The organism is Bradyrhizobium sp. 76 (assembly GCF_023073025.1).
In the GTDB taxonomy this organism is placed as follows: Bacteria; Pseudomonadota; Alphaproteobacteria; order Rhizobiales; family Xanthobacteraceae; genus Bradyrhizobium.
In genome coordinates this window covers 1-55,179 of sequence record NZ_JADPIS010000090.1, presented here as the reverse complement: position 1 = coordinate 55,179, position 55,179 = coordinate 1, and the positions used below count along the sequence as shown (strand labels likewise).

Genomic DNA, 55,179 nt, shown 5'->3' with positions numbered 1-55,179 from the left:
CATGCAACTTTTTAGCTTGAGCGAAACGGTATGACGATCCGGCTGATTCGCCCCTCAGCATTAGGCGGAGCTTACGTCTTCAATTTCCAAAGCAAGAAAGTCAGGCACGCGGTCGCGGAGGTCGAGGCGCTCGACCGGTCCCAGGCCGTGATCGAATTCGGCCTCGACGGCACCATTCTCGATGCCAACGAAAATCTCCTCAAGATGAGCGGCTATACGCTCTCGGAGATCAAGGGCAAGCATCACAGCATCTTCGTCAGCGCGACTGAACGCGAAAGCGCCCATTATCGCGACTTCTGGGCCAGCCTGAACCGCGGCGAGTTCCAGACCACGCAATACAGGCGCTTCGGCAAGAACGGCAAGGAAGTCTGGGTCCATGCGTCGTACGCGCCGCTGCGCGACGAGAACGGCAAGGTGGTGAGCTTCATCAAGTTCGCAACCGACATCACGGCTTACAAAATGAGGACCATGGAGGACGCGGGCAAGATCGCCGCGATCGGCCGTGCCCAAGCTGTGATCGAATTCAACATGGACGGCACCATCGTCACCGCCAACGAGAATTTCCTCGGCGCGATGGGCTACTCGCTCGACGAGATCCAGGGCAAGCACCACAGCATGTTCGTGACGCCGGAGGATCGCGCGAGCTCGGCCTATGCCGACTTCTGGGCGCGGCTGAACCGCGGCCAGTTCGAAGCCGCCGAATACAAGCGGATCGGCAAGGACAGACGCGAAATCTGGATTCTCGCAACCTACAACCCGATCCTCGACGAGATGGGCAGGCCGTTCAAGGTGGTGAAATTCGCGACCGACGTCACCGCGCAGAAGATGAAGGCTGCCGACAATGACGGACAGCTCGCCGCCATCCAGAAATCGCAGGCGGTGATCGAGTTCAACATGGACGGCACCATCCGCACCGCCAACGAGAATTTCTTGAAGGCGATGGGCTATTCGTTGACCGAGATCAAGGGTCAGCACCACTCCATGTTCGTCGAGCCGAACGAGAAGAATTCGGGAGCCTACCGCCAGTTCTGGGAGACGCTCAACCGCGGTGAATACCAAGCCGCCGAATACAAGCGGATCGCCAAGGGCGGTCGCGAAATCTGGATCCAGGCGTCCTACAATCCGATCCTCGACCTCAACGGCAAACCCTACAAGGTGGTGAAATATGCCACCGACATCACCGCGCAGGCGATCGGCCGCAAGAAAGCCGACAACGCGCGCGGTCTGATCGAGGCGGTCGCGGCCGGTAGCGAACAGATGAGTGCATCGATCCGCGAGATCTCCGCCACCATGGCGAAGTCGCGCGAGAATTCGAAGGTCGCGACCACCCGCGTCGAGGCCGCCGACGGCCAGGCGCAGCGGTTGAACGCGGCGGCGCAGGCGATGAGCGGCATCGTCGAGATGATCTCGGGCATCACCGGCCAGATCAACCTGCTCGCGCTCAACGCCACGATCGAATCGGCGCGCGCGGGCGAAGCCGGCCGCGGCTTCGCGGTGGTCGCCTCCGAGGTGAAGAGCCTCGCCAACCAGGCCAAGCAGGCGACCGACACCATCACGTCCGAAATCGACGCGCTGAACACCATCTCCGGCGACGTTGCAAGCTCGCTGACCGCAATCAAGGTCGCGATCGCCGGCGTCAACGAGTTCATCGCCTCCACCGCCGCCGCGGTCGAGGAGCAGAGCATCGTGACGGCCGACATGTCGGCCAACATGCAGCGCGCCACGGCGGAGCTGGCTTAGGCCGCCTTGCGCGGCTGCAAAAGGAGAGCCTCGACGAGCTAAAGGCGCGATAGTTTGTCGCCTCTGCTCGTGGCTTTCGTGGTAGGGAGACCGCCTCAATTCCCGAACCACGGATAAGCTATGACCGCCTCCCCGCAGAAAATCGCCCTCGTCACCGGAGCCGCGCGCGGCATCGGGCTTGCGACCGCGAAGAAGTTTTTGACCGAAGGCTGGCGGGTGGCATTGCTCGACATCGAGGGCGAGCTGCTCGGCCGCGCGGTCGCCGAGATCGGCCGGGACGAGGCCACCCTGGCGTTGACCTGCGACGTCTCGGACGCAGCCGCGGTTGCCGCCGCGATGACGACGGTCGAACAGCGGTTTGGCCGGCTCGACGCGCTCGTCAATAATGCCGGCATTGCCGTGTTCGCGCCGCTGATGGAGACGTCGGAGACCGATTGGCGGCGCGTGCTCGAAGTCAACCTCACCGGCCCGTTCCTCTGCACCAAGGCGGCGGTGCCGCTGATGCGCGACGGCAATGGCGGCGCCATCGTCAACATCACCTCGATCTCGGCGGTGCGCGCCTCGACGCTGCGCTCGGCCTACGGCACCAGCAAGGCGGGCCTCGCGCACCTTACCAAGCAGCTCGCGGTCGAGCTCGCGTCCCTCAACATCCGCGTCAACGCGGTCGCGCCGGGACCGGTCGACACCGCGATGGCGAAGCAGGTGCACACCAGGGAGATCCGCGCCGACTATCACGACGCCATCCCGCTCAACCGCTACGGCCTGGAAGAGGAACTCGCCGAAGCCATCTACTTCCTGTGCTCGGAACGATCGAGCTACATCACCGGCCAAATTTTGGCCGTCGATGGCGGCTTCGATGCGGCGGGCATCGGCCTGCCGACGCTGCGCGGCGAACGGCGGAACGGATAGACACGGCGTAGGTTGGCCTTAGCGAAGCGTCACCCACCTCTTCTCGTGACCTTTCCCACGGACTCGAATTCGCGGAGGCTTCATGCGACGCGTCACCTTCCTCCGGGCCTTGATGTTCGCATCCGCGCTGCTCGCCGCCACGCCTGCCGTGGCCGAAATCCGCATCATCCAATCGCCCGGTGGACAGGTCGGGCCGTTCCTCGATTTGTTCGAGAAGGTGCGCGAGAGCGGCGAGCGCGTAGTGATCGACGGTCCCTGCCTGTCCGCCTGCACGCTGGTCCTGAGCATCGTGCCGGGCGATCGGATTTGTGTGACGAAGCGTGCCGTGCTCGGCTTCCATGCGGCGCGATCGGTCGATCGGCGCGGACGCTTCTACGCCGAGCCGGAAGCATCCGATGCGGTGCTTGCGGCCTATCCTGGCCCGGTGCGCGACTGGATCAGCCGTCGCGGCGGCCTCTCGTCGCGGTTGCTTCTGCTGAAGGGACGCGACCTCGCCGCGATCTATCCGCGCTGCCGGTGACGATCAGGCGGACGCAAGCGCCCGCCAATTCCGCCCGTCACACGCTTCCTGCGGTCTAATAGAAACTCTGGATCAGCTCGGTCAATTCCATGCTCGCGCAGATGAGCATACCCCAAAGTGCAAAGTTGATCTGCAGCGCCGCCGCCATCGGTCGCTCCCCTTCCAAGTACGCCCGCCCCAGTTTTTAGAATTTTATGACGAAATAAATAACGATTCTGTCCCGGATTCACAGCCTAATATTGCGCCAGTTGTTGTGCGATGCGGTCCGCATCATTTCACGAAGCGGCCTCACTGCTCTCGCAATGTGATGCGACAGCGACATCCATATTCGGCCGTGTCGGCCAGGCGTTTCCCTTAGGTTCCATTTGAGCGGTGCGACGCAAGCTTCGGCAAGCGAACTTGGCGCGTCGCTACAACACCCAAGGTGTCCGGCATGATGCGACACGGCTTTGTCTTGCTCACTTTTTGCGCAACGCTCATGGGATGCGTGGTCGCGCCTGCGCAGGAACGCCGTCCGATCGCATGGGACGGCCTCGGTCAGGATCCGAACCGTCCCTCCGTCATGAAGCGTCGCGTGGCGACCCAAGCTCCCGCGGCGAGTGATCCGAATCAGGAGCGGGAGAGAGTCCTCGGCACCTTGCGCCCGTACTCCGCGGCGTGGTGGGCAATCCATGACGAAATCGAAGCGGAGAATGACAGGCAGCTCGGGACAAAGCTCGTGATCTGTCCGCGCTGCGTTCCCTCCTCCCAACCACCGAGCAATGACGTGACCGGATCGATCCGCTGAGAGCGGCACGCGGTCGATCGGCACATGACGCAACATCTCATGCGCGCCCCTCTCCGCATCGTCGGGGAGAGGGGATCGCCGCCCAGCGCGTCAAACGATCGCGCCTGTCACATTCCCTCGGCCGGGCAGTTCACCATCCAGGGAATGCCGAACTTGTCGACGCACATGCCAAAGCCCTTGGCCCAGAAGGTTTTGCTGAAGGGCATGGTAACGCTGCCGCCGTCGGCGAGCGCGTTGAACTTGCGCTCGCCCTCCGTGGGGTCCGCGACCGTGAGCGAGATCGAAAAGCCCTGCGGCTTGTGAAAATGCTCGCTGGGTGCGTCGGAGGCCATCAGCACGCTGCCGTCGGGCAGCGACATCCGCGCATGCATGATCGTCTTCTCGCGGCCGGGCGCGGCCGCCATGTCCGGCGGCGCGTCCGACGAACGCATCATAGCGTCGATCTTGCCGCCGAGCACCTTGGCGTAATAATTGAATGCCGCTTCGCAGGTGTCCTGATAGAATAGATAAGGATTGAGCATCGTTTCTCTCCGTTTTGCTTTCGTTCGGGGTGACGGCGCTACTTCTCGGTGAGCTTCTTCAGGCTGGCCAAGCCCGCCTCGAAATCCTTGCCGATCATGTTGTCCATGTTGATGAACACCTGCATGACCTTGGACAGGAACGGGGCCGGACCGGACATCGCCCACGTGACCAGTGTGGCATCGCCTTGCGGCACAAAGGTGAACTCGGCGGTGTTGTGGCCTTCGAAAGGCCGCTCGAAGTCGAGCTTGATGCGGAGTTTTGACGGCGCACTCGCCTCGAGGATCTCCATATGGCCGGCGCCCACATTGTTGTTGCCGTCCCAGGCATAGGTCGCGCCCCTTCCTTCCGTAGTTCCGCCGAAGCTGCGCTTCATGGCGGGATCGCGGTTCTCGTAGGGTGACCAGGCCGTCCAGCGATGGAAATCGGCGACCAAGGGATAGACCGCATTGGCCGGCGCTTTGACGGCGAGGCTGCGTTCGACCCGGAATGTGTCGGGCTTCGTCAGGGCGAAGCCGAGCACGCCCACGATTCCGACAGCGAGCACGACGGCGATGATGGCAACGGCTTTCAGCATGAATGGCTCCCTCGATACGGTCCTAGGACGAAGGGAGAGGGCCGGGTCCGACAAGGCGAAGCGAAAATTTTGCAACGCCCGAAGCAGGCGCTCCCTACTTCACCTTGGCGTCTTTGACCTTGGCGTCTTGCCTGGCGCCGCCGTTGGCGCCCTTCGGCTGGCTGTCCCGGATCAGGCGATCGAGATGCATGCGGATGTGGGCGGCTTCTGCGGAAGTATTGGCTAGGGCGATCGCGCGGTCGAAGGCGATGCGGGCTTCGTCATTGCGGCCGAGCTGCATCAGGAAAGCGCCGCGCACGCCGTAGAAATGGAAGTAGTTGGCAAGCTTTGGCGCCAGCGGCTCGATCAGGTCGAGCGCGGCTTGCGGTCCGCGCACCTTGGACACCGCGACCGCGCGGTTGAGCGTCACCACTGGCGAGGGCTGCACCACCTCCAGTGCACCATAGAGCAGGTCGATCTGCGCCCAGTCGGTCTCCTCGGGCGTCGCCGCGCGGGCATGCAGCGCGGCAATCGCGGCCTGGATCTGGTAGGGCCCGCTGCGGCGATGGCGTATCGCCTTGTCGATCAGCGCGAGACCTTCCGCGATCATGGTGCCGTTCCACAGCGAACGATCCTGGTCGTCCAGCAGGATCAGCGAGCCATCCGCGGCAAAGCGCGAGGCACTGCGCGCATGCTGCAACAAGATGAGCGCCGTGAGCCCCATGATCTCTGGCTCGCTCTGGAACAGCCGCAAAAGCAGCCGCGCCAGCCGGATTGCTTCCTCGCACAGCGGCTTTCTGATTGCGGCGGTGTCGCCGCTCGCCGAATAGCCCTCGTTGAAGATCAAATAGATCATTGCGGCGACAACGGCGAGCCGCTCTGAGCGCTCGACCGCGCCCGGCGTTTCGAACGGTGTCCCGGCCTCGGCGACCTTGGCTTTGGCGCGCGTGATGCGCTGCTCCATCGCAGCATCCGACACCAGGAAAGCGCGCGCGATCTGCTTCACCGTCAGGCCGCAGACGATGCGGAGCGCCAGCGCGATCTGCTGCGTCGCCGGCAGGCCTGGATGGCAGCAGATGAACATCAGCCGCAAAATGTCGTCGCGGTAGTGCGAGCCGTCGAGCCGCTCGGCAAGCGCGCCCTCGGCGTCGTCGAGATCGGAGATCGCCTGGTCGTCCTCGGGCAGCGGCTGCTGCTTGCGGGTGCGGCGCACCTCGTCGATGGCAACGTTGCGACCGACCATGATCAGCCAGGCCGCGGGATCGCGCGGCGGTCCGTTCTGCGGCCAGGTCTTCAGCGCGCGCAGGCAGGCGTTCTGGAAGGCCTCCTCGGCGGTGTCGAGATCGCGGAAATAGCGCAGCAGCGCGCCGACCGCCTGGGGGCGCGCCGAGGTCAGCGCGGTCTCGATCCAGGCGGTATCGGCCTCGCTCACGTCAGATTCCCTCCGGGCCTGAACACGCCCACCGGGCGCACTTCATAGGCGCCGCCGGGATTGGCCGATCCGAGGTCGCGCGCAACGTCGAGCGCCTCGTCGAGGTTCTTGCAATCGACGATATAGAAGCCGAGCAACTGCTCCTTGGTCTCCGCGTAAGGGCCGTCGAGCACCAGCGGCGGGTCCTCCTTGCGCAGCGTCGCTGCCGCAGTGGTCGGCAGCAGCCGCGCCACGGGGCCGAGCCTGCCCTGCTTCGCGAGACCTTCCTGCACCACGGCGAGCTTCTTCATCACGGCCTCGTCCTGGTCCTTGCTCCAGGAGCCGACGAAGTCCTCGTCGTGATAGCAAAGGATCGCATAAAGCATGGGCAGTACCTTCTCTGAGCGCTTGTTTTGAAGACGATCCAGTATGCCTTGCCCCGACATGGCTGCGGAAAAAAATTGCAAGAAAAATCCAGCAGATCGTGCCAAGGAGAGCCTTCAAAAGCGGAACCTCAAGAGGCACTTCGAATGACCGTGGGCACACTGGCCGTCCTGATCAACAGCACGCAGCAGAACTGGCTGCCGGAGCGCTGGAAGGCCCGGTTCGACGCGGTCAGCGGCGGCCGCCGCGTGGCGCTGCTGCCCGATCCCAGGCTCGATCCGGCCGAGGTGCACTATGCCGCGGTGTGGAAACCGGTGCCGGGCGACCTCGGCTCTTTCCCCAATCTGCGTGCGATCTTCAATCTGGGCGCCGGCGTCGATGCGCTGATGGCGGACAAGAGCCTTCCGAACGTGCCGCTGGTGCGTGTCGCCGTGCCCGATCTGACCGGCCGCATGACCGAATACGTCGTGCAGCACGTGCTGATGCACCATCGCCAGGAGCTTTATCTGCGCCAGTCGCAGCGCGAAAAGCGCTGGGAGCCGACCTATCAATGGCCGGCGAGCGCCGTCACGGTCGGTATCATGGGACTGGGCACGCTCGGCACTGACGCGGCCGATGTGCTGCGGCGGCTTGGTTTCCGCGTCGCCGGCTGGAGCCGCAGCCCGCGCACGATCGCGGGTGTCGAATGCTTCCACGGCGCAGCGCAAATCGACGCGTTCCTGCGCACGACCGATATTCTCGTCAGCCTGTTGCCGCTGACGCCCGATACACACGGCATCCTCAACCGCGACGTCTTCACCAAGCTCAACCGCAAAAGCCCACTCGGTGCGCCCGTGCTGATCAACGCCGGCCGCGGCGGCCTGCAGAACGAAGCCGACATCCTTTCTTGCCTCGACGACGGCACGCTGGGCGCCGCCTCGCTCGACGTCTTCGTGCAGGAACCGCAGCCGGCGGATAGCCGGTTCTGGACCCATCCCAAGGTGTTGCTGACGCCACACAACGCCGCCGATACCGACGCCGATGCGATCTCGACCTATGTCGCCCAGCAAATCGCGCAGTTCGAGGCGGGTGGTGTGCTGGAGAACGTGGTGGACCGGACGCGGGCGTACTGAGACCTCACGTGCCACCCGGGCCCGTAAAATCACTGATCGCCGGCCGGTATCCCGTTCACCCTCTCTTAGCGAGAAGTTGATAGGCGTTGTTAATCAACGCTCAACGAACGAGTCGGACATGCGCTTCACGCTCGGCCTCAGGATGCGGATCACGGTTGCGCTGGCGGTGACGGCGGCGGCGACCGCCCTGTTCGCCGTGCTCGGGGCGATGTGGATCATTTCCGGCATCATCGACCGGGCCGACCAGCGCGAGCTTCGCAGTCATTACGACGCGCTCCAGTCGCGAATTGCCGAGGAATCCCAGCGTGCCGCCGCCATGAGCGCCGTCGTGGCCGCGATGCCCGCGACGCAGGACGCGATGGCCAAACAGGATCGCAACGCTTTAATCGGCCTGTTCGGGCCGGTGTTTGCCGCGACCAAATCGGAGTACGGCGTCGAACAGTTCCAATTCCACGTGGCGCCCGCGACATCGTTCTTGCGCGTGCACCAGCCTGCCAAATTTGGCGACGACCTCTCGGGCTTTCGCAAAACCGTGATCATCGCCAACCAGGAGCACAAGGTCGTGGTCGGGCTCGAGGGCGGCCTGGCCGGGCTCGGCATCCGCGGCGTGGTGCCGATCGCGCAAGGCGGCAAGCATCTCGGCTCAGTGGAGTTTGGCCTGACCTTCGGCCAGTCCTTCCTCGACGATTTCAAGACCAACCGCCATGTCGACATCGCCTTCCATCTCGCGGACGGCGGCGGCTTCAAGCTATTCGGCGGCACACTGAAGGGCAAGAGCTTCTTCGATGCGGCCGATTACAGCCGCGCCGCCGGCGGCGACTTCACGGTACGGCAGGCCAAGCTCGACACCACGCCGGTGGCCGCGCTGCTCGGGCCGATCAGGGATTTTTCCGGCAAGCCGCTCGGCGCGGTCGAACTGGTGATGGACAATGCCGACTATGTGGCCTCTGCCGACCGTGCCTGGCTGCTGGCATTCGGCATCGCCGCGCTCGGGCTCGTGCTCGCCGCCATCGTCGGCTATCTCATCGCCCGCAGCATCTCGCGTCCGATCATCTCCATCACGAGCGTGATGCGCGAGCTGGCCGACGGACACCTCGATGTCACCGTCCCCGCCAGCAAGGCGAATGACGAGGTCGGCGCGATGGTCAAGGCTGTCGCAGTGTTCCGCGACAACGCCGTCAACTTCAACCGGCTCCAGGCCGAACAGGCCGACACCAAGGCGCAATCCGAAGCGGAGAAACGGCGCGCCTTCGCCGCGCTCGCCGACAATTTCGAAGCCAGCATCCGCGATGTCGTCACCACGGTCTCCTCGGCCGCGGTCGAGATGGAGAACACGGCGCGCTCGATGTCCGATATCGTCGAGCGATCACGGCAGCAGACCGGCACGGTGTCATCGGCCTCGGCGCTCGCCTCCGAGAATGTGCAGACGGTTGCTGCCGCCGCGGAAGAGTTATCGTCGTCGATGACCGAGATCAGCCGGCGCCTTGCGCACGCGACGGCGGTGGTCGGCAAAGCTGCCAGCGACGGGCGACGGTCGAATGAGCGCGTGCAGAGTCTGGCCGACGCCGCGCAGAAAATCGGCGACGTCGTCTCCTTCATCAGCGGCATTGCCGAGCAAACCAATCTGCTGGCCCTCAACGCGACGATCGAGGCGGCCCGCGCGGGGGAAGCCGGCCGCGGCTTTGCGGTGGTCGCCTCCGAGGTGAAGGCGCTGGCAACCCAGACCGCCAAGGCGACCGAGGAGATCGGCGCGCAGGTGACGGCAGTACAAGGCGAAACCACCGGCGCAGTGGACGGCATCCAGTCGATCTGCGCGACGATCCAGGAGGTCGACGAGATCTCCGCCGCGATTGCCGCCGCCGTCGGCCAGCAGGGCACCGCGACGCAGGAGATTGCGCAGAACGTCCAGCAGGCAGCCGCCCGCACAGGCGAGGTCTCGCAAAACATCGCGGGCGTCACCGCCGGCATCGCCGCGACGGGGACAGCGGCCGAGGAAGTCCTGGGCTCGGCGATCGAGCTGTCAAAGCAATCGCAGCGGCTGCGCGACGAGGTGGATCGCTTCCTCGCGCACATTCGCGCGGCGTAGCGAAGGCTACAACTCAGTGTCGTCCTGGCGAAAGCCAGGATCCATTACCCCAGGGAGGAGCTGCGGCGCGACGGCGGCAACTCCGAACCTTCGCCAAACCAAATTCGGTGGTTATGGGTCCTGGCTTTCGCCAGGACGTTTGGGAGATAGCTCGCGCCACGCAACCGCCTAGCTCTTTCCTCCTACCATCACGTCGATCGCCCCCTTCACGATCGCCTCGAGCTCCTTCCGCGACACACGCGCGCGGGAGCGGATGGCGATTGAGTGCACGGTTGCGGATGCGAGCTGCGCCAGCACGGCGGGATCGGCGCTCTCGGGCAACTCGCCTTTCTCCTTGGCGCGGCGGAAGCAACTCGCGAACGCCTTGTCCAGCTCGTTAAGGCCATCGAGCACCATGGCCCGGATGTCGGGATCGCCGACCGCCTCGGAGGCTGCCGTGACCACGGTGAAGCAGCCGCGCGGGCCGGTCTCTCCGGAGAGATAGATGTTCAGCGCGGAGGCGAAGATGCGCTCCAGCCGCCGGCGCACGGGCATCTCCTGGCGAAAGATCTCCACCATCGATGCGCGCGCTTCCTCGCGGTAGCGATGGTAGCTCTTGATGTAGAGCTCGCGCTTGTCGCCGAAGGCGCCATAGAGGCTAGGGCGATTCATTCCGGTGGCTTCGCTGAGATCGTCGAGCGAGGTCGCCGCAAAACCCTGCGTGCGGAACAGGTCGAGCGCCTTGCCAAGCGCGACGTCGGGTTCATAGGCGCGCGGTCGGCCGCGGCGTTTAGGCTCCGTGGCAGCAGTTGGCGGCTTCGATTTTTGTACCATTTCGCAATTTAATCCTTGACCGTTCCCATAATATGCAAGACAGTACAAAAATCAATCTGGCCGGGTTGAGCGACACTCCAAAAGTCACATCGAAGAATTGCCCAAGGAGGCTCAAGATGGATCTTTATTTCTCGCCCCTCGCCTGTTCGATGGCGAGCCGCGTCGCGCTGTACGAAGCCGGCGCCGAAGCGAATTATCTCGAAGTCGATCCGCCGACCAAGACCGTGCTGAGCGACGGCACTGACTTCCGGACCGTGAATCCGATCGGCCTGGTGCCGACACTGCGCACCGATGAAGGCGTGGTGCTGACCGAGAACGCCGCGATCCTGCAATATATCGCCGACCGCTTCCCGCAATCGGGCCTCGGCGCCGCAGCGGGCATCGATCGCACGCGGCTGCATCAATGGCTCTGCTTCATCGGCACCGAACTGCACAAGGGCCTGTTCATCCCGGTGCTCGACCGCAAGGCGCCGCAGGAGACGAAAGCCTACGCACTGGAGAAGAACCTGTCGCGGCTGGACTATCTCGACAATTACCTGAAGGGGCGCGACTTCCTGCTCGACCATTTCAGCGTCGCCGACGCCTATCTCGTCACGGTCATCAACTGGACCATGGCGACGCCGCCGATCGAGCTCGCCAAATGGCCGAACGTGAAGGCCTATTACGAACGCCTGCGTCAGCGGCCGTCGGTCGCACGCGCGATCGCGGAAGAGTTCGAGCTGTACAAGGCCGAGCAGGCGCGGAAGAAGGCCGCGGCGTAAGCGACATTCGAAACGACCGTCGTTCCGGCCAATGCGGCCGGGACGGCGGGTTAAAGCGCGACTGACCGCGCCCGGAACAATTGGCTACTTCGGTGTCTGCAGTACGACCCCGTAGCGGCCGTATATCCGATCGATCGTGCCGTCGCTTCGCAGCCGTTCAACCGCTCCATCGATGGTGTCGCGCAATGCATCATCCGGACGGACCATGCCGATCGCGACGTTCCAGTTGAGATCGGCTATGGACTCGTCGCGATCCAGGATGCGAAATGCCTTGTCCGGATGCGTCAGATTGAAATAACTCGCCGCGGTGGGGGTGACCGCCGCGGCATCGATCTCATGGTTTGACAAGGCATCGAGGCTGTCGCTCTCGAAGCCGAAAGTCGACGTCGGGACGTGCCGTTGACTGATGATCATGGCCGCGACGGATCCGACCTGCACCCCGACCTTGGTATGCTCGTTGAGGCTCTGGAACGAGGCCAGCGCGCTGGATGAGGGGACGGCGAGCGCGACGCCCGTGCGGTAATACGGTTTTGAGAGTCTCAAGCGGGTTTCACCCTGCGCTTCGCGGTTGGCGATGACGTCCAGAACGATGTCGCATCCGGCGCTCCGCATCTGGTACTGGGTGATGATCCAGTCGAGACGCAGCGAGACGCCGAGCTCGTGTGCCAGCGCCTCGCCCAATTCGATCTGAAAGCCGGGTGGATCGGCCGCCTTGCTTGCGAACGGAAGCGAGTTCGGATGGGCGCATAATCCGAGCACACCGGACGCGCGGATCGCGTCCAGGGTCCGCCCCTGCGCAGGATTCAGCAATCCGATCGCGGCGCCGACCACAAGCGGAAGAACTGCCTTCATTCCGCGTTCTCGTATCGACATCGGCTGGTCATTCAGCCCTCGCGCGGCTTCAGGGCGCGGATATATTTGACGATCTGGTCGATCTGCGCGTCGGTGAAGGCCCCGCCGAATGCCGGCATCGCACCAGACTTGCCGTTCTTGATGCGGCTGTGCAGATAGTCATCGTCGCGCGGCGAATTCATCAGTTGCGGTCCCTTGCCGGCGGCCCGACCGCCGGCAGAGTGACAAAAGCCGCAAGTCCCTGCGAATAACTGCTCGACGTCGAGCGTCCCGTTGTCGGGTACGGGAGTGGCAGACTGCGCCTGAACCAGTGCGGCATACAGCGACGAGGCGCCCAGCACCGCCGATAGCAGCGCGGTGATCTTCTTGAAATGCAAGTTCAAGGTATCCAGCTCCATATCCTGAAGCGCCACGTCCCGAAGCACGAGTCCTGAAGCACGAGTCCTGAAGCACGAGTCCTGAAGCACACCGGGAAATTCCAATGCACGGGAAGCAAGCTTGCGCCTGCTCCCCGGCAATCTGCGATGATCTATTTCAAGCTGAAGACGACAAGCGCCCCGTCATCACGCGGCATGCTCTTGTAGGCGCCGCCGAAGTTTGGCGCGTATTCGTCCGCCAGCATGCCGCCAAAGCCAGCGACTACGGCAATGTATTGCTTGCCATTGACGGAATAGCTGACGATGCCGCCCTGGTGGCCGGTGCCGTTGTTGTGACTCCACAGCTCAGCCCCGGTTTCGGCATCGTAGGCATGAAGGATGCCGCGGGAGTCGGGCACGAATACGAGATTGCCCGCAGTTGACAGCACGCTTCCGAGCGGCGGCTCGGGATAGCGAACCTCCCACTTCTTGGCGCCGGTGATGGGGTCGCGCGCGTCGAGATGTCCATAAATCTCTCCGCCCGGAGGAGGTACCATCTTGAAATCGGCGCCGATGTTGAGCTGGACCTGGGGCGCTGTGACCGGCGTCGTCTTCTGGACGTCGAGCGTCATGCACCATTCCTGGCCGATTTTGTAGTACAGGCCGGTCTTCGGGTTGTAGGAGCCGGCGTTCCAGCTGACGCCGCCGCCAATGAAGGGGCACAGCGGCGGTTCGGTGACCTTCCCGGCGCTGAAGTCGCGACGGCCGATCAAGGCACCCGTCTTGGGATCGATATCCTTGACGAAATTGATGTTCTCAACGAGCCGCCAGACGTTCTTCACGGCGAGATTGCGGTCATAGACGAAGACGAAACCGCCCTTGTTCGGGTGAACCACGAACTTCTGACCGTCGCGTTCGAGCATCACAAACTCGCCGACCGCGCTGTCGAAGTCCCAGGCGTCGTGCGGCAATTCCTGATGATGGAATTTCAGCCTGCCGGTATCGACGTCGAGACCGATCACCGAACTCGTGTAGAGATTGTCGCCGGGACGCGCGCCTTGCGTCTTGTAATCGGCGCCCGACCAATCGTAGAGCGGCGCCGGGTTTGCGGTGCCCCACAGGATTGTGTTGGTCTCGGAATCGTAAGTGCCCGGCATCCAGCCGCCACCCCCGCCGGTGCGCCAGGAATCGTTTCCCCACGTCTTCATGGCCTCGTCGGTGCCGGCGACGGTCAAGAACTCCCACTTCTTCTTCCCGGTGGTGGCATCCAGGCCGAAGATCGGGCCGCGGCCCGGCCATTCACCGCCTTGCGCTCCGATGATCACCGTACTCTTCGCGTAAAGCGGTGCACCGGTGAAACCGACCGTGAGCTTCTGCGAGTCGATCAACCTGGTTTCCCAGAGGACCTTCCCCGACTTCATATCCAGGCCAAGAACCCTGCCATCCATAGTGCCGACGAAAACCTTGCCCTCGCCGAGCGCTACGCCGCGATTGTAGGGGGAATGGGTCTGACGGGAGATCAGGGCCTCGTCCAGCTCCGGAAAATGAGACCAGATCACCTCGCCTGTCGCGCCGTTGAGCGCAAAAACCCGGCTGTAAGAACCCGAGTAATAGAGCACGCCATCCGCCGCGAGGGGCATCGATTGCAGGCCGCGGGTCGAGCGTCCTGGAATATGGGTCCAGGCAACGTTCAGATTGCCGACGTTGTTTGCGTTGATCTGCGCCAGCGGGCTGTAGTGATAGGATTTGTATGAACCGTGATAGGTCAGCCAATCGTTCTGACCGCCGTTCTCGATCCGCGCAGTATCCACGGACTGGGCCAAGGCCGACGACACCATCAGCGTCGCGCCGGCAATAAGAGGTAGACCAGACTTACACCAACGCTTCCTCATCCGTTCCTCCCGCTTTTATGGCTGTTTAACTTGCGTCTCACAGACGCCACCGCGAGGGATGCTGCAGTCCGCTCTCTGTCGGCCTTCTCCATCGCATACGAGCCGCCGACGGCTCTCTATCTCTCTCGGCGGACATCGCCAAAAGGTGCTACGTCTCTGGACTGGTTGCAGTTGCGCTTATCCTCGCTGCAGCAGCGTACGCCGGATGACGAGGAGCGCAAAGATGAAACACGCGCACGGCGCGAATTTGACGCGCGGCGCGAATTACAAACGTCAGTTGCGCTGACCGGTTCGTTTGGCCTCGCGGTCTCAGACTGCTGCGGGCGGCGATAGCGCCAAGGCCCGAGGAAGGATTTATCCGTACAGCAGGCGCGGGAGGATCGTGACGATGCCGGGCCAGAGCGTCAGCAGCAGCACGAAGCCGACCATGATGAGCAGGTACGGCATCGTGACGCGCGCGATGTAGCCGAGGCCATCGTCGGTCAGGCCTGGATGACGAACAGGTTGAAGCCGACCGGCGGGGTGATCTGCGCCATCTCGACCGCCAGCACGAGGAAGATGCCGAACCAGACCTCGTCGAAGCCCGCGCCCTTCACGATCGGCAGCACGATCGGCAACGTCATCACGATCATCGAGAAGCCGTCGAGGAAACAGCCGAGGATCAGATAGAAGATAATCAGCACCACGATCAGCATGAAGGGCGATAACCCCAAGCCCTTCACGAAGGCGGCGACGGCCTGCGGGATGCCGAGGAAGGCCGCGGCGTTGCCGAGGATCGAGGCGCCGAGCACGATCAGCGCGATCATCGAGCAGGTCACGACCGAGCCGATCAGCACGTCGCGGATCACCTGCTGTGACATCGAGCCCTGCGCCCAGGCGACCAGCGCCGCGCCGAGCACGCCGACCGCGGCGGCCTCCGACGGCGTAGCCAGCCCGCCATACATCGAGCCGAGCACGCAGGCGATCAGGAACAGCGCCGGCGCGAGATCCTTCAGCGCCGCAAAACGTTCGCGCCACGGCACCTGCGAGAGCTTGGCTTCCGTCTCCGGCACCATGCTCGGGTTGAGGGTCGTGTGCAGCATCACCCACCCCATGAAGGTGGCCGCCAGCAACAGTCCGGGCAGCACGCCGGCGGTGAACAGTTTCAGGATCGAGACGTCGCCGAGCACGCCGTAGATGATCATGATGTTGGACGGCGGGATCAAAAAGCCGAGCGTGCCGGCGCCGGCGAGCGAGCCGATCGCGATGTCGCGGGAATAGCCACGGCGCAGCAGTTCGTTGAGCGACATACGGCCGATCACCTGCGTCGTCGCCGCCGACGAGCCGGAGATCGCCGCGAAGATGGTGCAGCCGATCACGTTCACATGCAGAAGACGACCCGGCAGAAGCCCCGCCCAGGGCGCGAGCCCCTGGAACAGCGAACGCGACAGACGGGTGCGAAACAGCAGCTCGCCCATCAGGATGAACAGCGGCAACGCCAGCAGCTCCTGCGTGGTCAGGATGTTCCAGGCGTATTGCGGCAGCAGCTTGTCGAGCGGGATCGAGCGGAACATCGCCAGCAGCAGCGTCGCAGTGAGCGCAAGCGTCAGGCCGATCCAGACGCCGCAGGCCAGAAGCGCAAACAGGATCGCAAAGAGTGCAACGACTTCGATGGTCATGGAATCCGGTGTCCGCTGGCTGGCGCGTGGGCGATCATTCGACGGGCGAGGCCGTCATGCGGTGATCCTCCAGCGGCAGGCCGAGCACGGCCTGGATCGCGCGCGCCAGGAACTGGAGCGTCAGCAGCAGCATGCCAAAGGTGACGACGGCCTGCGGAAACCACAGCGGGGTGTCGCTCGAGGTCGAAACCTGGCCGCGCACATAGGCGCCGAAGGCGAACTTCGCCATCGACGATGTCAGGAAGGCCATGAAGGCGAAGCCCGCTGCGGCCGACAGGATTTCGATCGCGCGCTGAAACGGAGCGGGGACGTTCTTCAGCAGCAGCACGACACGGATATGGCCGCCGACGCGCAGGGTCATGGCGGCGCCGAAGGTGAAGGACGCCGCCATCAGATAGGAGGAATACTCCCACGCGATCGAGATCGTGGGCGGAAAGAACGGCAGGAAGTTCGAGAGGAAGCGCGTTGCTACCTCGCACAGCATCAGCAGCGTCAGCATCAAGAGGCAACCGCCCCCGATCCACCCGTCCAGCCGGCCGAGACGGTCGATGCCGTCAAGCAGGATGCGCAGCGGCGCTGGCGCCGCCGCGTTGAGACTTTGGGACGACGCAGGCAAAACATCCGCCACTGCAAGTCCTCAGCGCTTCATTTCGGCGAGATAGGCCCGCACCGGCTTGTCGGCCGCCGGTACGCGCTTGACGAAAGCGTCGAGCTGCGGCGCGGTCTTGGCGCGAATGTCCGTGATCATGGCCTCCGAGACCGGCACCACCTCCATGCCGCCTTCCTTGAGCCGGTTGAGGCTGTCGACGTCCGCCTTGAGGGAGTTCGCCCAGAAGCCCGGCTCCATCTTGGCGGCAATGCCGGCGACAAGCTGTTGCTGATCGGCGCTCAGTGCCTTCCAGGAATCGAGATTGACGGTGAGCATCTGCGACGACCAGACGTGGTTGGTCGGGTAGATGTATTTCAGGAATTCCCAGAATTTACCGTCGACACCCGACACCGCCGAGGTGGAGACACCGGAGACCGCGCCGGAGGCCAACGCGGGGATGGTCTCGCCCCAGGGAATCATCACCGGCGCCATGCCGACCACGGCCAGCATGTCGACGGCGTTCTTGTCGGGCACGCGGATCTTGATGTTCTTCAAGCCGTCGACATCGGCGACCTTGACCTTGAGATGCAGATATTGCGTCGGCCAGGGCACGATGTAGAGGATCTTCTGGTTGTTGCGCGCGGCGACCTTCTCGTATTCGGGCCGCACATATTTGTGCAGCACCTTCAATTCGTCCATCGAGCCGCAGAGAAAGGGAATGCTCTCGACGCCCATGAAGGGCTCGTCGCCGACCTGCTGAATATTGAGGACGTCGGCGAGCGGCACCAGGCCGTCGCGCACGGCGCGCAGATGCTCGGGGCCCTTGAAGCCGAGCTGTCCACCGGCCTTCACGGTGATCGCGACCGAGCCGCCGCTCTGCTTCTTCACCTCTTCCGCGAAGGCAAACGCGTTCTGAGTGTGAAAATTGCCGTCGGGCCATACCGTCGACATGTCCCAGCTCACCGTCGCAGCTCGCGCGCGGGTCGAGATGTGGCCGGCGGCGAGCAGCGTCGCTGCGCCCGCGGTAAAATTCCGTCGCGTGATCATTGAGCCCCTCCGTTTGCTACGCGCACGACGCCTGCGGCGTCATCGCGTATGCCCATAAACTGCAAGCGCGTTGTCGGCAGACACGAGTCCGCTTTCGATATCGTCGTTGACGGCTGTCGGCGCGCGCTCCCGGGGATCGCCGATGCCGGCGCCGCCTGGCGTCAGCACCACCAGCCGGTCGTCCGGCGGCACCTGCTGAAAGCCTTTTCCACGCAGCTTCTTGCCGGACTTCAGGCCGACATAGCCGGCCTCACCGTTCTTGCCGCCATCGCGACCACGTGGCGGATGATCGATGCGGTCGAACGCCGCCAGGATGTCGAACGGCGCATCGACGCCGCTGCCGACCTCGATGATCTGGCCGAGGCCGCCGCGGGTGCGCCCCGCCCCTCCGGAATCCGGACGCAGCTCCTTGCGCCAGAAGATCAGCGGCGTCTGCGTCTCGGCGATTTCGACCGGCGTGCCCCGCACCCCGCTGGGATAGGCGGTCGCCGACAGCCCGTCCTTCGCGAAGCGCGCGCCGGTGCCGCCATTGGAGGTCACCGCCATCGAGAATCCGTAATTGCCGCCGGCGCCCGAGCGAGTCTGTCCGCGCACATTGAGATTCCACAGGCACGATGTGCCTTCGGCGGGCACGCGCTCGGGAATGATCTGGCGCAGGCAGCCGAACACGACGTCGGGCAGCATCTGGCCGATGATGTGACGCGAGGCGACCGGCGCCGGCTTCGGCGCATTGAGGATCGCGCCCGGGGGAGCCGACACCGTCAGCGGCGAGAGCGAGCCGGCATTGTTCGGGATCTGCGAGGCGACGACGCAGCCAAGACCGAACACCGTGTAGGCGATGGTGTACGACAGAGGCACGTTGATGCCGAATCGGGACGCGGCCGAGGTGCCGTCGAAATCGACGTGGATGCCTTCGTCCGAGATCGTCAGCGTCGCCTCAAGCGAGACCGGCGCGTCATAGCCGTCGACCACCATGGTGTTGCGCCAGGTGCCCTTCGGCAGCTTGGCGATCTCGGCCAGCACGGCCTCGCGCGAGCGGTCGCAAATGTAGTCGCCGAGCGCATCGAGCGTGTCGATGCCGAACTCGGTCATCATCTCGACCAGGCGCTCGCAGCCGACGTCGTTGCAGCCGGCGAGCGAGTAGGTATCGCCCTCGGTGTCGATCGGCAGCCGCGTGTTGGTGCGGATCATCGCCATCAGCGTCTCGTTGACGACACCCTGGTCGATCAGCTTCAGCATGGGGATATAGAGCCCTTCCATGAACACGTCGGTGGCGTCGGGCCCGAAGCCGATGCCGCCGATGTCCATGAGATGGCTGGTGCAGGAAAACAGCGCGACCGGCTTGCCGTCCTTGAAGCAGGGTGTAGTGACGACGAAATCGTTGAGATGCCCGGTGCCCATCCAGGGATCGTTGGTGATGTAGGCGTCGCCCTCCTTCATCGTCTCGATCGGAAAGTGGGCGATGAAGTGCTTGACCGATTCAGCCATCGAATTGACGTGGCCGGGGGTGCCCGTCACCGCCTGCGCCAGCATCCGTCCCTTGAGGTCGAACACGCCGGCCGAGAGGTCGCCGCATTCGCGCACGATCGGGCTGAAGGCGGTGCGGAGCAGCACCTGCGCCTGCTCCTCGACCACGGCGATCAGCCGGTGCCACATGATCTGGAGGTCGATCAGGCTCGCGCCGCTTGCCTTGCTCATGATCAGGCCGCCTTCCGTTCCATGACGATGCTGCCGGCACCGTCGATATGGGCATCAAAACTGTTGGAGACGAACGTCGAGGTCTCGTCCTCGGCGATCACCGCGGGACCCGCAATCGTCGCGCCCGGCGCCATGTCCTCGCGGCGGTAGAGCGGGATCTCGATCACCTCCCCTGCACGACCGTCGAAGAACTTGCGGCTGCCGGTCGCCTTCCCGGCCGGCTTGCGCGTAACGGCCGCGACCGTGGCCGGATTGCGCGCCTCGGTCGTCGCGAGCACCGACCAGCTCAACACCTCGATCGCCGCACCCGGGATGGACCGCTCGAACATCGCCGCATAATCCGCTTCGAACTTCTGGCGCAGGCCGGCCAGATCGGCCGTCGTCAGCCGCCGGTTCGGCAGCTCGACCGTGATCTCATGGCCCTGGCCGACATAGCGCATGAAGGCCGCGCGGCGCTCGCGCACTGGCGCACCGGCCGCACCCGTTTCGACCAGCGCACGCGCTTCGGTCACCATCTCCTGGAGCAGGTCGGAGACCCCCTCGGTGTCGAAATCGTCGAGCCGCACATGACGGCTGCGCACCAGCTCGTAGGCGATCGGAGCCGCAAGGAAGCCCACCGCCGAACCCACGCCGGCATTGGAAGGGACGATCACGCGGGAGACACCGATCTTCTCGGCGACCCGCGCCGCATGCAACGGTGCCGCGCCGCCGAAGGCGATCAGCGTGTGCTGCCCGACAATCTCACCGCGCTCCACCGCATGCACGCGCGCCGCGCTCGCCATATTCTCGCAGACGACCTCGTGCACGGCATAGGCCGCGGTTTCCGCCGACAGGCCGAGCGGCTCGCCGACGCTGCGCAGCAGCGCCTGCTTCGAGAGTTCAGGGTCGAGCTTGATCGTTCCACCCGCGAAATCGTCGGGATCGATCATGCCGAGCGCAACGTCGGCATCCGTCACGGCCGGGCGCAGGCCGCCGCGGCCGTAGCAGGCGGGCCCCGGCTCCGACGAGGCACTCTCGGGGCCGACCGTGACGCGCTTCATCGCGTCGACATGAGCGATCGAGCCGCCGCCGGCGCCGATCTCGACCATCTCGATCACGGGTATCCGCACCGGCAGACCTGAACCTTTCAGGAAGCGTGCAGCGCGATCCACCTCGAACACGCGCGAGGTCTCGGGCTGGTATTTTTCGATCAGACAGATCTTTGCCGTTGTCCCGCCCATGTCGAAGGACAGCACCTTGCTCTCGCCGAGACGCGCCGCGATCTGCGCCGCGAAAATGGCGCCGCCGGCAGGACCGGATTCGACGAGGCGCACCGGAAAGCGCCGCGCCGTCTCGATCGAGGTGACACCGCCGCCGGAGGTGACGAGATAGATCGCGCCGCGGTACTGCTCGACCTGCAAGGCATCGGACATGCGGGCGAGATAACCATCGATCAGCGGTTGCACATAGGCGTTGGCCACCGCAGTCGATGTGCGCTCATATTCGCGGATCTCCGGACACACCGCGGACGATACGGTCACGGAAATACCGGGCATCTCCTCGCTGATGATCGCGGCCGTGCGGCGCTCGTGCTCGGGATTGGCGTAGGAGTGCAGGAAGGCGACCGCGACGCTCTCGACGTTCAGCGCGCGCAATCTTGGCGCGAGCGCACGCACCGCCGCTTCGTCCAGCGGGAGGCGGACGGCACCGTGGGCGTCGATACGCTCCGGCACCGTGAAGCGCAGGGACCGCGGCGCCAGCGGCTTCGGCTTGTCGATAGAGAGGTCATACTGGTCGTAGCGGCTCTCGGTGCCGATATCGAGCACGTCGCGAAAGCCCTCGGTCGCGATTAGCGCCGTCTTGGCGCCGCGACGCTCGATGATGGCGTTGGTCGCCAGCGTCGTGCCGTGAATGAAGACGTCGATGTCGCTGATATGGGCGCGCGCATCGGCGAGAATGAGCCGCATGCCATCGAGCACCGCCTGTTCGGGCCGCTGCGGCGTCGTCAGCAATTTGCGCGTCTTGCGATCCTGCCCCACGTCCAGCACGATGTCGGTGAACGTGCCACCGATATCGACGGCAAGCCGCACCTCGGCTCCCTCAAGCATTCCAAATTCTCCGTGCTGATCGTCAAGACTGAGGACAAAAGCGCAGCAATTTCCATGCCATGGATGACAGGAACATACTGCGTCCAGCTATTCTGCTTGGCACCCATGCAATAGGCAAGGCGTGTTCGCAGCCCGCGCGATCAGAGCAGGAATGCAAGCGCGGCTTCGCAGCGCTCCTCGACCTTCAGCGTAAGGAGATCATCGGCGCGGGTGCGTCCGAGATTGACCGCAGCGATCGGGATTTGCCGTTGCGCGGCAGCCTGCACGAAGCGGAAGCCGGAATACACCATCAGTGACGAGCCGACGATGAGCATGGCGTCGGCCTGCGCCAGATGATCCTGCGCGGTAGCGACCACGTCGCGCGGGACGTTCTCGCCGAAGAACACGACATCGGGCTTGAGGATGCCGCCGCAAGCTTCGCAAGGAGGCACCTTGAACGACGAAAAATCCGCATGCTCCAGGTCCGCATCGCCGTCGGGGGCATCGGCGGCATCGAGCGTCAACCATTCCGCATTGGCGCGGCCGAGCATCTCCTGGAATTCGCTCCGCGGCGTCTTTTGGCCGCAACCCATGCAGCGGACCAGATCGAGCCGGCCGTGCAGGTCGATTACCTGGCGGTGGCCGGCGGACTGATGCAGCCGGTCGACGTTCTGGGTCAGCAGCATTCCGCAACGCCCGCTCGCCTCGAGCCGGGCAAGCGCGTGATGCGCATCGTTCGGCCTCGCCTGGCCGAACCGCCGCCAGCCGATCAGGCTGCGCGCCCAATAGCGCCGACGCGTATGCTCTTCCGACATGAAAGCCTGGAAGTTCACCGGCTGGGTCCGCTTCCAGTTGCCGTGACTGTCGCGATAATCGGGAATGCCCGAATGGGTGCTGCAGCCAGCACCGGTCAGCACGAACAGACGTTCGTGCCGGCCGACGAAATCCTGGAGCGGATGATTTGCCAGCGGATCATTTGCCATGACGCAGATGTAGTCCGCGCAGGCGGGTTTTGCCAGATCACCGCTGTTCGGACCGGTCGAATCCCGCAATCAGCTTCACGAGCTCGCTCTGCCGCGCCGTACCGGTCTTGCGGAAGACGTTGTGGAGGTGTGTCTTGACGGTCGCCTGCGTCAGCCCGAGCAACTCGGCCAGCGCCTTGATCCCGCTCACCCTCATGACGGCGTCGATCAGGCGGACCTCGCTTGCGGCGAGCCTGTAGAGTTTTGCAAGCGCCTCCAGCGGCGGCGGGCTTGCCGGCGAGGCCTTGCGCACGAACACCGCGGCAACCGCGGAATGCAGCGCGCCGGTACGCCGCCGGTCCCCCGAGGTCAACGGCAGCACGTTGGCAAACCAGCGGCCTTGCGAGGTCCCGAGCGGAATCGAGCCGCCGCTGTCTGTCGGCATGTTGCCGTTCTCCGCGGCGACAAGCGCTTCGCGCAACGCGCGCTGAGCGTCGAGGGCAACAGCGAACAACGTTTCGTTTCTTTCCGTGAGCAGCGCAGCCTCGTCCAGCATCGCGCGTCCGGGCGCGTTGGTGAAGGCGAGACGTCCGTTGGGACCAACCAGAAAGACGGCGGCCGTGACGCTGTCAAGCGTCTGGGTCAACACCGCCTGTGTCGCCCTGTTCTGATCGAACAGCCGGCCAATCGAGACCGCGCGCTGGAAGTGCGGCACGATCAGCGCAAACCGGCTGCGGGCGTCAGCGTCGGCGAGACCGTCTTTCTCATGCATCCGGACACTGACGATCGATGAATAGGTTGCGCCCTTCTCCAGATTCGACCCGAGCGCATCGATCATGCCCTGCGGCTTCATCCACTCTTCGTAGAAGCGCGTCGCCACCATCTCCTCGAAGGGGACGAAGTCGGTTGATGCATAGACGAGACCAGCCTCGCAGAAAGTGGCCGCTGGAAAGCACGGGTTCAAGGCGAGATATTTCTCGAGATAGAGCTTTGTGTAGTCCGGCTCCTCATTGAAGAGGTGCAGCACTGCGGTTTGTTCGGTGGCCGCGTCATGCCAGAACAGGGCGCCGGAGGACCCGCCGACAAACAGGCAGGCCTGTTCGAGGGCGCGGGGCCACAAGGCGGGATCGAGCGCGGCGTCGTAAATTAGGCCGATCAGCTCTGAAAGCAGAGCGGCTTCGGATATCACGGCCGGCTCTCCGACATGTCGAACAACAGATTCGGCATCCGCACCTCGTCCCTCATTGAGTCGAGACCAGAGGCTGTTTCGCAGGCGCGCCCGGCTTAGGCGGGGCGGATTGCTTCTGTGAGACGAGCGCCTTGCCAGGCCCAGCTTCAGGAGCGGCGGGCGCCACCGGTGCGGACTGCCCCACCGACAATGATACGCCGAACACACGCCATTGTCCTTCGACCGGCGCGAACATCAGTTCGAAATTCACCTGGGATGGCACCGACGGAAAAAATCCTGCCATGTGCAGGAGCCCGTTCGGCTCGATCTGCGGCAGCAGCGACAATTGCGGATCGATCACGGCAAGGCCGGAGAGATCGAGCTTGTCGCCACGCTGCTTGGCAAATATCTCCGCAAGCTTTGCGGCGGTGTTGATCTGGAAGCCGGGCGCACCGAGATCGCGCAGCACGGTGTAGTTCCCGGTCTTGTTGGCATGGTCGAGCGCAAGCAGCGTCGAGCGGATCAGCATCAGCACGCCGTTGCGGTCGATATTGGCGGGTTTGGCCGCCTGCTGCTGCGACGGCGGCGTCTGGTGGGGCTGCGGCGGCGTCTGCTGCGCAGAGGTCGTCACCGCCCCCAGGATCAAAAGACCGGCAATCGGAAGACCAAGGCCCGCGCTCAACCAACGCAGCGTCATGACGAACGGGTTCTTCCTACCACTGGATCGAGACAGCACCACGTCCACCTGCAACGCTGCGCTCGAGTCCAATGCCGCCGCCGGCATTGGCGATAATAGCATAGCTCTTGCCGTCATAGAGCAGTGCCGTTGCACCGACCGCAAACGCGTTGGCGCCCTCGAAATTGCCGTAGCCGGCCGAGAGCGCGAACTTGCGCCCCTGTTGCAGCGCCGGCATCGAGCCGGCCGCGAGCGCGACCGCGGTCCCGCTGCGGGCTTCGAGCCGGTTGTCCATCACTTGCGACTGCAAGGAGGTCACCTGCGACTGCAGTGAGGCGATGTTCGCCGGATTGAAGCTCGACGTTGCCAGATTGCCGGCCGCGTCGGTCGTCACGAAGGACACCGGTCCACTCTGTGCCGCCAGGCTCGCCGCCGAGGCGACGCCGGCCATGCGATAGGTGTTGCTGGCGGTCCCGATCGCGACCTGGTTGGCAGCAGTTACTGTCGCACCGGAGCCGATGGCGGTGGAGTTCGAGAATCCCGCGGTGGCACCAGAACCGATTGCCGTTGCGCTCGCGGCAGACGCAGTGCTGCCCTGTCCATAGGCCGCCGCGCCGGCAGCGGTAGCGTTGCTGCCCAGCGCCGATTGCGGTGGCATTGGATGCCGACGCAACAGCACCGTTGCCGAATGCGGAACTGCCGGCGGCGGCACTTGCCTTTGCCCCATCGCCAACGGCGGTGTTGCCGAGCGCCGCCGCCGAATCAGCGCCGACGGCAATCGATCCGGTCGAAACTGCACCGGTGCCGATGGCAATCGCATTTGCGCCCGTGCCGGCGGTTGCGCCGTCGCCGATCGCGACAGCGCTCGTCCCGGTGGCGTGGGAGTTGTTGCCGGCCGCGAAGGAATTGCCGCCGCTTGCGGTCACCGCGTTGCCCACCGCGGTCGAGTTGGTGTTGCTGGCGTTAGCGGCGTTCCCGATGGCTGTTGATGAAGCGCCACCCGAGGAACTGCTGAGGCCGATCGCAACCGACCCAAATCCACCCGACGTTGCGCCCGTTCCGAAAAAACTACCGTCGCCGCCCCCGATCGCGACGCTGTAGTTTCCGAGCGAACTGGGACCGTTGCCGGTGCCACCCGAGCCAATTGCCGTACTCCACCTGCCGGCACCGGCCGCCGTGCTATTGGAGTTGGTACCGATGCTGGTGATGCCCTGGTTAACCGTCGATAGACCGGCATTTGTGCCCATCGACACGCCGAAGGAGTTGGCCACCGCGTCATGGCCCACCGCGGTCGCACTGTCGTTAAGCGCAATTGCGTGGTCGCCAAAGGCGGTGGATAGCTGGTCGGCTCGGGTATTATCGCCGACTGCGATCCCGTTGGAGCCGGGAGTCCCTTGGGCCGAGCAGGTGCCCACGAAAGAGCTTCCATTGGAATAGCACTGGGCGGCGGCCGGAGACATTCCGAGGAACAAGGCCATAGCCGTGAGAACCGCCAGGTTGACCAACGCCGTGATCATGCGAGGAGCGTTGCGGTCAATGCGGGGCGACGAGCGGTGCAAGCTACCCCGATCAGTCGCTCCCGGTTGCGGACAACTGATCGGCATCTTGTCGCTCTCCGCTGGTCCAAGCTGCCGCAATCGTGGGACAGGGCCACGGACAGGACATCAACCGTTCGGTTGAGTTCGTCCGCGCGTGCGGCGCCGACAGCCCGCTTTTTTCCGACTGTTGCTGGATTGCATCGCGAAAAGTCTCGACGATGAGCGTCGGCGCCGCAGGCAGACCGCGAGAACTGCAAGGACGCTCGTGATCTTTGCTAGCTCGCCCAGTTGTCCCGGAACTCAGGAAACAGCGTCAGGCCTCCGCAGGCATAGATGGTCTGCCCAGTGATGTAACTGGCATCGTCCGACGCGAGGAAGGCGAACACGGCGGCGATCTCTTCCGGAGTGCCGACGCGGCCCAGCGGAATGTGGCTGCTGACCACTCCGCGCTTTTCCGGATCGCCGGTCCAGGCCGCATTGATCGGCGTGTCGATCGCGCCGGGACCGACCGCATTGACGCGAATGCCACGGCCGGCGAATTCCAGCGCCAGCGTACGCGTCAGATTGGCCATGCCGCCCTTGCTGATGGAATAGGCGAGGTAGCCGGGTTTCGGGATGATCTGGTGCACGCTGGAGCAATTGATGATGCTGCCGCCTCCGCCGCGCGCGACGAAATGGGCGAGCGCCTTCTGGGCGCAGAACACGGCGCCGTTGAGATTGACGTCGATGATGCGGCGGTAGGTCTCGATGTCGAGCGCTTCGCTCGACGATTCCCGCTGGAAGCCGGCATTGTTGACGAGGCAGTCGAGGCGCTTCCAGCGCGCCAGAATCGTCTCGAACATCGCGGCGACCTCTTGCTCATTACCGACGTCGGCCTTGACGATGATGTGATCGAGCCTGCCGTGGCCGCGATCACCCGATGCCGTCCGCGCGAGCGCGAGTGTCTCCTCAGCCCCTTCAGCGTGACCGAAATAGTTGATGGCGACGGTCGCGCCTTCCTGGGCAAGCCGGACGGCGACGGCGCGGCCGATGCCTTGGGAGGCGCCGGTCACCAGCGCGTACTGGCCGACAAGTCGCGAGTGAAACGAGGTCGAGCGATCGGTTTGTGGCATGGGTCCTCTCCGGGATGCCCTGATCAGCGACGGAACCGGCTTTTTGTTCCATCCCTCAGCGCATCGCTGCGATTCATTCGACGCGGCGCGCGAATGGCGAAGTCAGGATCTGGTACAGGATGATGGCGCCAAAGGTTGCGGTGCCGATCCCGCCGATCGTGAAGGCGCCGAATTTGAGCGTGAGGTCGCCGGCGCCTGCGGTGAGCGCGACCGCCACGGTGATCAGGTTTGCCGGACTTGAGAAGTCGACCTTGCTCTCGACCCAGATCCGGCCGGCCATCGCAGCGATCAATCCGAACAGCACGATCGAGAGCCCACCGATGACAGGACCCGGGATCGACAAGATCAGCGCGCCGAATTTCGGCGAGAAGCCGAGCACGATCGACACCACCGCCGCGAAGGCGAACAGCAAGGTCGAATAGACCTTCGTGGCCGCCATGACGCCGATGTTTTCGGCATAGGTGGTAACGCCGGTGCCGCCGCCGCAGGCCGCCACGATGGTCGCGAGGCTGTCGGCGAGCAAGGCGCGGCCGAGATAGTCATCGAGGCTCCGGCCCGTCATGGCGCCGACGGCCTTGATGTGACCGAGGTTCTCGGCGACGAGAATGATCGCAACCGGCGCGATCAGGACGATCGCATCGGTGTGGAAGGTCGGCGTGGTAAAACTCGGCAGGCCGATCCACGGCGCAGCCGCAAGCGGGGTGAAGTTAATCGGCTTGCTGAAGCCGAGGCCGTTCGCGAACAGCAGGTACAAGAGATATCCGCCAATCGCGCCGAGGATGATCGGCAGGCGGCGCCACAGGCCCGGTGCGCCCACGGCAACCACGCCGACGATCAGAACTGTCGCGAGCCCGATTCCTGTGTCGAACGCATTGGCGCTCACCGCCTTGACCGCCACGGGCGCGAGGTTGAGGCCGATCGCGGCGACCGCAGCGCCGGTGACGGCCGGCGGCAACAGCCTCTCGACCCAGCCAACCCCCGACCACATCACGATCAGCGCGATCACGCCGTAGAGGACGCCGGCCCCGACGATGCCGCCAAGCGCAACCGACAGGTTCGGGTTCGGCCCGTGCCCGGCGTAACCGGTGGCGGCGATCACGACCGCGATGAACGCGAAGCTCGAGCCGAGATAGCTCGGCACGCGTCCCGCGACGATGACGAAGAAGATCAGCGTGCCGATGCCGGAAAACAGCACCGCAACATTGGGATCGAACCCCATCAGCAGCGGCGCGATGATCGTCGAGCCCGACATTGCGACGCAATGCTGGAGACCGGACACGACGGTCTGGCCAAGCGGCAGCCGCTCCTCGGGCATGATCACGCCGGAGGACTTCAAAGTCCAAAGCGGGAAATAGCCTTGCGCTCGCTGTTCGGAGCCCGTTGCAATCGGCATGTTCCCCCCAGTTGCGGTGCAGCGACCGATCTTCGTGCGAACAGACAAAAATGTTATTGTCGCTTCTGCGGCGGCCATCACATGATGCAAATCAAACAAGATCAATACGTTCCGGGGCCCATTCTATGACACAGATTGCGATCCAGCCAGCCATCCACCGCCGGCACCAGCCCTGGTACAAGATCCTCTACATCCAGGTGCTGATCGCGATCGCGCTCGGGGTGCTCATCGGCTATTTCTATCCTGATCTCGGCAAGGCCCTGAAGCCGCTCGGCGACGGTTTCATCGCGCTGATCAAGATGATGATCGCGCCGGTGATCTTCTGCACGGTGGTGCACGGCATCTCCTCGATGGGCGACCTCAAGCGCGTTGGCCGGGTCGGGCTGAAGTCGCTGATCTATTTCGAGACGGTCTCGACCGTCGCGCTCGCGATCGGCCTTCTGGTCGGCGAGGTGCTCCAGCCCGGACACGGCTTCAACATCGATCCCGCCACGATCGACCCGAAATCGGTGGCGACCTACGTCACCAAGGCCAAGGAAGAAGGCATCGTCGCCCATCTGCTGGCGATCATCCCCGACAGCTATCTGGGCGCCATCGCACGTGGCGATCTGTTGCAGGTGCTGCTGATCTCGATCCTGTCGGGCTTCGCCATCGCCTTTCTCGGCAAGGCCGGCGAGCCCATTGCCGAGGCGATCGACAAGGCCGCAAAGATGTTCTTCGGCATCATCCGCATCATCGTGCGCGTCGCTCCGATCGGGGCGTTCGGCGCGATGGCGTTCACCGTCGGCGCCTACGGCCTTGGTTCGCTGCTCAACCTCGCCGCCCTGATCGGCACGTTCTATCTCACCAGCATGCTGTTCGTGCTGGTCGTGCTGGGGGCGATCGCAAGGCTCGCCGGCTTCTCGATCCTGCGCTTCATCGCCTACATCAAGGACGAGCTCCTGATCGTGCTCGGCACCTCGTCGTCGGAGACTGTGCTGCCGCAGATGATCCAGAAGATGGAGCATCTCGGCGCCTCGCGCTCGGTGGTCGGCCTCGTCATTCCGACCGGTTACAGCTTCAACCTCGACGGCACCAACATCTACATGACGCTGGCGACGCTGTTCCTGGCGCAGGCGACCAATACCCATCTGACCATCTGGCAGGAGCTCGGCATTCTCGGCATCGCCATGATCACCTCGAAGGGCGCCTCGGGCGTGACCGGGGCGGGCTTCATCACGCTCGCGGCAACACTCTCGATCGTGCCCGACATCCCGATCCAGTCGATCGCGATCCTGGTCGGCATCGACAAGTTCATGAGCGAGTGCCGCGCGCTGACCAATCTGATCGGTAACGGCGTCGCCTGCGTCGTCATCAGCATCTCCGAAGGCGAGCTCGACCGCGACGCGCTGCACGAGGCCATGGCCCATCCGCTGGAGATGGGTGAGGCGCTTGAACCCGGCGGCAGCGCCGCCTCCTAGGCCGGACGCAGGTTTGGCGGCGTCCGGTTCCAACGCGGTAGTTTCCCGGAGTGGTAAATTGGCGCAACGCGAGTCACAACTGCTGCGTTGGGATCACGGATTGATACTCATATTTTTCCACCCGACGCGCTGGGGGCAGGGCGTCGGGTTTTTGTTAATCAACGATGGGCAGCCGATTTAGCCGGCCAGTTCGACCCTGCGCGTGATCCCGATCGCCTGCAAGAACGCCTCGTCATGACTTACGACGAGCAGCGCGCCGTCATAGGCCCTCAGACCTGCTTCCACGGCTTCGATGGATTCAATGTCGAGATGATTGGTCGGCTCGTCGAGGATCAGCAGGGACGGCGGCGTCGCACCGCCCAGCACGCAGGCAAGGCCGGCGCGAAACATCTGCCCGCCGCTCAGGCGTCCGACTATCTGCAAGGCCGCATCGGCACGGAACATGAACCGGGCCAGCGCGGCATGGCATTCATTTGCACCCGCCTTCGGATGGAAGCGCCCAAAATTGTCCAGGATGGAGATCGCGGGATCGAGCAGACTGACCTTCTGATCGAACAGCGCAAGATCCGGCTTGACCCGCACGGTGCCGGAGAGCTGATGCAACTCGCCGGCGACGAGTTTCAGCAGCGTCGTCTTGCCTGAGCCGTTGGGCCCGACGATTGCCACGCGCTCCGGACTGACGATCGCGAGCGATAGATCGCGCAAGACTTCCCTATCCGGCCCATAGCCGGCGCTGACGCGATCGAGCCAAACCACCTCCCTGCCCGTCGGCAGCCGGGTCGAGGGCAATTTCACCGACAGCGGCTGAAGAATCTCGATGCGTCGGCGCGTCGTATCGACGGCCTCGAGCGCATCCGCGCGCCGCCGCTCGGCGATCTGCGCGTTCTTGCCGCCGGTGTCTTCACTACGGTCCTTGCGCGCGCCGGCCAGGATGCGCGGCATGTCGCCCTTGGCGCGCTTCTTCTTGCCCCCGCTGTCTTTGCGCGCTTTCCTCTCCGCGGCCTCCTGCGCTTTCCCGTCGATCTCGGACAGGCGCCTCTGGGCATGCGCGAGGTCGTGCCTGACAGCCGCAAGCGCAAGGGCTTTCTGCTCGCAATAACTGCTCCAATTGCCGCCGTATCGCGCGGCTCCGAGCGACGTCAGCTCGACGATCGCATCCATGGTTTCGAGCAGGCTCCGATCGTGGCTGACGACAATCGCCCCACCGCGCCAGGAGGCAAGGAAATCGATCACCGCCTTGCGTCCCTCCCGATCGAGATTGTTGGTGGGCTCGTCGAGCAGCAGGAAGTCCGGCTCCGCAAAGATCAGCGCGGCGAGACGAACCCGCGTGACCTGCCCGCCCGACAGGCGGTCGAGCTCGATCTCCGGAGCGACGTCGAACCCGACACGCGCAAGGGCGGACGTAAGCCGTGTTTCGAGGGTCCAATCGACCTCGGAAACCTCCTCGGCCGAGGCGTCTCCGCGCTCGGCACGGCGAAGAAGATCGAGCGCGGCTCGCGCACCGAACAGGTCGATCACCTTCGCGCCCGCAAGCGGCTGGACGTTCTGGCGTAGCAGACCAACTGTTCCGTTGATGGCAACGCGCCCCGACGGAGGAATGTGCTCTCGCGAAATCGACGCAAGCAGCGTCGTCTTCCCGACGCCGTTGCGACCGACGAGGCCGGTCCGCTCGGCTCGGAACGTCAGATCGATATTGGAGAAAAGACAGCGGCCGTCAGGTGTGGACAGCGACAGGTTGGACAGGATGATGGAAGCAGGCATGGAATTCCCCGTGAGCAAGGCAGGTCGGCTTTGCGGTCGGGGTAAAATCCATGGCTCTCGAATATCCTGTTTGAGGAGCCCTCTAACTAATCTCATCGAAGGGCGAGATCAAGGCGAGGCTCGCAGGGAGGGCGGCGCGCGGAGCGCTGACGTGCCCCGCTGGCCTGCGCGATCAGCCCTTGAGCGCGGTGACCACGACCTCGATCAGCGCGCTGCCGCCGAGATCGGCGACACCGACGGTGGCGCGGGTCGGCAGATTGTCGCCGAAGAACTCGGTCCAGACCGCGTCCATCTCCTTCTTCTTGGAAAGGTCCGTGACGAAGATCGAGGTGCTCACGACGCGCGACTTGTCGGTACCCGCTTCCTTCAGATAGCCGGCGATCTTGCCGAGGATGTTGCGGGTCTGCTCGCCCATCGACACCGAGGTGTCGTCGGCGATGGTGCCGCCAATGAAGACGAAGCCGTTGGCTTCGACGGCGCGGTGCATGATGGGCGTGCGGATGCTGCGGGTAATGCTCATGATGTCCTCTTTTGCTAGAGCGTGGGGGAATAGAAACGGTCGATGCCGAGTTCGCCGATGCGGGTCTGGGTGCCGCCGTTGACGATCAGCTCCGCCATGACGGCGCCCGCGCCGGGGCCGAGCTGGAAACCGTGCAGCGAGAAACCGAACTGGTGATAGAGGCCCTTGTGCCGGCTGCTCGGTCCAAACACGGGCAGATCGTCCTTGGTCTTGGCCTCGATGCCGGCCCAGGCGCGGACGATCGTCGCGCTGCGCATGACCGGGAACAGCTCGAACACGGTGCGGGCGCTGGTCGCGAGGCTCTTCCAGTCCAGCACCGTCTCGTTTCGATCCTGATAGGGCGTTGCCAGATGGCCGCCGCCGATCAGCACCGTGCCGTTCTTGAATTGCTTGAAGGAGAGCTTGCGGCCGCGCAGGATCACGACTGGATCGGTGAAATGCGGCACGCGCGAGGTGATCATCAGCATCGGCGCCACGGTCTCGACCGGAACGGGCTCACCGAGCGCGGCTGCAATGGTCCCGGCCCAGGCGCCGGCGGCATTGACGAGCACCGGCGCGGCAAAGCTCTCGGCGCCGACATCGACATGCCAGAGACCATCGGTGTGCCGGATGTTCGTGGCGGCAATGCCCTCGCGAACGGTCGCACCGAGCTGCCCGGCCTTGCGCCGGAACGCCGTCGTCGCCTGCGCAGGATTGGCCGCACCGTCGCGGCGCGAGACCACGCCGCCGGGACAGCTCTCGGCGACTGCAGGCACGAGGCGCCGCAACTCGGCCGCATCGATCAGCTCCTCGTGGGTGAAGCCGAGCACGTTGAGCTCGGCCACACGTGCACGGCAGACCGCGAGTTCCTCCTCGTTCTCGGCGACGAGGACCTGGCCATAGCTCTCAAAGCTGCAATCGTCGTCGAGGAGATCGGTGATCTTCTCCCAGATTCCCATCGAGCGGATCGAAAGCGGGATTTCGGGGATGTGCCGCGCCAGCTGGCGCACGCCACCGGCGTTGACGCCGGAGGCGTGGCGGCCAGCATAGTCCTTCTCGATCAGCACCGGTTTCAGGCCGGCGAGACACAGATGCAGCGCAGTCGAGCACCCGTGGATGCCGCCGCCCACGACGATCGCATCCACGTTTTTCGTCATCCGCGCACCACCGCCTTGATGTCGTCTTCGCTCTTCGGAACCGCGGCAAGCTCGGCGAGCGTGATCGGCTTGACCGGCGCGCGCAGCCGGTAATAGCCGATCTCCTGCGGGGTCTTGCCCCGCGCCTGCGCCATCAGCTCGGTGACGGTGAGGCCGCAGAGCCGGCCCTGGCACGGCCCCATGCCGGTGCGGCGATAGGCCTTGAGCTGGTTCGGCCCGGTCGCGCCGATCGCGACGGCGTCGAGAATATCCTTTGCCGTGACCTCCTCGCAGCGACAGACGATGGTGTCGCCTGCGGGAATGCGAAACTGCGGCGCCGGACGGAACAGCGTGTCGAGGAAAACGCGGCCACGTTCGGCCTTGGCGAGATCGGCGCGGAGGCTCGCCATCGGCGCAAGTTTTGTGGCAGCCGCAGGCGCCAACGCCTCCACCGCCGCGCGGGCCGCGATGCGGCCGCGCACCACGGCTGCACTCGCACCGCCGATGCCGGCGCCGTCGCCGGCAATCGCAATGCCGGCGACCGACGAATTGCCGCTGGCATCGAGCACCGGAGACCAGCACAATTGCAGATCATCCCAGCGATGCTCGATTCCGGCCGCCATCGCCAGATTGACGTTGGGCACGACGCCCTGGTGCAGCAACAAGAGATCCGCAAGGACGGTTTCGCGCTTGCCGCCGGCGACATAGCTCACGTTCGCGAGCTGGCCGTCACCAGAGGCCGCAAGCTCGGTGACGCCGGACACGACCTGCACCTTCGCCTTCACCTCGCGCATCATCGACAGGCCCTTGGCGAAATAAGGCGAGGTCAGGAAGGCAAAGGCGTGGGGGAGAGCCGCGAAATAATTGCCGCGCGCGGTGGTGTCGAGAATGCGATCGATGCGACCGCCGAGACGCAAGATCTGCGCGGCGAGCAGCCAGAGCAGCGGCCCCTGCCCTGCAATCACGGTACGGCCATCCGGCACCAGGGCCGATGATTTCAACATCGTTTGCGCGGCGCCCGCGGTCATCACGCCCGGCAGCGTCCAGCCGGGAATGGGGAACGGCCGCTCCAGTGCGCCAGTCGCGAGGATCACGCGCTTGGCCTTTACGAACGCGGACGCGCCGCCGACCGAGACGGCGATGTCGAGGTTGCGGTCAAGGCTCCAGACCGTGGCGCGGTGGATGACCTCGGCGTCGCTCGCGCGTAGCACCCGCACGAGATCGGCGCCCACCCAATAGTCAGCGCCGAGCTGATCGCGCTCGGTCACCGGTGTCGAGGCGATGGCGCGGAACACCTGGCCGCCGGGCCCGATATTCTCGTCTAGCAGCAACGTCGACAGGCCGGCTTCGGCGGACGTCGCAGCAGCGGCGAGGCCGGCAGGCCCGGCCCCTATCACCACGACGTCGTATTCTTCGCGCTTGGGAGCCACAGTCATTTTCCGATCTCCCGCTTGCCCTTCTGAATCTCGATCTGCATGCCCTCGGTGACCGGCACCAGGCAACCCTGTCGGTTGCCGACGCCGTCGATGGTGACGAGGCAATCGAAGCACACGCCCATCATGCAATAGGGCAAGCGCGGCGCGCCGCTCACCGCGGTCGAACGGCGTGCATCGCAGCTCGAGGCCAGCAGCGCCGCGGAGACGGTGTCGCCCTGCCGCGCCGCGACGGCAACGCCGCCGACGAAGATCTGCACCGACGGTCGTTTGTCCTGTTCGGAACGTTTGAACATCCTGGCTCCTTCAATATCCCTAGTAGCCGCTGTTGTTCGCAGCACCGGCGGCGCCAAAACGGCTGGCCGAGAACGCGCCGACCAGCTCCGGCTCGAGCGCGCCCTGCGCAACCATCCGCGCGATCTCGAAAGCGTGGTTGGAGGCGAGCGTCACGCCGGAATGGCAGCAGGCAACGAAAGCGCCGGGATGCGTTTCCGACTGGTCGTAGATCGGAAAGCCGTCCTGCGGCATGACGCGGATGCCGGCCCAGCTCCGGACCACGTTGAGCCGCGCGAGATGCGGAAACATCCGCTGGGCGCGATCGGTCATGACGGCGCTGATCGAGTGCTTCAGCGCGCGATCGTCGAGCTCGTCTTCCTTGCTGTCGCCGATCATCACCGTGCCCTCGTCGGTCTGGCGGATCGTGGTCAGCGGATGCGGCAGGAAGGGCATGGTGCGCTCGGTCACCACGATCTGGCCACGGGTCGGGCCCATCGGGGCGTAGAGACCGACCATCGGCGCCAGCGTCTGGTTGGCATTGCCGGCGGCGAGCACGATCTTGGCGGCACGGAGCTCGCCCTGCGGCGTCGTCAGGCGGAATTCACCGCCGCTCTGGCTGATCGCCGAGACCGGACGCTCCGGAAGATAATCGATGCCCAAGGCCTTGAAGCCGGTGTGGAACGCACGAAATGTGCGCAGCGAATTGACGTGACCGTCAAGCGGACAATAACTGCCGCCGGAGACTTCAGGCCCGATCAGCGGCAGCACCTTCTTCACCTCGGACGCCGGCAGCATCTCCATCATGTAGTCGGCGGCACCTGTCTGGTTATGCATGCGCTTGACCAGCTCGGTGCGCTGGCCGAATTCGTCCTCGCCGAGCGTGAGATGAAAGCCGCCATTCTGCTGAAGCGAGACGTCGAGATCGGTCTGCTGCTTCAACTCCGCGGCGAGCCTGCTCCACGCCTGTGACGCCTGCACCGTCCACACCGTATAGGCAGGCATGCCCAACCCCTTGCTCTGAACCCAGACCAGGGCAAAGTTCGCGCGCGAGGCACGCTTGGTGATGTCGCCTTCGTCGAGCACGGCGACGCGGCTGCCGAGCCGGCCGAGACCCCAGGCGATGGCGGAGCCGAGCAATCCGCCGCCGACGACGGCGACGTCGTAATCTGTTCGCATGGATTCTCCTATCGCCCTGTATCGCCCTTGCCGGCGAGCACGCGGTCGAGCCCGTAGAAGCGGTCGAGCAGAATGAGAGCGGTCATGGTAACTGCTATCACGCAGGCCGAGACCGACGTCACCAGCGGATCGATGTTGTCCTGGATGTACAGAAACATGCGCACCGGCAATGTTTCGGTGCCAGGTGCCGCAAGGAAGACGGTCATGGTCAGATCGTCGAAGGACTGGATGAAGGCGAGCGCCCAGCCGCTGATGACGCCGGGCAGGATCAGCGGCAACGTCACGCGGCGGAACAGCGTCCAGCCGCCGGCGCCGAGCGAGATCGCCGCCATCTCGACCGAAAGGTCCATGCCGGTCGCCGCCGCCAACGTCAGCCGCAGCGCGAACGGAAACACGATGATGACATGCGCGATGATCAGCGCGGCAAAGCTGCCGCCGAGGCCGGCCGAGGTGAAGAAGCGCAGGAACGCGATGCCGAGCACGACATGCGGGATCATGAGCGGCGACAGAAACAGTGCCGCCAGTGCGTCTCGGCCGCGGAACCGATAGCGCGCGATCGCGAGCGCCGCAGGCACTGCGAACAGCAGCGCCACGAAGGAGGACAGTGCGCCAAGGCCAAGACTGACCCAGAAAGCATGGACGAATTCGGGATAGTTGGCGATCGCCCTGAACCAGCGCAGCGAAAAACCGTTTGTCGGCAGCGACAAGAAGCCTTCAGGCGTGAACGCGACGAGGCAGACGACGAGGATCGGCGCCACCATGACGATGACGAAGATGGTGTGGAAGATCAGCGCCAGCGGGCCATTCCGGCTCATCGGAACACCTCCGCGTAACGGCGCTCGATCAGTGCGTTGCTGCCGACGACGATCAAGACCAGCGCGGCCAGCAGCAGCGTGGCGACCGCCGCACCCAGCGGCCAGTTCAGCGTGTTGAGGAATTCGTCATAGGCGAGCGTCGCCGCGACCTTGAGTCGGCGGCCGCCAATGATGGCGGGCGTCGCAAACGCACTGGCCGAGAGCGAAAACACGATGATCGCCCCCGACAGCACGCCCGGCATGATCTGCGGCATGATGATGCGGCGGATGATGGTCACAGGGCCGGCGCCGAGCGACATCGCGGCATTCTCGATCTGCGGATCGAGACGCTGCAGCGCCGCCCACACCGACAGCACCATGAATGGCATCATCACATGCGCAAGCGCGATAACCATTCCGGTCTCGGTGAACATGAAGGGGATAGGCGCGCGGATCAACCCGACCGACATCAAGAGCTTGTTGACGAGGCCGTTATTGCCGCCGAACAGCAGCGCCCAGCCGAGCGTGCGCGCCACCACGGAAATCAACAGCGGCCCCAGGATGACCAGCAGGAAAACGCTCTTCCAGCGTCCGCCCATGCGGTTGAGGATGTAGGCTTCGGGCGCACCGAGCAGCGCGGTGAGCAGCGTGGTCAGGATCGCGATGCGAAACGTCCGCCCGAACATCTCGGCGTAATAGGGATCGGTAACGATCTCGTGCCAGTTCTTGAGGATGAAGACCGGCTCGATGCCCTTGTACTGGCCCCAGTCATGGAACGACAGCATCACGGTCATTGCCAGCGGAATCAGGAGCACGCCGAAGAACAGCATCAAAGCGGGCGCGGTCAGCGCCCAGGGCGTGCGTGCGTTTCGTTCCTCGGCGGAAGCGCTCATGCGACGCCTCTCACGCCCATGTCCTCCGGCCTCCAAGTGAGGTGAACTGCCTCGCCTTCGACCGGTTGCGACCGGCCGTCATTCTGGCGGATTACGGTCGCCGGGCCACATTCGCTGTCGCACTGGAACAGCCAGTGATTGCCTTGGAAGATGCGCGTGACGATCTTTGCGCTGAGGCCTGCGTCGCCAAAGTCGATCCGCTCGGGGCGAATGCTGATGGTGACGGGACCGCTGCGCCCGGCAGGCGCAGGCGCGCTCCACGAGCCGGCGATCAGTCGCGCAGGCGCACTGGTCCGATCGATCGTCGCGGCAAAGTCGTTAGTCTTGCCCAAAAACTGCGAGACGAAGGCCGAGGCCGGCTTCTCATAGGTCTCCTGCGGCGTGCCGATCTGCTCGATCCGGCCCTGGCTCATCACCACGATGCGGTCGGACAGCGACATCGCCTCGTTCTGGTCGTGGGTGACGAGGATCGTGGTGGTGCCGATGGTGCGCTGGATCTGGCGCAGCTCGATCTGCATCTCCTCGCGCAGCTTGGCGTCGAGATTGGATAGCGGCTCGTCGAGCAGCAATACGCTCGGCTTGATCACCAGCGCGCGCGCCAGCGCCACGCGCTGCTGCTGGCCGCCGGACATGCGGCGCGGATGGCGATCCTCGTAGCCGGCAAGCCCGACCATCGCGAGCGCGGCGCGGACGCGCTCGGTCCGTTTGCCGCGCGGCACATTGCGCATCTCGAGGCCAAACGCGACATTCTCGGCCGCGGTCATGTGCGGAAACAGCGCGTAGCTCTGGAACACGATGCCAAGCCCGCGTTTGGCCGGATGGATCGCGGTCAGGTCCTTGCCTTCCAGCCGGATCGCGCCGCGGCTGGGATCGAGGAAGCCCGCAATCATTTGCAGGGTCGTTGTCTTGCCGCAGCCGGAGGGACCGAGGAAGGAGACAAACTCCCCCTTCCCCACCGCGAGACTGAAGTCGTCGACGACAGTCTGCGCGCCGAACTGTTTTGCGACCCGATCGAGCTCGAGATAAGCCATGACGCTGTCTCCGCCGCGAACGATCAGCGTTCGACCTCGCGATTCCAGCGCTTGGTCCATTCCTCACGCTTCTCGTTGATGACAGTCCAGTCCGGATTATAGAGCTTTGCCGCACGTTCGCCGATCGGCGCCATCTTGCCGAGCTCGGGCGGGATAACCAGCGATTTCAGCACCGGGCCGTAGCCGTAGTCCTTCAGCATCACGAGCTGGATCTTGGGTTCGAGCAGCATCTTGACGAAGCTGGACGCAAGCGGCGAGGCGTTCGGCTTGGTGATCGGACAGGCGGTCGTCAGCAACGTCGCGGCGCCCTCCTTCGGATAGACGAAATCGACGGGGAAGCCGGTATTGGCAAAGCTCTGCACGCGGCCGGTGCCCCACACTGCGATCACGGCCTGGCCGGACTGGAACAGCTCGGTCATCTTGCCCGGCGACGGCTCATAGGCGAGCACGTTCGGATTGATCTGCTCCTTGAAGATCTTGAAGCCGGAATCGACATTGGTTTCGCCGCCGCCATTCATCTTCGACAGCATCACCAGCGCTTCGAGGCCATAGGTGTTGTTGATCGGCGGGATCACGAGCTGCTTGGCGTATTTCGTGTCCTTCAAATCGTTCCAGGAGGTCGGCGGCGCCCAGCCCTTCTCCGCAAACACCTTGGTGTTGTACATCAGGCCGGTCGCGACGATCCCGATGGCGACCGCACGATCGTCCTTGAAGCGGGCGGTGTCGTAGAGATCGGCCGGAAGTCCCTCGAGCTTGCCGCAGAAGCCGAGCTGGATCGCCTGGTACATCGGGCCGTCGTCGACGATGGCGACGTCGATCTGCTGATTGCCCTTCTGCGCCTGGAGCTTTGCCAGCGTGTCGGTGGAGTTGCCGGCGACGTACTCTACCTTGACGCCGTTCTCCTTCTCGAAGGTCGGGATCACCTCGTCACGGATGGTCTTCTCGAACGAGCCGCCATAGCCGGCGACGTAGAGCGTTTTCTGCTGGGCCGTGGCGACCGACGGGGCGGCGACGAGCGCCGCGATGCTGACCGCTGTCAGAAGGCGAAAAGTCTTCATGTGGTCCGATCTCCATACCGGGATGAGGTGACGTGCCGACGAGTCTCGTTGGCTGAACCTTCCGCATTTCCTTCCGCGCAAATCCCTCCCCGACAGGGCTCCGGCCCCTGCGCGGCTGGTTTTGGCGCGATCCGGAGGTTCGAACCCCTCCGATCTGCCGAAAAAGCGGGCCGTCTCCAGCTCTGATGAAAAAGATCGCAAACTCCGGCTTCCGTCGTCCAATGAATAATGGCACCCTCTGTATGCCTAAATGTTATGAATGGAATTCAGGATGGCGCGGATCAATTCGCGGCAGGTGGAAGCCTTCCGGGCCACGATGCTGACCGGCAGCGTGACTGAGGCGGCGGCGCTGATGAAAGTGACGCAGCCGGCGGTCTCCCGGTTGCTGCGCGACCTCCAGGCGCTGCTGAAGATGGAGCTGTTCGAACGGCGCGGCACCGGCCTCGTGCCGACCGCTGCGGCCATGGCGCTCTACACCGAAGTCGAGCGCTCCTTCGTCGGCCTTGAACGGATCACGGCGGCAGCCGAGGAAATCCGGGGCCGCCGCACCGGCTCACTGCGGATCGCGGCACTTCCAGCATTGTCGAATGGCTATTTGCCGCGGCTCACCGGGCACTTCCTGAAGGAGCGTCCCAACCTCAACCTCGCTTTCTTCGGTGTGATCTCGCCGATCGTGGTCGATTGGGTGCTGAACAACCAATGCGACGTCGGCTTTGCCGAGGTGCCGATCGCGCATTCCGGCTTGCCGAGCCAGAAGCTGCCGGCGCCCGCGCGTGTGGCTGTACTGCCCACCGGTCACCGCCTCGCGGAAAAGGAAGTGCTGGAGCCCCGCGATTTCGAGGGCGAGACTTTCATTTCGCTGTCGGCGGGCTCGTCGAGCCGCCACCTCATCGATCAGGTCTTCCATCGCCACGATGTCCGCCGCGTGCTCAGGGTCGAGACCACGCTCTCGGAGATCATGTGCGGCATGGTGTCGTCGGGGCTCGGGGTCGCGATCTGCGATCCCTTCACCGCGCAGGAATTTTCCACGCGCGGCGTCGTCGTCCGCCGCTTCCTGCCGCGCATCGACTTCGAATTCTCCGCCGTGTTTCCGGCGCAGCGCAGCCCCTCGCCGGTGGCGCTGGATCTGGTCGAGACCATGCGCAAGTCGCTCGCCGAATTCGACGAGGCAGCTCTCAGCCGTTGAACGCCGCCTGCGCCTCCGGCAGGTCCCAGATTTTGCCGATCGCAGCAGTCCCCGCCGCCGTGATCGCCGCCTCGTCAGCGCCGAGATAGCGGCCGGCATCGACCAGCATGCGGCCGTCGACCATGACCTGATCGATATTGGCGCGATTCGCGAGCGCGATCAGTGCGCGTCGCGGGTCGAACAGCGGCTGAAGATGCGGATGGGTGAGATCGACGATGGTGAGGTCGGCGGTCGCGCCCGGCTCGATCCGGCCGAGATCGGGCCGCTTGATGACATCGGCGGCGATTGCCGTGTTCGCCTCGATCAATTCGGGCGCGTTCGCGACGTCAGCCCGCGCCGAAGTGATCTTGGAGATCAGCGACGCCGCATTGAGCTCACCGAGCAGGTCCATGTTGTAGCCGTCGGTGCCGACCACGGTGCGAACGCCGTGTTCCGCAAACCGGCTGAACGCGGCGGTGACGCCGGCGCGGGCGAATACGCGCGGGCAGTTGAGAACCGTCATGCCGCGCGCGGCCATTAGCTTGAGATCGTCGTCGGTGCTAAACATGCAGTGCGCCGCCATCAGATCGGGCGCCAGCAGGCCGAGCCAGTCGAGATATTGCGCCGGCGTGCGGCCGCCATAGCGCTTACCAATGGTTTCGACCTCGGCACGGCTCTGCGCCATATGCGTCGTGATGGGCACGCCAAGCTCGCGCGCCCGCGCGGCACAGGCCTTCAAGAGATCGGGCCCGCAGGTGTCGGTGGCATGCGGACTCATCGCAAGGCCGATGCGACCGTCGCCGCGATTGTTCCAGCGCTGGTAGAGTGCATCCCAGGTCGCCATGTCGGCTGTGCCGTCATCGCCGGAATAGTGCACCACGCCGTCGGGGCCGGCCTTGGCGTCCGACGTCGAGAACAGATAGGGCGCGCCATAGAAGCGGATGCCCATCTCTTCGGCGGCGTCGAACATCTCCGGGATCGAGTTCCGGAACGGCTCCATCACCGTGGTGGCGCCGCCCTTCAGGAGTTGGAGGATGCCGAGCCGCGCGACCGCCATGCGCTCTTCCGCCGACAAGATATCTGCACCGCGCTTGGTCAGCGGCAAGAGCACCGTGTAGACGATGCTCTGGTTGTTCTTGCGGCCATTGCCGTCCTCGGTGTGGCTGCGCGCCACCGCTTCCGAGAAGCAGTGATTGTGCAGGTTCAACAGGCCCGGCAGAACGAAACGGCCGGGACGGTCATGCACCTCGTCCGCGTGCGGCTTGTCGCGCGTGACCGCGGCGATCGTCTTGCCCTCGACCAGAACCCAATGGTCGCGCAACACGTCCTGCGCGCCGTTCTTGCGAGACAGCACATAGCTGCCGAAAACTGCTGAGGTGCTCATGCGGGGCGTACGTTCCAGAAGACGGCGGTGCCGTCGAGAATGCCGGTGATAGCTTTACGATAGGCGGTCGGCTGCTTGTACAGGCCGATCGGAATATAGGGGATTTCCTGAAATGCCACCGTCTGGATCTCGCGGCAGATGCGCTGCTGCTCGGCGAGCTCGGAGGCCGCGAGCCACTGGCTGCGCAAGGCTCCCATCTTCTCGCTCGCATACCAGCCGGCGACCTTGCCCTCGCCACGGATGTTGGTGTTGCCGGCCGGATTGAGCCAATCGATGCCCTGCCAGTTGCCGACCGCCGCGCTCCAGCCGCCCTGCGGAAGCGGATCCTTCTTGAGCTGGCGTTGCAGCACCACGGCGAAATCGAGCCCGGCATATTCGACGTTCATGCCGGCCTTGCGCAAGGAGTCGACGGCGATCTCGCCAAGCGGCTTCTGCGCCAGTGAGTTGGTGGGCACGAGCACCACGATCTTCTCGCCATTATACCCCGCGGCCTTGAGCTCGGCCTTCACCTTGGCGTAGTCACGCGGGCCGCGGAACACATCGAGGCCGACATCGCTGGCCATCGGCGTATTCGGCGCGAAATAGCCGATCGGGGAGACCTGGAAGTTCGGATCGGTACCGGCGACCGCGGTCATGAAGGCGGATTGATCGATCGCCCCCAGGAGCGCGCGGCGAACGGCAGGGTTGTCGAACGGCGGCTGTAGGTGATTGAGGCGCAGCATGCAGGCATAGCCGCGGGGATCGAGGATGCGCGTCTCGATGTCGCCGGCCGCCTTGATGATCGGCAGCAGGTCGTGCGGCGTGGTCTCCTGCCAGTCCTGCTCGCCGGTCTGCAGCGCGGCGACGCCGGTGCCGGCATCGGGCGTGGTGGTCCAGACCACGCGATCGTAATGCACGATCTTCGGACCCGCGGTCCAATCCGGCTTGCCGTCGCTGCGCGGCTGATAGCGCTCGAACCTGGCATACGCGTTGCGCGCACCCTGCACGCGCTCGTCGGCGAGATAGCGGAACGGGCCGCTGCCGATCACTTCGGTCAGCGGCTTGAACGGATCCTGGCTCGCCAGCCGCTCCGGCATCATGAAGCACGCGTTGATCGCGGCCTTGCCCAGCGCCTGCGGCAACAGCGAAAACGGACGCTTGAGGCGGAAGCGGATGGTGCGGTCGTCAGTGGCCCGCAGTTCGCCCGTCGCCTCCATCAGCTCACCGCCAAAGCCGTCGCGCGCGGCCCAGCGGCGGATGCTCGCGACGCAGTCGCGGGCAAGCACGCGCTCGCCGTCGTGCCAGAACAGGCCATCGCGCAAGCTGAGGTCCCATTGCAGCCCGTCGCCGGAGACGACATGGCCCGACAGCATCTGCGGCGAGACCTGGAGCGAAGAGTTCATGCCGTAGAGCGTGTCGTAGACCATGAAGCCATGGTTTCGCGACACCTGCGCCGTGGAATAGATGGGGTCGACGAAGGCGAGGTCGATGACAGGAATGAAGCGCAGTGTGGTCTGGGATTCGGCTCGCAGGATGCCCGGGAATGACAGCGCCGGTACAGCGGCTGCGGCCTTGAGGAGCGAACGGCGGGAGACGGGCATTGCAAGAGGCTCCTGAAGGATCTTACGTGTTCAGCAAGACCGCGCCAATCGCAGCGGCCACCGCCTGCTGCGCCGGCTCGACCACGGGAACGCCGATGGCATCCGCGATCGCCGCCCGATGCGAGGCCATGCCGGCGCAGCCCATCACCACGACATCGGCGCGGCATTGCGAGGCAAGCGCGCGGCCGGCTTCAATCAACCGTCCCCGGACGTCCGCGCCTGCCGTCTCCGCCGCGCTCGCGCCGACCGACCAGCTTCCGGCATAGCGGCTGTCGACGCCCATCAGCCGCACCATCCGCTGCTGGCGGCGGATGCTCGAGGGCGACAGCGCGATGATTCCGAAGCGCTCGCCCAGCATCAGTGCGCGAAAGATGCCGCACTCGGCGATACCCATCACCGGGCGCCCGCCGGCCGCCTCGCGCACCGCATGCAGGCCGGGATCACTGAAGCAGGCGAGCACGAAGGCATCAGCATCGTCGCGCGACACACGGTTGACCAGCGGCATCACAACGCTGTCGGCATCGCGTTGCGAGCTGATGCCCGGCGGCCCCTCGGCAAGGCCGACGACCTCGATTGGGGGGCCGCCGGCGATGCGCAGCGGCGCGACGGCGTCATCGATCGCCGCGGTCACCGATGCGGAGGAGTTGGGATTGATGACGAGGATGCGGGTCATGGCGTGGCTCAACTTTTTCCGGCCTCGTGGCGCAGGAAGTTGGCCGCGATCTTCTCGCCGGTCGTGATCCAGACATCCGGGCACGACTTTGCGTAAGTGAGAAACTCACGCAGCAGGCGCAGCCGCATCGGGCGGCCGCTGCATTGCGGATGCAGCACGGTCGTCACCATCGCGCCCCAGTCTCTGGTTTCGTCGAGCTCGTCCTTCCAGATCGAAAGCACATGCTCCTTGGGGAAGATCGAGCGCGGACTGAAGCGCGCCGACAGGCCGTGCATCCAGTCGTCATAGCTTGCGGTCACCGGCAGCTCGATCGTGCCCGGCTTGCCGTCGGCGAGACGATGCCGATAGGGCCGCACGTCGTCGCGAAACGAGGAGGTGTAGACGATGCCGTGGCGCACCAGCGCCACCCGCAGTTCCTCGGTGAACTCGCCGTAAGGCGCGCGATAGCCGGTCGGCCTGACTCCGAGCCGGCGCTTGAGCGCCTCAAAACCGCGCTCCAGCTCCTCCTCCATCCAGGGATCGCCAGGATCGGGAAGGACATGATGATAACCGTGGTGGCCGATCTCGTGACCGGCCTTGAGAATGGACTCGGCCATCGCAGGGTGCGCGTCGACCGACCATCCCGTGACGAAGAAGGTCGCCTTGAGATCGAGCTGGTCGAGCAGCTCCAGCAGTTTTGGCGTGCCGACGCGCGCCTCATAGCCGCCATAGCTCATGGTGATGAGCCGCTGCGCGTGCACCGCGTCCTTGCTGGTCCAGGCGCTCTCCGCGTCCACGTCGAACGACAGGAACATCGCCGAATTGTACGGCCTCGGCCAGGGGTATTCCGGCGCAGGATCCGCGGTGTTGGCTGGGGTGAGCGGGATGCTCTGGAGTGCCTTACTGTCCAGCATTGAGGGTCGCCTTTTCGAGTGCGTTGTCGGTCAGTTTCCACTTGGCAAGCAGCGTACGATAAGTGCCGTCCGCGATCAGCGCGTCGACTGCCTCCAGCATGGCTTGCTGCAGCGCCTTTTCCTTGACCGGCAGAGCGATGCCGGTGAATTGCTGCGCGATGGGCTCGCCCACAGTCGCGTAGGTGCCGGGCTCGAGGTCCATGATGTAGGGCAGCGTCTCGTTGCCCTGGGCGGCGGCATCGATGCGGCCCTGCCTGAGCTGGGTGCGGGCATCGGCCGATCCGTCGGTCCCGACGAACTGAATCGGATTGGTGCCGCAATTCTTCTCGCTCCAGGCCGCGATCTGCGCCGGGAACATGGTGCGGCGGCTGGCGCCGACCTTCTTGCCGCAGAGCGCGGCGGCGTCCTTGAACTCCGCCTTGCGCGACTGCTGCACGAAGAACTGCGGACCGCTGCGCAAATAATCGACGAAGGACGCGATTTCGTGCCGGCTGGCATAGTCGGTGAAGCCGGACAGGATGGCGTCCACCCGCCCGGTCGAGATCGACGGCATGAACTCGGCAAAGCTGGTCTCCTGCCATTCGATCTTGACGCCGAGCTTGCGGCCGATGGCCTCGCCGAGATCGATGTCGAAGCCGGACAACGCGTTGGTGGCGGGATCGCGGAACTCCATCGGCGGATAGTTCGGCACCAGCGCGACCTTGATGCTGCCGCGCTTGGCGATCTCCGCCGGCAGCTCGACCGCCATGACCGGAGCGCTCATGGCGCCAACGAGTGCCGCCGTAACCAGAATTCTCTTCATCGATACGCCCCCATTCAGATCACTGCCGACAAAAATGCTCTGGTACGTTCCTCGCGCGGCGCGCCCAAGACATCGGATGCGCGCCCCTGCTCGATGATCGCGCCCTGGTCCATGTAGACGACACGGTCGGCGACCTCGCGCGCGAAGCCGAGTTCGTGCGTCACGACCATCATGGTCATGCCGCTCCGCGCCAGCTCCTTCATGACCGCCAAGACCTCGCCGACGAGCTCGGGATCGAGCGCGCTGGTCGGCTCGTCGAACAGCATCAGCATCGGCTTCATGGCAAGCGCGCGGGCAATCGCGACGCGCTGCTGCTGGCCACCGGAGAGCTGGGCGGGATACGAATCCGCTTTGGCCGACAATCCGACGCGCCGCAGCAGCTCGATCGCCTCCGCACGCACCTCGTCGGATTTTCGACCCTGAACCTGGAGCGGACCTTCGGTGATGTTTTCGAGCGCGGTCTTGTGCGGAAACAAATTGAAGCGCTGGAACACCATGCCGGTCTTCAACCGCTGCCGCCCGATTTCGCGCTCGCTAAGCCGATGGAGCCGTCCGCCCTGCTCGCGCACGCCCAGGAGCTCGCCGTCGAGCCAGATGCCGCCGCTGTCGATCGCGGCGAGCTGGTTGATGCAGCGGAGCAGCGTGGTCTTGCCGGAGCCGGAGGCGCCGATCAGGCACATCACCTCGCCGGGCCGGATGTCGAGCGAGACATTTTTGAGAGCCTGAAACTCTCCAAAACTCTTGCTGACGGAGCGGATCGCGACGAGGGGTTTTGTCATCGCGCGAGCCGCAATGTGCCGCGCGCAAAACGGCGTTCGAGCAGCATCTGGAGCGGCGTCAGCACCGAGACGACGAGCAGATACCAGAGACCGGCGACGATCAGGAGCTCGATCACGCGCGAATTGGCGTAGTAGATGTTCTCGGCGTTGTGCAGCAGTTCCGGATACTGGATGACGCTGGCGAGCGAGGTCGCCTTCACCATGCCGATGAACTCGTTGCCGAGCGGCGGGATCACCACCCGCATCGCCTGCGGCAGAACGATCCGGCGCAGCGCACGCAAGCGTCCCATGCCGATCGCCTGCGCGGCCTCATATTGCCCGATATCGACCGACAGCATGCCGGCCCGCATCACTTCCGACGTATAGGCGCCCTGGTTGATGCCGAGCCCGAGCAGCGCGGCGAGGAACGGCGTCATGACGTCGACGGCGCGCGCGCTCCACAGGCCGGGAATGCCGATGGTCGGAAACACCAGCGCGAGATTGAACCACAGCAGCAGTTGCAGGATCAGCGGCGTGCCGCGGAACAACCAGGTGTAGCCGGCGGCAACGGTCTTCAGCACCGGGTTGGGCGACAGCCGCATGATCGCGATGACGACGCCGAGGAAGATGCCGAGCGCCATCGCCAGCACCGCCATCACCATGGTGTTGACGATGCCTTCGAGGATCACCTTTGCCGTCAGGAAGCGGCTGACATAGGACCATTCGATCTGGCCGGCCGCAAACGCGCGCACGATCAATGCAAGTACAAGAACGATCAGCGCTGCGCTGAGCCAGCGAAACCAGTGCGGCTCGCGCGCGATCCGCATCCCCGACAGGTCGGGAAAACCCTCCGCGAGTGCCGGTGCCGTCTTCATTGCGACGCCGCGTTCAGCATGGGCTGGGCGACCGCATTGCCGCCGAGACCCCATTTGTCGAGGACAGCCTTGTAGGAACCGTCGGCGATCATCGCGGTGAGCTTCTCGGTCACCACCTCACGAAGCGCCGCGTCGTCCTTGCGGAACATGATGCCCTGATATCCTTTGGCGAAGGGCTCGCCGATCACGCGGTATTTGCCGGGTTCCTGCGTCTGCGCATAAGGCAACGTCTCGCTGCCCTGTACGGCGGCGTCGATGCGGCCCTGCTTGAGCTGGTTGCGGACGTCGATCGAGTTCTCGCCGGGCACGTACTGGATCGCCGGCTTGCCGGCCGGCTCGCAATTCTGCTTGCTCCACTTCTCGATCTCGACCGGGAAGCTGGTGCTGCGGGTGGTCCCAACCTTCTTACCACAGAGATCGGTCGCAGCCTTGGCTTCGTTCTCCGCCATGACGAAGAACTGCGGGCCGGTCCCGAGATAATCGACGAAATCCGCGGTCTCGCGCCGCGAGGCGCGATCGGAGATGCCGGAGATGATGAAATCGGCGCGCTTGGTCTGAAGTGACGGGATCAATTCGGCGAACGGCGTCTCGCTCCAGACGATCTTCACGCCGAGGCGCTTAGCCAGTTCGTTCGCCAGATCGACGTCGAGCCCGACGAGCTCATTGGTTGCGGGATCGCGATATTCCATCGGCGCGTAAGTGGAGTTGACCGTGAGCTTCAACGCGCCCACTTGCTTGATCTCGGCCGGAAGCTCCGCCGCCTGCGAGGACGTCGCGGCCGCCAATGCTGCGATGCCGAGGAAATACGAGAGGCGCGTCATATCGGCTCCTTTGCCAACGTTGTTGGAACGTCCTGTCAGTCTGCGTCGAGAACCGCGGGCTCGATGACGCCGGCGCGTTCGGTGATCACCCTGTATTGCTCCGGCCGCCGGTGCGCGGCGAAGTTGAACATCTTGTCCTTGCCCTGGCGGCAGAGGTCGAGATCGATGTCGGCGACGATCACCTCGTCGGTCAGCGTTGCGGCCTGCGCGACGATGCGGCCATTGGGATCGACGATGCAGGAGCCGCCGATCAGCCCGGAGCCGTCCTCCTCGCCCGCCTTCGCCACCGAGATCGCCCAGGTCGCGTTCATGTAGGCGTTGGCCTGCGTCACCAGCGTGGAGTGGAAGGTGCGCAAGGAGGCATCTTCCGTGCTGCCGCCATTGGGATCATAGGCCGCCGAATTGTAGCCGATGCAGACGAGCTCGACGCCCTGCAGGCCAAGCACGCGCCAGGATTCCGGCCAGCGGCGATCGTTGCAGATCATCATGCCCATGATGGCGTGGGCCCAGGCCGAGCCGGCGCGGAAGGCCGGAAAGCCGAGATCGCCATAGTCGAAATAGCGCTTCTCGAGCTGCTGGTAGCGCGCACCTTGCCGCGGCTCGACCGAGCCCGGCAGGTGCACCTTGCGATAACGGCCGAGCAGCTCGCCGTCGCGATCGACCAGGACGGCGCAATTGTAGCGGCGTCCATCCGGCGTCAGCTCGGCATAGCCGACATAGAAGCCGACGCGCAGCGCACGTGCACGGTCGAACAAGGCGGCGACGTTCGGGTTCGGCATGCCGCGTTCGAAATAATGGTCGAGCGCCTCGCCTTCGAGCAACCAGCGCGGAAAGAACGTGGTGAAGGCAAGCTCGGGAAACACCACGAGGCTGGCGCCGCGGCCGGCCGCCTCCTCCAGCAGCGCAAGCATCCGCGACAGCGTGTGCTCGCGCGTATCGGCTTTTTGCGTCGGCCCCATCTGTGCGGCGGCGGCGCGAAGGACACGAACCAAGATTGCCTCCAATCTGTGCGCAGTGGCGCCTCAATGGGCGAATGAACCCTTTGATGCGACGGGCAAAGCCGCTGCCATTACGCGGAAGCGGGGCTGCAAAATCAATTCGTTCTGCTATGATGTTTTGGCCCAGAGTATAATCGGCAGTGATATGAACCTGCGCCAGCTCGAGATTCTCCGCGCCGTCATCCGCCACCGCACCACGGTTGCGGCCGCCGACGAACTGGCGTTGTCGCAGCCTGCCGTGAGCAACGCGCTGAAGACGATGGAGGCGCAGGCAGGTTTTGCGCTGTTCGAACGCGTCAACAACCGGCTGTTTCCGACCACGGAAGCAATGGCGCTCTACAAGGAGAGCGAGGCGATCTTCGCGCTGCACGCAAAGCTCGAGAGCCGCGTGCGCGATCTGCGCGAGAACCGCTCCGGGCATCTCGCGCTGGTCGCGACGCCGCCGCTCGCCTACAGCATCATCCCCTCGGCGCTGTCAGGTTTCCTGCGCCGTCGCCCGGAGACACGGGTGTTCTTCGACGTGCGGCGCTATGAGGGAATCATCGAAGGCGTGCTCAACCGCGTCGCCGAGCTCGGCTTCGCGCTCGGGCTGACACATCATCCAGGCATCGCCCACGAGGTGGTGCACACCGGCGAGATGGTGTGCGTGCTGCCGCCGCAGCACCCGCTCGCCGACCAGCCGGTGATCTCGGCCGCGGACCTGTCCGGCCTGCCCTTCATCGGGCTCGAGCGCGGCACACGGCTCGGCGAGGCCGTGCGTGACAGTTTCGCCCGTGCCGGCGCGCCGTTCCGGCCGACCGTCGAGGTGCGCTACTGCAACACGGCCTGCGTGCTCGCCGCCGCCGGCGTCGGCGCCGCGGTGGTCGATCCCTTCTCGCCGCGGCAGAACGGCGGGACCGGCCTCGTCGTGCGGCCGTTCGCGCCGACGACGCACGCCGTGGCCTATATGCTATGGTCGGAAGCCGAGCCGCTGTCGCGCCTGGCCAAGGCGTTTCTCAACGAGGTCCGGAAAGAGAGTGCGCTGCTGGTGCGTACAGCGCCACACCAGCAACATGGGGCAGGAAGCGACTGAGCTTAACCTTTACCCGAGGGCACATGGCACGCATCACCATCATCGAGACCGGGCAGGTCCCCCAAAAATATCGCGAGCGCCACGGGTCGTTCCCGGACATGTTCGAGCGCATGGTCCGCGCCGAGGACCCGGCTGCGACGGTCGAGATCGTCAGCATCCCGAACGGCGATGCGCTTCCCGATCCGCGCAATTTGGAGGCGCTGCTGATCACCGGCGCGGCCGCCGGCGTTTATGACGGGCTCGACTGGATCGCGCCGCTGGAAGATTTCGTGCGCACGGCCTACGCCAGCAGGACACCGATGGTCGGCATCTGCTTCGGTCATCAGTTGATCGCGCAGGCGCTCGGCGGCACCGTGCGCAAATCGGAGAAGGGCTGGGGCATCGGCCGGCACGTCTATCAGGTGCTGCCGGACAACGGCGTCGTCGACGGCGAAGCAGTCGCCATCGCCTGCTCGCATCAGGACCAGGTGATTGAGCCGCCGAACGATGCGCTGACGATCCTCTCCTCCGACTTCACCCCGCATGCCGGCCTGCTCTACGCCAACGGCGCGACGCTCACCCTGCAGCCGCACCCGGAGTTCGACTTGGGGTTTGCGCAAGTGTGCTGCGAGCTGCGCGACGGCAAGGCGCCGGACGATGTCGTTGCCACGGCGAGGGAGTCGCTGGCGGAGCCGATGGACCATGCCAAGCTCGGAGGGGCGATTACGAGGTTTCTGGCGCGCAAATCCATCCCCTCATCCTAAGGAGCGCGCTCTCGCGCGCGTCTCGAAGGATAGAGGCCCGGATGCAGCAACGGGGCCTGCATGGTTCGAGACGCAGCTTCGCGGCTCCTCACCATGAGGGGTGACAGTTGTTTCTCGGCTCAGAAAGGGTCCGTCCCCAACCCCGCCACATCCGCCGGCCTCGGCCCCGGTGCCGGCCAGTGAAACCGCCGGTCCTCCTCCGCGATCACCACGTCGTTGATCGAAGCCTCGCGCCGCCGCATCAGGCCGTGCTCGTCGAACTCCCACTGCTCGTTGCCGTAGGAGCGGTACCACTGGCCGTTCGCATCGTGCCATTCGTACTGGAAGCGCACGGCGATGCGGTTATCGTCGAACGCCCAGAGGTCCTTGATCAGGCGGTAGTCGTGCTCCTTCTCCCATTTGCGGGTGAGGAACGCGACGATGGCTTCGCGACTCTGAAAAACCTCGGAGCGATTGCGCCAGCGGCTGTCCTCGGTATAGGCGAGCGAGACGCGCACCGGGTCGCGCGAATTCCAGGCATCCTCGGCCATACGCGCCTTCTGCGCGGCGGTCTCACGGGTAAAGGGCGGAAGCGGCGGGCGCGACATGATGGCCTCATCGGTTGGCGGGAGTGCAATCTATCGCCGCGCGCGGGGGAGTCGAGAGGCCGTCCGCTATCGCCCGATCACGAAATCAGATCAGCCTTCATCAAGGCGCGGATCGATTTCGGGATCGGCTGGGCGCGGCCGCCGCTGATGAAGGCGACGCGCACCTCGGCCTTCACCAACACCTCCTCGCCGCGGCGCACCTCCTGCGCCAGCATGATGGAGGCGCCCTTCACCGCGACCGGCCAGGTCACGACATCGAGCACATCGTCCATCCGGGCAGGCTTGAGGAAATCGAGATGCATCGAGCGCACCACGAAGGCGAAGCTTGCGTCTTCCGTCTCGGCCTGCTCGAACAATGCCTGCTGCTCGGCGCCCATCAGCCGCAGATGATTGGTCCGTCCGCGCTCCATGAAGCGCAAATAGTTGGCGTGATAGACGATGCCGGAAAACACTGGTTTGACGATGTCGCAACAGAAGCCCAGCGGGTTGGTTTCAATGGGTCGCTGGACGCTAAGGCGTGAATGAGCAGCAGATTATTTATCTATGCCCTTCCATCGCAAGCCGCAGCGCCTTCGGGATGCGCTGCGCTTTCTGTTGGACCGCCGGGCCGCCGACCGGCAGACATAATTTCAGAATGTTGATTTCGAGGGCCGGACGAAGATGTCCGTCTCGCTATTCCAGATACGGCGTCAGCACATCTTCGATCCATTTCATGAATGCGCGGACTCGACGCGACAGATCGCTCCGATGTGCTACGACGAGGGACACGGCGAGCGCCCGGCGACGAAAATCGGGTATGATCTCCACAAGCGCTCCACTCTCTAAGTATCGGCCAATCCCCAAGAGTGGCGCCTGAATCAGGCCAAGGCCGGCGAGGCAGCGGCTTCGTAGGTCTGCGCGCTGTTGACGTGTAGCGCACCTGGCAACTGAAGCGTCGCGTAGCTGTCGCCGTCCGGATATTCCCATCCATAGGGTCTTGCGCCCAGCATCGTCGAAAAATGAATAGTCCGATGTTCCTGATGCCGGAGATCATCCAGCGATCGAGGGACGCCGTAGCGCGCCAGATAGGGGGGACTGGCAGCGTTGACCATGCGCAACAGGCCCAGTGGACGGGCAATCAGCGTCTCGTCCCCTATTGGTCCAAGCCGCAATACACAGTCGAACCCTTCTTGAACAAGATCGACTTGCCGATCCGTACTCGACACCTCCAGCTCCAACTCGGGGTGAGCCGCCATGAAATCCGGCAAGGCCGGCACGATCGTTGTGCGCGCCACCTCGGTCGGAAGATCGACCCGCAAACGCCCGCGAAGTGCCACGCGATCGCCTGCGAACATGGAGTGCAGGTCATCGACTTCAGCAAGCAGATCGCGGGCACGCGCATGAAATGCGCGTCCGTCTTCCGTCAACTGAACGCTGCGCGTCGTCCGGTGCAGGAGCCTCACACCAACATCTTCTTCCAGCTTCCGGACCGCCGTTGAAGCCCTTCCCTTCTGAATGCCCAGGCTATCGGCTGCGCGGGTGAAGCTCCCCATTTCCGCTACCGTTATGAAAATGAGGATCGGTTCGAGATTCTGCATTTTCATGCCTCGGTATTGTTCACCGCAGGGAGAACAGTGAGTTCATTTCCTGGGTGTTTATCATACCTAAGAGACACAGTAAGTGAGCTCCGAATATGGGATCCCCCCATCGGAGAACGACAAGTGTCCCAAACTATGAACCTGCATCACGTGCCTGAAGCTATGATCTTGCATCGCAGCCTATGGGCCGGCCGGATAGTGAGCGCGTTTTATCGCTCTGGTGGCAGACGGCACTATTCAGCTTTTCGCGCCGTCACAGATCGCGAGCATGTTGCACGAAACCGGGTTCGCGATGGACCTGACCTGTGTCGTGGGTCCGATCATACTCGCCTGCGCCATTCTACGCCATCCCGGCCACCGCCGTCCTCGGCGCGATCCTAGTGACGGGCTTTTTGGGAGGTGCCATCTGCGCCCATGTCCGCATTGGTGAGTTGGGATCGCCGCCGGAAATCATTTCCCTGCTTCTGGGCGCGATGACATGGGGCGGCCTCTACGCGCGCGATCCCCGAATCCGGGCCATTCTGCCGCTCATCCGTTGAACCAACAGGGGCAGTGCTCTGTCCCTCAAGATCAGGAGAAAACGCATGTTCTTAGTAATGGGAATCACGGGAAAAGTGGGCGGCGCAACGGCAGAACATCTCTTGGCGCACGGCAAGGAGGTACGCGCGCTAGTCCGCAATCGCGAGAAGGGGTCAAGCTGGGCGAACCAGGGCGTGGAACTGGTTGACGGTGATTGGAATGATTCGGCAGCCATCGAGCGGGCGCTCAAAGGCGTCGAAGGCGCGTTTGTCATGTTGCCGGCTGTCTGGGCCCCTCGCCCGATTACAAAGAAGCCAAGGGCGTGATTGCGAACTATGTCGAGGCGCTCACCCGCTTGCCGCGGAGAAATATCTCGACGGTCTTTTGGGTGATGCGGGCCTCACCCGTGAGCCCGTCAACCACCTCCATCGTGTGGCCAGAATAGTCGACGAACAGCTTCTCGCCGGCGACATGGACCTGGCGCAGGGTCGGCTTGAGGCGGCCGGCCCACTCCTTGTAGCGTTCGCAGAACCATGAGTAGCTGAAGCTGTCGGAGCTTGCGTCGCAATACTCCTCCCACAACAGCATCAGCGTGACGTTCGGCCGCCGC

At 64.4% G+C, this 55,179-nt stretch carries 54 protein-coding genes and 2 pseudogenes; 14 read left to right on the top strand and 42 right to left on the bottom strand.

All coding sequences use genetic code 11. The features are described from left to right. The first annotated feature begins 30 nt into the window (after positions 1-30). The 4 genes from IVB48_RS16800 (at position 31) to IVB48_RS16785 (ending at position 3,956) form a co-directional block, all read left to right on the top strand. Positions 31-1,740, top strand: coding sequence for a PAS domain-containing methyl-accepting chemotaxis protein (locus IVB48_RS16800; RefSeq protein WP_247401012.1), 1,710 nt, complete (start codon positions 31-33; stop codon positions 1,738-1,740). A 120-nt stretch (positions 1,741-1,860) separates the two neighbouring features. Then, entirely contained in the window at positions 1,861-2,649 is a 789-nt protein-coding gene (locus IVB48_RS16795; protein ID WP_247287577.1) for an SDR family oxidoreductase, read from the top strand. Between the two features lie 82 nt (positions 2,650-2,731). Further along, positions 2,732-3,169 (top strand): hypothetical protein, encoded by a 438-nt coding sequence (locus tag IVB48_RS16790; RefSeq protein ID WP_247358251.1) that lies wholly within the window; start codon positions 2,732-2,734, stop codon positions 3,167-3,169. A gap of 433 nt (positions 3,170-3,602) precedes the next feature. After that, complete coding sequence (locus tag IVB48_RS16785; RefSeq protein ID WP_247401009.1) at positions 3,603-3,956, top strand: hypothetical protein; 354 nt, start codon at positions 3,603-3,605, stop codon at positions 3,954-3,956. Between the two features lie 107 nt (positions 3,957-4,063). Here the strand turns inward: IVB48_RS16785 and IVB48_RS16780 are convergent, their stop codons facing one another. The 4 genes from IVB48_RS16780 to IVB48_RS16765 all read right to left on the bottom strand — a co-directional run bounded on the left by IVB48_RS16780 (position 4,064) and on the right by IVB48_RS16765 (position 6,828). After that, positions 4,064-4,477, bottom strand: a complete 414-nt coding sequence (locus IVB48_RS16780; protein WP_247401007.1) for a VOC family protein — start codon at positions 4,475-4,477, stop codon at positions 4,064-4,066. Between the two features lie 38 nt (positions 4,478-4,515). Continuing rightward, positions 4,516-5,052, bottom strand: coding sequence for an SRPBCC family protein (locus IVB48_RS16775; RefSeq protein WP_247287575.1), 537 nt, complete (start codon positions 5,050-5,052; stop codon positions 4,516-4,518). Positions 5,053-5,146: 94 nt separating this feature from the next. After that, on the bottom strand, positions 5,147-6,463 hold the full coding sequence (locus IVB48_RS16770; protein WP_247358247.1) for an RNA polymerase sigma factor: 1,317 nt from the start codon (positions 6,461-6,463) through the stop codon (positions 5,147-5,149). Next, positions 6,460-6,828 (bottom strand): YciI family protein, encoded by a 369-nt coding sequence (locus IVB48_RS16765; RefSeq protein WP_027570323.1) that lies wholly within the window; start codon positions 6,826-6,828, stop codon positions 6,460-6,462. The genes IVB48_RS16770 and IVB48_RS16765 overlap by 4 nt, the downstream gene beginning before the upstream one ends. 144 nt (positions 6,829-6,972) lie before the next feature. On the opposite strand from IVB48_RS16765, the gene IVB48_RS16760 reads away from it, so the two are divergent. After that, the gene (locus IVB48_RS16760; RefSeq protein ID WP_247401006.1) at positions 6,973-7,938 is read left to right on the top strand and encodes a glyoxylate/hydroxypyruvate reductase A; all 966 of its coding nucleotides are present in this window, start codon (positions 6,973-6,975) and stop codon (positions 7,936-7,938) included. A 118-nt stretch (positions 7,939-8,056) separates the two neighbouring features. Next, entirely contained in the window at positions 8,057-10,024 is a 1,968-nt protein-coding gene (locus IVB48_RS16755) for a methyl-accepting chemotaxis protein (protein WP_247401004.1), read from the top strand. A gap of 168 nt (positions 10,025-10,192) precedes the next feature. Here IVB48_RS16755 and IVB48_RS16750 read toward each other — a convergent pair whose 3' ends face one another. Continuing rightward, positions 10,193-10,837 carry a TetR/AcrR family transcriptional regulator gene (locus IVB48_RS16750; RefSeq protein ID WP_247401002.1) on the bottom strand — a complete coding sequence of 215 codons (645 nt, stop codon included), beginning with the start codon at positions 10,835-10,837 and terminating at the stop codon, positions 10,193-10,195. Positions 10,838-10,953: 116 nt separating this feature from the next. Between IVB48_RS16750 and IVB48_RS16745 the strand changes: the two genes are divergently transcribed. Beyond that, positions 10,954-11,598 (top strand): glutathione binding-like protein, encoded by a 645-nt coding sequence (locus IVB48_RS16745; protein WP_027570319.1) that lies wholly within the window; start codon positions 10,954-10,956, stop codon positions 11,596-11,598. An 84-nt stretch (positions 11,599-11,682) separates the two neighbouring features. Here IVB48_RS16745 and IVB48_RS16740 read toward each other — a convergent pair whose 3' ends face one another. The 12 genes and pseudogenes from IVB48_RS16740 to IVB48_RS16685 form a co-directional block, all read right to left on the bottom strand. Continuing rightward, a complete protein-coding gene (locus IVB48_RS16740; protein ID WP_247401000.1) occupies positions 11,683-12,450 on the bottom strand; it encodes a transporter substrate-binding domain-containing protein in 768 nt (255 codons plus the stop codon). A 32-nt stretch (positions 12,451-12,482) separates the two neighbouring features. Next, complete coding sequence (locus IVB48_RS16735) at positions 12,483-12,917, bottom strand: cytochrome c (protein ID WP_247400998.1); 435 nt, start codon at positions 12,915-12,917, stop codon at positions 12,483-12,485. 62 nt (positions 12,918-12,979) lie between these two features. Beyond that, entirely contained in the window at positions 12,980-14,698 is a 1,719-nt protein-coding gene (locus IVB48_RS16730; RefSeq protein WP_247358244.1) for a PQQ-binding-like beta-propeller repeat protein, read from the bottom strand. 354 nt (positions 14,699-15,052) lie between these two features. Beyond that, positions 15,053-16,356 (bottom strand): annotated as a pseudogene (locus IVB48_RS16725) (TRAP transporter large permease subunit). 34 nt (positions 16,357-16,390) lie between these two features. After that, positions 16,391-16,984 carry a TRAP transporter small permease gene (locus IVB48_RS16720; protein ID WP_247400996.1) on the bottom strand — a complete coding sequence of 198 codons (594 nt, stop codon included), beginning with the start codon at positions 16,982-16,984 and terminating at the stop codon, positions 16,391-16,393. 9 nt (positions 16,985-16,993) lie between these two features. Then, positions 16,994-17,992: a TRAP transporter substrate-binding protein gene (locus tag IVB48_RS16715; protein WP_247400993.1), complete on the bottom strand. Its 999-nt coding sequence runs from the start codon at positions 17,990-17,992 to the stop codon at positions 16,994-16,996. Positions 17,993-18,031: 39 nt separating this feature from the next. Beyond that, on the bottom strand, positions 18,032-19,690 hold the full coding sequence (locus IVB48_RS16710) for a hydantoinase B/oxoprolinase family protein (RefSeq protein ID WP_247400991.1): 1,659 nt from the start codon (positions 19,688-19,690) through the stop codon (positions 18,032-18,034). A 2-nt stretch (positions 19,691-19,692) separates the two neighbouring features. Continuing rightward, positions 19,693-21,777, bottom strand: coding sequence for a hydantoinase/oxoprolinase family protein (locus IVB48_RS16705; RefSeq protein WP_247400990.1), 2,085 nt, complete (start codon positions 21,775-21,777; stop codon positions 19,693-19,695). A 140-nt stretch (positions 21,778-21,917) separates the two neighbouring features. Further along, positions 21,918-22,739: an NAD-dependent protein deacetylase gene (locus tag IVB48_RS16700; RefSeq protein ID WP_247400988.1), complete on the bottom strand. Its 822-nt coding sequence runs from the start codon at positions 22,737-22,739 to the stop codon at positions 21,918-21,920. 37 nt (positions 22,740-22,776) lie between these two features. After that, positions 22,777-23,907, bottom strand: a complete 1,131-nt coding sequence (locus IVB48_RS16695) for a LuxR family transcriptional regulator (protein ID WP_247400985.1) — start codon at positions 23,905-23,907, stop codon at positions 22,777-22,779. A 52-nt stretch (positions 23,908-23,959) separates the two neighbouring features. Next, positions 23,960-24,583, bottom strand: coding sequence for a hypothetical protein (locus tag IVB48_RS16690; protein WP_247400983.1), 624 nt, complete (start codon positions 24,581-24,583; stop codon positions 23,960-23,962). A 16-nt stretch (positions 24,584-24,599) separates the two neighbouring features. Beyond that, complete coding sequence (locus IVB48_RS16685; RefSeq protein WP_247400981.1) at positions 24,600-25,220, bottom strand: YadA-like family protein; 621 nt, start codon at positions 25,218-25,220, stop codon at positions 24,600-24,602. Here IVB48_RS16685 and IVB48_RS16680 point away from each other — a divergent pair. Further along, complete coding sequence (locus tag IVB48_RS16680) at positions 25,220-25,663, top strand: hypothetical protein (protein WP_247400979.1); 444 nt, start codon at positions 25,220-25,222, stop codon at positions 25,661-25,663. The two genes, IVB48_RS16685 and IVB48_RS16680, sit on opposite strands and share 1 nt — an antisense overlap. A 712-nt stretch (positions 25,664-26,375) precedes the next feature. On the opposite strand, the gene IVB48_RS16675 is transcribed toward IVB48_RS16680, so the two are convergent. Both IVB48_RS16675 and IVB48_RS16670 read right to left on the bottom strand, forming a co-directional pair. Continuing rightward, positions 26,376-27,212, bottom strand: a complete 837-nt coding sequence (locus tag IVB48_RS16675) for an SDR family oxidoreductase (protein WP_247400977.1) — start codon at positions 27,210-27,212, stop codon at positions 26,376-26,378. Positions 27,213-27,285: 73 nt separating this feature from the next. Then, entirely contained in the window at positions 27,286-28,605 is a 1,320-nt protein-coding gene (locus tag IVB48_RS16670; protein WP_247400975.1) for a solute carrier family 23 protein, read from the bottom strand. 125 nt (positions 28,606-28,730) lie between these two features. On the opposite strand from IVB48_RS16670, the gene IVB48_RS16665 reads away from it, so the two are divergent. Then, entirely contained in the window at positions 28,731-30,065 is a 1,335-nt protein-coding gene (locus IVB48_RS16665) for a dicarboxylate/amino acid:cation symporter (protein WP_027570306.1), read from the top strand. Positions 30,066-30,242: 177 nt separating this feature from the next. Here the strand turns inward: IVB48_RS16665 and IVB48_RS16660 are convergent, their stop codons facing one another. The 10 genes from IVB48_RS16660 to IVB48_RS16615 form a co-directional block, all read right to left on the bottom strand. Next, a complete protein-coding gene (locus IVB48_RS16660; protein ID WP_247400973.1) occupies positions 30,243-31,826 on the bottom strand; it encodes an ABC-F family ATP-binding cassette domain-containing protein in 1,584 nt (527 codons plus the stop codon). A gap of 172 nt (positions 31,827-31,998) precedes the next feature. Then, complete coding sequence (locus IVB48_RS16655) at positions 31,999-32,346, bottom strand: RidA family protein (protein ID WP_007596366.1); 348 nt, start codon at positions 32,344-32,346, stop codon at positions 31,999-32,001. Between the two features lie 14 nt (positions 32,347-32,360). Continuing rightward, entirely contained in the window at positions 32,361-33,482 is a 1,122-nt protein-coding gene (locus IVB48_RS16650) for an FAD-dependent oxidoreductase (protein WP_247400971.1), read from the bottom strand. Next, complete coding sequence (locus IVB48_RS16645; protein WP_247400969.1) at positions 33,479-34,897, bottom strand: (2Fe-2S)-binding protein; 1,419 nt, start codon at positions 34,895-34,897, stop codon at positions 33,479-33,481. Before IVB48_RS16645 ends, IVB48_RS16650 begins: the two co-directional genes overlap by 4 nt. Continuing rightward, positions 34,894-35,190 (bottom strand): (2Fe-2S)-binding protein, encoded by a 297-nt coding sequence (locus IVB48_RS16640; RefSeq protein ID WP_247400967.1) that lies wholly within the window; start codon positions 35,188-35,190, stop codon positions 34,894-34,896. Before IVB48_RS16640 ends, IVB48_RS16645 begins: the two co-directional genes overlap by 4 nt. 19 nt (positions 35,191-35,209) lie before the next feature. Further along, positions 35,210-36,346 (bottom strand): FAD-dependent oxidoreductase, encoded by a 1,137-nt coding sequence (locus IVB48_RS16635; protein WP_247400965.1) that lies wholly within the window; start codon positions 36,344-36,346, stop codon positions 35,210-35,212. An 8-nt stretch (positions 36,347-36,354) separates the two neighbouring features. Then, positions 36,355-37,161, bottom strand: a complete 807-nt coding sequence (locus IVB48_RS16630) for an ABC transporter permease (RefSeq protein WP_247358228.1) — start codon at positions 37,159-37,161, stop codon at positions 36,355-36,357. After that, complete coding sequence (locus tag IVB48_RS16625; RefSeq protein WP_247400963.1) at positions 37,158-38,033, bottom strand: ABC transporter permease; 876 nt, start codon at positions 38,031-38,033, stop codon at positions 37,158-37,160. The genes IVB48_RS16630 and IVB48_RS16625 overlap by 4 nt, the downstream gene beginning before the upstream one ends. After that, positions 38,030-39,064 (bottom strand): ABC transporter ATP-binding protein, encoded by a 1,035-nt coding sequence (locus tag IVB48_RS16620; RefSeq protein ID WP_247400961.1) that lies wholly within the window; start codon positions 39,062-39,064, stop codon positions 38,030-38,032. Before IVB48_RS16620 ends, IVB48_RS16625 begins: the two co-directional genes overlap by 4 nt. A 23-nt stretch (positions 39,065-39,087) precedes the next feature. Continuing rightward, positions 39,088-40,122 (bottom strand): ABC transporter substrate-binding protein, encoded by a 1,035-nt coding sequence (locus IVB48_RS16615; protein ID WP_247358225.1) that lies wholly within the window; start codon positions 40,120-40,122, stop codon positions 39,088-39,090. A gap of 271 nt (positions 40,123-40,393) precedes the next feature. Here IVB48_RS16615 and IVB48_RS16610 point away from each other — a divergent pair, with 271 nt between their 5' ends. Continuing rightward, on the top strand, positions 40,394-41,308 hold the full coding sequence (locus IVB48_RS16610; protein WP_247400959.1) for a LysR substrate-binding domain-containing protein: 915 nt from the start codon (positions 40,394-40,396) through the stop codon (positions 41,306-41,308). On the opposite strand, the gene IVB48_RS16605 is transcribed toward IVB48_RS16610, so the two are convergent. The 9 genes from IVB48_RS16605 to IVB48_RS16565 are packed head-to-tail and all read right to left on the bottom strand — an operon-like array spanning position 41,298 to position 50,065. Then, positions 41,298-42,671, bottom strand: coding sequence for an amidohydrolase family protein (locus IVB48_RS16605; protein WP_247400957.1), 1,374 nt, complete (start codon positions 42,669-42,671; stop codon positions 41,298-41,300). The two genes, IVB48_RS16610 and IVB48_RS16605, sit on opposite strands and share 11 nt — an antisense overlap. Continuing rightward, positions 42,668-44,251 (bottom strand): ABC transporter substrate-binding protein, encoded by a 1,584-nt coding sequence (locus IVB48_RS16600; RefSeq protein WP_247400955.1) that lies wholly within the window; start codon positions 44,249-44,251, stop codon positions 42,668-42,670. Before IVB48_RS16600 ends, IVB48_RS16605 begins: the two co-directional genes overlap by 4 nt. Before the next feature lie 22 nt (positions 44,252-44,273). Next, complete coding sequence (locus IVB48_RS16595) at positions 44,274-44,924, bottom strand: aspartate/glutamate racemase family protein (protein ID WP_247400953.1); 651 nt, start codon at positions 44,922-44,924, stop codon at positions 44,274-44,276. Positions 44,925-44,932: 8 nt separating this feature from the next. After that, complete coding sequence (locus IVB48_RS16590; protein WP_247400951.1) at positions 44,933-45,817, bottom strand: polysaccharide deacetylase; 885 nt, start codon at positions 45,815-45,817, stop codon at positions 44,933-44,935. Continuing rightward, positions 45,804-46,619: an ABC transporter substrate-binding protein gene (locus tag IVB48_RS16585; RefSeq protein WP_247287530.1), complete on the bottom strand. Its 816-nt coding sequence runs from the start codon at positions 46,617-46,619 to the stop codon at positions 45,804-45,806. Before IVB48_RS16585 ends, IVB48_RS16590 begins: the two co-directional genes overlap by 14 nt. A 14-nt stretch (positions 46,620-46,633) precedes the next feature. Next, positions 46,634-47,398, bottom strand: coding sequence for an amino acid ABC transporter ATP-binding protein (locus IVB48_RS16580; RefSeq protein WP_247287529.1), 765 nt, complete (start codon positions 47,396-47,398; stop codon positions 46,634-46,636). Beyond that, entirely contained in the window at positions 47,395-48,252 is an 858-nt protein-coding gene (locus IVB48_RS16575) for an amino acid ABC transporter permease (RefSeq protein WP_027570289.1), read from the bottom strand. Before IVB48_RS16575 ends, IVB48_RS16580 begins: the two co-directional genes overlap by 4 nt. After that, positions 48,249-49,073: an ABC transporter substrate-binding protein gene (locus tag IVB48_RS16570; RefSeq protein WP_247400949.1), complete on the bottom strand. Its 825-nt coding sequence runs from the start codon at positions 49,071-49,073 to the stop codon at positions 48,249-48,251. The genes IVB48_RS16575 and IVB48_RS16570 overlap by 4 nt, the downstream gene beginning before the upstream one ends. A gap of 35 nt (positions 49,074-49,108) precedes the next feature. Further along, the gene (locus IVB48_RS16565) at positions 49,109-50,065 is read right to left on the bottom strand and encodes an N-carbamoyl-D-amino-acid hydrolase (RefSeq protein WP_081747991.1); all 957 of its coding nucleotides are present in this window, start codon (positions 50,063-50,065) and stop codon (positions 49,109-49,111) included. A 151-nt stretch (positions 50,066-50,216) separates the two neighbouring features. Between IVB48_RS16565 and IVB48_RS16560 the strand changes: the two genes are divergently transcribed. Together IVB48_RS16560 and IVB48_RS16555 are read left to right on the top strand one after the other, a co-directional pair. After that, positions 50,217-51,143 (top strand): LysR family transcriptional regulator, encoded by a 927-nt coding sequence (locus tag IVB48_RS16560; protein WP_247400947.1) that lies wholly within the window; start codon positions 50,217-50,219, stop codon positions 51,141-51,143. Between the two features lie 23 nt (positions 51,144-51,166). Further along, complete coding sequence (locus tag IVB48_RS16555; protein WP_247400944.1) at positions 51,167-51,886, top strand: type 1 glutamine amidotransferase; 720 nt, start codon at positions 51,167-51,169, stop codon at positions 51,884-51,886. 119 nt (positions 51,887-52,005) lie between these two features. On the opposite strand, the gene IVB48_RS16550 is transcribed toward IVB48_RS16555, so the two are convergent. The 3 genes from IVB48_RS16550 to IVB48_RS16540 all read right to left on the bottom strand — a co-directional run bounded on the left by IVB48_RS16550 (position 52,006) and on the right by IVB48_RS16540 (position 54,050). Beyond that, a complete protein-coding gene (locus IVB48_RS16550; protein WP_247400940.1) occupies positions 52,006-52,473 on the bottom strand; it encodes a nuclear transport factor 2 family protein in 468 nt (155 codons plus the stop codon). Positions 52,474-52,550: 77 nt separating this feature from the next. After that, positions 52,551-52,883 (bottom strand): thioesterase family protein, encoded by a 333-nt coding sequence (locus tag IVB48_RS16545; RefSeq protein WP_346659008.1) that lies wholly within the window; start codon positions 52,881-52,883, stop codon positions 52,551-52,553. A gap of 447 nt (positions 52,884-53,330) precedes the next feature. Further along, entirely contained in the window at positions 53,331-54,050 is a 720-nt protein-coding gene (locus tag IVB48_RS16540) for a LysR family transcriptional regulator (RefSeq protein WP_247400937.1), read from the bottom strand. A 305-nt stretch (positions 54,051-54,355) separates the two neighbouring features. Here IVB48_RS16540 and IVB48_RS41395 point away from each other — a divergent pair, with 305 nt between their 5' ends. Further along, entirely contained in the window at positions 54,356-54,589 is a 234-nt protein-coding gene (locus tag IVB48_RS41395) for a DoxX family protein (RefSeq protein WP_346659001.1), read from the top strand. Positions 54,590-54,634: 45 nt separating this feature from the next. Beyond that, positions 54,635-54,895, top strand: a complete 261-nt coding sequence (locus tag IVB48_RS16535) for an NmrA family NAD(P)-binding protein (protein ID WP_247400933.1) — start codon at positions 54,635-54,637, stop codon at positions 54,893-54,895. A 73-nt stretch (positions 54,896-54,968) separates the two neighbouring features. Here IVB48_RS16535 and IVB48_RS16530 read toward each other — a convergent pair. Further along, positions 54,969-55,179: pseudogene (locus IVB48_RS16530) on the bottom strand (IS21 family transposase); the annotation flags it as partial.

What these genes read in the sequence shown, in the direction of transcription:
- IVB48_RS16800 (WP_247401012.1), top strand. Translation starts at nt 31, where the DNA reads ATGACGATCCGGCTGATTCGCCCCTCAGCATTAGGCGGAGCTTACGTC.
- IVB48_RS16795 (WP_247287577.1), top strand. Translation starts at nt 1,861, where the DNA reads ATGACCGCCTCCCCGCAGAAAATCGCCCTCGTCACCGGAGCCGCGCGC.
- IVB48_RS16790 (WP_247358251.1), top strand. Translation starts at nt 2,732, where the DNA reads ATGCGACGCGTCACCTTCCTCCGGGCCTTGATGTTCGCATCCGCGCTG.
- IVB48_RS16785 (WP_247401009.1), top strand. Translation starts at nt 3,603, where the DNA reads ATGATGCGACACGGCTTTGTCTTGCTCACTTTTTGCGCAACGCTCATG.
- IVB48_RS16780 (WP_247401007.1), bottom strand. Translation starts at nt 4,477, where the DNA reads ATGCTCAATCCTTATCTATTCTATCAGGACACCTGCGAAGCGGCATTC.
- IVB48_RS16775 (WP_247287575.1), bottom strand. Translation starts at nt 5,052, where the DNA reads ATGCTGAAAGCCGTTGCCATCATCGCCGTCGTGCTCGCTGTCGGAATC.
- IVB48_RS16765 (WP_027570323.1), bottom strand. Translation starts at nt 6,828, where the DNA reads ATGCTTTATGCGATCCTTTGCTATCACGACGAGGACTTCGTCGGCTCC.
- IVB48_RS16760 (WP_247401006.1), top strand. Translation starts at nt 6,973, where the DNA reads ATGACCGTGGGCACACTGGCCGTCCTGATCAACAGCACGCAGCAGAAC.
- IVB48_RS16755 (WP_247401004.1), top strand. Translation starts at nt 8,057, where the DNA reads ATGCGCTTCACGCTCGGCCTCAGGATGCGGATCACGGTTGCGCTGGCG.
- IVB48_RS16750 (WP_247401002.1), bottom strand. Translation starts at nt 10,837, where the DNA reads ATGGTACAAAAATCGAAGCCGCCAACTGCTGCCACGGAGCCTAAACGC.
- IVB48_RS16745 (WP_027570319.1), top strand. Translation starts at nt 10,954, where the DNA reads ATGGATCTTTATTTCTCGCCCCTCGCCTGTTCGATGGCGAGCCGCGTC.
- IVB48_RS16740 (WP_247401000.1), bottom strand. Translation starts at nt 12,450, where the DNA reads ATGAAGGCAGTTCTTCCGCTTGTGGTCGGCGCCGCGATCGGATTGCTG.
- IVB48_RS16730 (WP_247358244.1), bottom strand. Translation starts at nt 14,698, where the DNA reads ATGAGGAAGCGTTGGTGTAAGTCTGGTCTACCTCTTATTGCCGGCGCG.
- IVB48_RS16715 (WP_247400993.1), bottom strand. Translation starts at nt 17,992, where the DNA reads ATGATCACGCGACGGAATTTTACCGCGGGCGCAGCGACGCTGCTCGCC.
- IVB48_RS16710 (WP_247400991.1), bottom strand. Translation starts at nt 19,690, where the DNA reads ATGAGCAAGGCAAGCGGCGCGAGCCTGATCGACCTCCAGATCATGTGG.
- IVB48_RS16705 (WP_247400990.1), bottom strand. Translation starts at nt 21,777, where the DNA reads ATGCTTGAGGGAGCCGAGGTGCGGCTTGCCGTCGATATCGGTGGCACG.
- IVB48_RS16700 (WP_247400988.1), bottom strand. Translation starts at nt 22,739, where the DNA reads ATGGCAAATGATCCGCTGGCAAATCATCCGCTCCAGGATTTCGTCGGC.
- IVB48_RS16690 (WP_247400983.1), bottom strand. Translation starts at nt 24,583, where the DNA reads ATGACGCTGCGTTGGTTGAGCGCGGGCCTTGGTCTTCCGATTGCCGGT.
- IVB48_RS16685 (WP_247400981.1), bottom strand. Translation starts at nt 25,220, where the DNA reads ATGCCACCGCAATCGGCGCTGGGCAGCAACGCTACCGCTGCCGGCGCG.
- IVB48_RS16675 (WP_247400977.1), bottom strand. Translation starts at nt 27,212, where the DNA reads ATGCCACAAACCGATCGCTCGACCTCGTTTCACTCGCGACTTGTCGGC.
- IVB48_RS16670 (WP_247400975.1), bottom strand. Translation starts at nt 28,605, where the DNA reads ATGCCGATTGCAACGGGCTCCGAACAGCGAGCGCAAGGCTATTTCCCG.
- IVB48_RS16665 (WP_027570306.1), top strand. Translation starts at nt 28,731, where the DNA reads ATGACACAGATTGCGATCCAGCCAGCCATCCACCGCCGGCACCAGCCC.
- IVB48_RS16660 (WP_247400973.1), bottom strand. Translation starts at nt 31,826, where the DNA reads ATGCCTGCTTCCATCATCCTGTCCAACCTGTCGCTGTCCACACCTGAC.
- IVB48_RS16655 (WP_007596366.1), bottom strand. Translation starts at nt 32,346, where the DNA reads ATGAGCATTACCCGCAGCATCCGCACGCCCATCATGCACCGCGCCGTC.
- IVB48_RS16650 (WP_247400971.1), bottom strand. Translation starts at nt 33,482, where the DNA reads ATGACGAAAAACGTGGATGCGATCGTCGTGGGCGGCGGCATCCACGGG.
- IVB48_RS16645 (WP_247400969.1), bottom strand. Translation starts at nt 34,897, where the DNA reads ATGACTGTGGCTCCCAAGCGCGAAGAATACGACGTCGTGGTGATAGGG.
- IVB48_RS16640 (WP_247400967.1), bottom strand. Translation starts at nt 35,190, where the DNA reads ATGTTCAAACGTTCCGAACAGGACAAACGACCGTCGGTGCAGATCTTC.
- IVB48_RS16635 (WP_247400965.1), bottom strand. Translation starts at nt 36,346, where the DNA reads ATGCGAACAGATTACGACGTCGCCGTCGTCGGCGGCGGATTGCTCGGC.
- IVB48_RS16630 (WP_247358228.1), bottom strand. Translation starts at nt 37,161, where the DNA reads ATGAGCCGGAATGGCCCGCTGGCGCTGATCTTCCACACCATCTTCGTC.
- IVB48_RS16625 (WP_247400963.1), bottom strand. Translation starts at nt 38,033, where the DNA reads ATGAGCGCTTCCGCCGAGGAACGAAACGCACGCACGCCCTGGGCGCTG.
- IVB48_RS16620 (WP_247400961.1), bottom strand. Translation starts at nt 39,064, where the DNA reads ATGGCTTATCTCGAGCTCGATCGGGTCGCAAAACAGTTCGGCGCGCAG.
- IVB48_RS16615 (WP_247358225.1), bottom strand. Translation starts at nt 40,122, where the DNA reads ATGAAGACTTTTCGCCTTCTGACAGCGGTCAGCATCGCGGCGCTCGTC.
- IVB48_RS16610 (WP_247400959.1), top strand. Translation starts at nt 40,394, where the DNA reads ATGGCGCGGATCAATTCGCGGCAGGTGGAAGCCTTCCGGGCCACGATG.
- IVB48_RS16605 (WP_247400957.1), bottom strand. Translation starts at nt 42,671, where the DNA reads ATGAGCACCTCAGCAGTTTTCGGCAGCTATGTGCTGTCTCGCAAGAAC.
- IVB48_RS16600 (WP_247400955.1), bottom strand. Translation starts at nt 44,251, where the DNA reads ATGCCCGTCTCCCGCCGTTCGCTCCTCAAGGCCGCAGCCGCTGTACCG.
- IVB48_RS16595 (WP_247400953.1), bottom strand. Translation starts at nt 44,924, where the DNA reads ATGACCCGCATCCTCGTCATCAATCCCAACTCCTCCGCATCGGTGACC.
- IVB48_RS16590 (WP_247400951.1), bottom strand. Translation starts at nt 45,817, where the DNA reads ATGCTGGACAGTAAGGCACTCCAGAGCATCCCGCTCACCCCAGCCAAC.
- IVB48_RS16585 (WP_247287530.1), bottom strand. Translation starts at nt 46,619, where the DNA reads ATGAAGAGAATTCTGGTTACGGCGGCACTCGTTGGCGCCATGAGCGCT.
- IVB48_RS16580 (WP_247287529.1), bottom strand. Translation starts at nt 47,398, where the DNA reads ATGACAAAACCCCTCGTCGCGATCCGCTCCGTCAGCAAGAGTTTTGGA.
- IVB48_RS16575 (WP_027570289.1), bottom strand. Translation starts at nt 48,252, where the DNA reads ATGAAGACGGCACCGGCACTCGCGGAGGGTTTTCCCGACCTGTCGGGG.
- IVB48_RS16570 (WP_247400949.1), bottom strand. Translation starts at nt 49,073, where the DNA reads ATGACGCGCCTCTCGTATTTCCTCGGCATCGCAGCATTGGCGGCCGCG.
- IVB48_RS16560 (WP_247400947.1), top strand. Translation starts at nt 50,217, where the DNA reads ATGAACCTGCGCCAGCTCGAGATTCTCCGCGCCGTCATCCGCCACCGC.
- IVB48_RS16555 (WP_247400944.1), top strand. Translation starts at nt 51,167, where the DNA reads ATGGCACGCATCACCATCATCGAGACCGGGCAGGTCCCCCAAAAATAT.
- IVB48_RS16550 (WP_247400940.1), bottom strand. Translation starts at nt 52,473, where the DNA reads ATGTCGCGCCCGCCGCTTCCGCCCTTTACCCGTGAGACCGCCGCGCAG.
- IVB48_RS16545 (WP_346659008.1), bottom strand. Translation starts at nt 52,883, where the DNA reads ATGGAGCGCGGACGGACCAATCATCTGCGGCTGATGGGCGCCGAGCAG.
- IVB48_RS16540 (WP_247400937.1), bottom strand. Translation starts at nt 54,050, where the DNA reads ATGCAGAATCTCGAACCGATCCTCATTTTCATAACGGTAGCGGAAATG.
- IVB48_RS16535 (WP_247400933.1), top strand. Translation starts at nt 54,635, where the DNA reads ATGTTCTTAGTAATGGGAATCACGGGAAAAGTGGGCGGCGCAACGGCA.